Annotated in this window: 43 protein-coding genes and 1 pseudogene (1 of these 44 only partly in view); 13 read left to right on the forward strand and 31 right to left on the reverse strand. The window is 58.5% G+C overall.

The annotated features are described in order from the left end of the window. Positions 1–198 carry the 5' end (the start) of an iron response transcriptional regulator IrrA gene (gene irrA / locus AF337_RS02830; protein WP_049730966.1) on the reverse strand. The gene continues 219 nt to the left of window position 1, outside the view, so 198 of the gene's 417 nt are visible here — the first part of the coding sequence; it begins with the start codon at positions 196–198; its stop codon lies beyond the left edge, outside the window. A 292-nt stretch (positions 199–490) separates the two neighbouring features. On the opposite strand from irrA, the gene AF337_RS02835 reads away from it, so the two are divergent. Next, complete coding sequence (locus AF337_RS02835) at positions 491–1,639, forward strand: PQQ-dependent sugar dehydrogenase (RefSeq protein ID WP_049730967.1); 1,149 nt, start codon at positions 491–493, stop codon at positions 1,637–1,639. A 258-nt stretch (positions 1,640–1,897) separates the two neighbouring features. Then, the gene (locus AF337_RS02840) at positions 1,898–2,308 is read left to right on the forward strand and encodes a cyclophilin-like fold protein (protein ID WP_049730968.1); all 411 of its coding nucleotides are present in this window, start codon (positions 1,898–1,900) and stop codon (positions 2,306–2,308) included. Between the two features lie 566 nt (positions 2,309–2,874). Here the strand turns inward: AF337_RS02840 and AF337_RS41650 are convergent. Both AF337_RS41650 and AF337_RS02850 read right to left on the reverse strand, forming a co-directional pair. Continuing rightward, on the reverse strand, positions 2,875–3,087 hold the full coding sequence (locus AF337_RS41650; RefSeq protein WP_049730969.1) for a hypothetical protein: 213 nt from the start codon (positions 3,085–3,087) through the stop codon (positions 2,875–2,877). A 152-nt stretch (positions 3,088–3,239) separates the two neighbouring features. After that, positions 3,240–4,010 (reverse strand): SUMF1/EgtB/PvdO family nonheme iron enzyme, encoded by a 771-nt coding sequence (locus AF337_RS02850; RefSeq protein WP_152970870.1) that lies wholly within the window; start codon positions 4,008–4,010, stop codon positions 3,240–3,242. Between the two features lie 96 nt (positions 4,011–4,106). Here AF337_RS02850 and AF337_RS39510 point away from each other — a divergent pair, with 96 nt between their 5' ends. After that, positions 4,107–5,000: a LysR family transcriptional regulator gene (locus tag AF337_RS39510; RefSeq protein ID WP_082336731.1), complete on the forward strand. Its 894-nt coding sequence runs from the start codon at positions 4,107–4,109 to the stop codon at positions 4,998–5,000. A gap of 19 nt (positions 5,001–5,019) precedes the next feature. Here AF337_RS39510 and AF337_RS02860 read toward each other — a convergent pair whose 3' ends face one another. Together AF337_RS02860 and AF337_RS02865 are read right to left on the reverse strand one after the other, a co-directional pair. Further along, on the reverse strand, positions 5,020–5,754 hold the full coding sequence (locus AF337_RS02860) for a DUF4405 domain-containing protein (protein ID WP_244471162.1): 735 nt from the start codon (positions 5,752–5,754) through the stop codon (positions 5,020–5,022). Further along, positions 5,751–6,239 carry a hypothetical protein gene (locus tag AF337_RS02865; RefSeq protein ID WP_049730972.1) on the reverse strand — a complete coding sequence of 163 codons (489 nt, stop codon included), beginning with the start codon at positions 6,237–6,239 and terminating at the stop codon, positions 5,751–5,753. The genes AF337_RS02860 and AF337_RS02865 overlap by 4 nt, the downstream gene beginning before the upstream one ends. A 611-nt stretch (positions 6,240–6,850) precedes the next feature. Between AF337_RS02865 and AF337_RS02870 the strand changes: the two genes are divergently transcribed. Continuing rightward, positions 6,851–7,828, forward strand: coding sequence for a Bug family tripartite tricarboxylate transporter substrate binding protein (locus AF337_RS02870; RefSeq protein ID WP_049730973.1), 978 nt, complete (start codon positions 6,851–6,853; stop codon positions 7,826–7,828). A gap of 278 nt (positions 7,829–8,106) precedes the next feature. Here AF337_RS02870 and AF337_RS02875 read toward each other — a convergent pair whose 3' ends face one another. The 13 genes from AF337_RS02875 to paoA form a co-directional block, all read right to left on the reverse strand. After that, positions 8,107–9,015 carry an SMP-30/gluconolactonase/LRE family protein gene (locus AF337_RS02875; protein ID WP_049730974.1) on the reverse strand — a complete coding sequence of 303 codons (909 nt, stop codon included), beginning with the start codon at positions 9,013–9,015 and terminating at the stop codon, positions 8,107–8,109. A 228-nt stretch (positions 9,016–9,243) separates the two neighbouring features. Then, positions 9,244–10,275, reverse strand: a complete 1,032-nt coding sequence (locus AF337_RS02880) for a substrate-binding domain-containing protein (protein ID WP_244471163.1) — start codon at positions 10,273–10,275, stop codon at positions 9,244–9,246. Positions 10,276–10,319: 44 nt separating this feature from the next. After that, a complete protein-coding gene (locus tag AF337_RS02885) occupies positions 10,320–11,318 on the reverse strand; it encodes an ABC transporter permease (protein WP_244471164.1) in 999 nt (332 codons plus the stop codon). Further along, entirely contained in the window at positions 11,315–13,783 is a 2,469-nt protein-coding gene (locus AF337_RS02890) for an ATP-binding cassette domain-containing protein (RefSeq protein WP_049730977.1), read from the reverse strand. The genes AF337_RS02885 and AF337_RS02890 overlap by 4 nt, the downstream gene beginning before the upstream one ends. A 146-nt stretch (positions 13,784–13,929) precedes the next feature. Further along, positions 13,930–14,685, reverse strand: coding sequence for an SDR family NAD(P)-dependent oxidoreductase (locus AF337_RS02895; RefSeq protein WP_049730978.1), 756 nt, complete (start codon positions 14,683–14,685; stop codon positions 13,930–13,932). A 371-nt stretch (positions 14,686–15,056) separates the two neighbouring features. Beyond that, entirely contained in the window at positions 15,057–16,238 is a 1,182-nt protein-coding gene (locus AF337_RS02900) for an MFS transporter (protein WP_049730979.1), read from the reverse strand. 153 nt (positions 16,239–16,391) lie between these two features. Beyond that, positions 16,392–16,859 (reverse strand): cyclophilin-like fold protein, encoded by a 468-nt coding sequence (locus AF337_RS02905; protein ID WP_167347723.1) that lies wholly within the window; start codon positions 16,857–16,859, stop codon positions 16,392–16,394. A 151-nt stretch (positions 16,860–17,010) separates the two neighbouring features. Then, a complete protein-coding gene (locus AF337_RS43115) occupies positions 17,011–17,154 on the reverse strand; it encodes a hypothetical protein (RefSeq protein ID WP_160320232.1) in 144 nt (47 codons plus the stop codon). A gap of 111 nt (positions 17,155–17,265) precedes the next feature. Then, a complete protein-coding gene (gene moaA, locus AF337_RS02910) occupies positions 17,266–18,279 on the reverse strand; it encodes a GTP 3',8-cyclase MoaA (RefSeq protein WP_049730981.1) in 1,014 nt (337 codons plus the stop codon). 50 nt (positions 18,280–18,329) lie between these two features. Then, positions 18,330–19,256, reverse strand: a complete 927-nt coding sequence (locus AF337_RS02915) for an XdhC family protein (RefSeq protein ID WP_049730982.1) — start codon at positions 19,254–19,256, stop codon at positions 18,330–18,332. Positions 19,257–19,317: 61 nt separating this feature from the next. Further along, positions 19,318–21,513, reverse strand: coding sequence for an aldehyde oxidoreductase molybdenum-binding subunit PaoC (gene paoC / locus AF337_RS02920; RefSeq protein ID WP_049730983.1), 2,196 nt, complete (start codon positions 21,511–21,513; stop codon positions 19,318–19,320). A 3-nt stretch (positions 21,514–21,516) separates the two neighbouring features. After that, positions 21,517–22,467, reverse strand: a complete 951-nt coding sequence (locus AF337_RS02925) for an FAD binding domain-containing protein (RefSeq protein WP_049730984.1) — start codon at positions 22,465–22,467, stop codon at positions 21,517–21,519. After that, entirely contained in the window at positions 22,464–23,114 is a 651-nt protein-coding gene (paoA, locus tag AF337_RS02930) for an aldehyde dehydrogenase iron-sulfur subunit PaoA (protein WP_152970871.1), read from the reverse strand. The genes AF337_RS02925 and paoA overlap by 4 nt, the downstream gene beginning before the upstream one ends. A 416-nt stretch (positions 23,115–23,530) precedes the next feature. Here paoA and AF337_RS02935 point away from each other — a divergent pair, with 416 nt between their 5' ends. Next, positions 23,531–24,277 (forward strand): SDR family NAD(P)-dependent oxidoreductase, encoded by a 747-nt coding sequence (locus AF337_RS02935; RefSeq protein ID WP_049730985.1) that lies wholly within the window; start codon positions 23,531–23,533, stop codon positions 24,275–24,277. Positions 24,278–24,687: 410 nt separating this feature from the next. After that, on the forward strand, positions 24,688–25,797 hold the full coding sequence (locus tag AF337_RS02940) for an alpha/beta hydrolase (RefSeq protein WP_049730986.1): 1,110 nt from the start codon (positions 24,688–24,690) through the stop codon (positions 25,795–25,797). A 664-nt stretch (positions 25,798–26,461) separates the two neighbouring features. Here the strand turns inward: AF337_RS02940 and AF337_RS02945 are convergent. Further along, positions 26,462–26,761 (reverse strand): YciI family protein, encoded by a 300-nt coding sequence (locus AF337_RS02945; protein WP_049730987.1) that lies wholly within the window; start codon positions 26,759–26,761, stop codon positions 26,462–26,464. 255 nt (positions 26,762–27,016) lie between these two features. Here AF337_RS02945 and AF337_RS39520 point away from each other — a divergent pair. After that, positions 27,017–27,226 (forward strand): annotated as a pseudogene (locus AF337_RS39520) (SDR family NAD(P)-dependent oxidoreductase); the annotation flags it as partial. Between the two features lie 73 nt (positions 27,227–27,299). Here the strand turns inward: AF337_RS39520 and AF337_RS41655 are convergent. From AF337_RS41655 to AF337_RS02965, 4 genes are all read right to left on the reverse strand, one after another. Continuing rightward, positions 27,300–27,866 (reverse strand): hypothetical protein, encoded by a 567-nt coding sequence (locus AF337_RS41655; protein WP_049730988.1) that lies wholly within the window; start codon positions 27,864–27,866, stop codon positions 27,300–27,302. A 32-nt stretch (positions 27,867–27,898) separates the two neighbouring features. Next, complete coding sequence (locus AF337_RS41660) at positions 27,899–28,396, reverse strand: hypothetical protein (protein WP_152970872.1); 498 nt, start codon at positions 28,394–28,396, stop codon at positions 27,899–27,901. 190 nt (positions 28,397–28,586) lie between these two features. Next, the gene (locus AF337_RS02960; protein ID WP_049730990.1) at positions 28,587–28,994 is read right to left on the reverse strand and encodes a hypothetical protein; all 408 of its coding nucleotides are present in this window, start codon (positions 28,992–28,994) and stop codon (positions 28,587–28,589) included. Between the two features lie 158 nt (positions 28,995–29,152). Further along, on the reverse strand, positions 29,153–29,851 hold the full coding sequence (locus AF337_RS02965; RefSeq protein WP_049731010.1) for a RibD family protein: 699 nt from the start codon (positions 29,849–29,851) through the stop codon (positions 29,153–29,155). A 92-nt stretch (positions 29,852–29,943) separates the two neighbouring features. Between AF337_RS02965 and AF337_RS41665 the strand changes: the two genes are divergently transcribed. Together AF337_RS41665 and AF337_RS02970 are read left to right on the forward strand one after the other, a co-directional pair. Beyond that, positions 29,944–30,225: a hypothetical protein gene (locus AF337_RS41665; protein WP_152970873.1), complete on the forward strand. Its 282-nt coding sequence runs from the start codon at positions 29,944–29,946 to the stop codon at positions 30,223–30,225. A gap of 175 nt (positions 30,226–30,400) precedes the next feature. Beyond that, positions 30,401–32,938: a methyl-accepting chemotaxis protein gene (locus tag AF337_RS02970; RefSeq protein ID WP_063844303.1), complete on the forward strand. Its 2,538-nt coding sequence runs from the start codon at positions 30,401–30,403 to the stop codon at positions 32,936–32,938. Positions 32,939–33,305: 367 nt separating this feature from the next. On the opposite strand, the gene AF337_RS02975 is transcribed toward AF337_RS02970, so the two are convergent. From AF337_RS02975 to AF337_RS02990, 4 genes are read right to left on the reverse strand one after another with little or no spacing between them, the layout of a single operon-like run. Continuing rightward, on the reverse strand, positions 33,306–34,733 hold the full coding sequence (locus AF337_RS02975; RefSeq protein WP_049730992.1) for an L-arabinose isomerase family protein: 1,428 nt from the start codon (positions 34,731–34,733) through the stop codon (positions 33,306–33,308). A 30-nt stretch (positions 34,734–34,763) separates the two neighbouring features. Continuing rightward, positions 34,764–35,768 (reverse strand): ABC transporter permease, encoded by a 1,005-nt coding sequence (locus tag AF337_RS02980; protein WP_049730993.1) that lies wholly within the window; start codon positions 35,766–35,768, stop codon positions 34,764–34,766. Beyond that, positions 35,765–37,330, reverse strand: coding sequence for a sugar ABC transporter ATP-binding protein (locus AF337_RS02985; RefSeq protein WP_049730994.1), 1,566 nt, complete (start codon positions 37,328–37,330; stop codon positions 35,765–35,767). The genes AF337_RS02980 and AF337_RS02985 overlap by 4 nt, the downstream gene beginning before the upstream one ends. A gap of 27 nt (positions 37,331–37,357) precedes the next feature. Then, positions 37,358–38,527, reverse strand: a complete 1,170-nt coding sequence (locus AF337_RS02990) for a sugar ABC transporter substrate-binding protein (protein WP_049730995.1) — start codon at positions 38,525–38,527, stop codon at positions 37,358–37,360. 213 nt (positions 38,528–38,740) lie between these two features. On the opposite strand from AF337_RS02990, the gene AF337_RS02995 reads away from it, so the two are divergent. Beyond that, a complete protein-coding gene (locus AF337_RS02995; RefSeq protein WP_244471166.1) occupies positions 38,741–39,586 on the forward strand; it encodes a helix-turn-helix transcriptional regulator in 846 nt (281 codons plus the stop codon). 364 nt (positions 39,587–39,950) lie between these two features. On the opposite strand, the gene AF337_RS03005 is transcribed toward AF337_RS02995, so the two are convergent. Genes AF337_RS03005 through AF337_RS03015 form a run of 3 tightly spaced genes read right to left on the reverse strand, consistent with a single transcriptional unit; the run spans position 39,951 to position 43,029 of the window. Further along, complete coding sequence (locus tag AF337_RS03005) at positions 39,951–40,325, reverse strand: c-type cytochrome (RefSeq protein ID WP_049730998.1); 375 nt, start codon at positions 40,323–40,325, stop codon at positions 39,951–39,953. After that, a complete protein-coding gene (locus AF337_RS03010) occupies positions 40,322–42,568 on the reverse strand; it encodes a xanthine dehydrogenase family protein molybdopterin-binding subunit (RefSeq protein WP_049730999.1) in 2,247 nt (748 codons plus the stop codon). The genes AF337_RS03005 and AF337_RS03010 overlap by 4 nt, the downstream gene beginning before the upstream one ends. Positions 42,569–42,582: 14 nt before the next feature. Continuing rightward, entirely contained in the window at positions 42,583–43,029 is a 447-nt protein-coding gene (locus tag AF337_RS03015; protein ID WP_049731000.1) for a (2Fe-2S)-binding protein, read from the reverse strand. Between the two features lie 725 nt (positions 43,030–43,754). Here AF337_RS03015 and AF337_RS03020 point away from each other — a divergent pair. From AF337_RS03020 to AF337_RS03030, 3 genes are all read left to right on the forward strand, one after another. Then, the gene (locus AF337_RS03020) at positions 43,755–45,701 is read left to right on the forward strand and encodes a methyl-accepting chemotaxis protein (RefSeq protein WP_049731011.1); all 1,947 of its coding nucleotides are present in this window, start codon (positions 43,755–43,757) and stop codon (positions 45,699–45,701) included. A gap of 113 nt (positions 45,702–45,814) precedes the next feature. Beyond that, positions 45,815–46,786, forward strand: a complete 972-nt coding sequence (locus AF337_RS03025; RefSeq protein ID WP_049731001.1) for a sugar ABC transporter substrate-binding protein — start codon at positions 45,815–45,817, stop codon at positions 46,784–46,786. 140 nt (positions 46,787–46,926) lie between these two features. Next, positions 46,927–47,133: a hypothetical protein gene (locus AF337_RS03030; RefSeq protein ID WP_049731002.1), complete on the forward strand. Its 207-nt coding sequence runs from the start codon at positions 46,927–46,929 to the stop codon at positions 47,131–47,133. Positions 47,134–47,225: 92 nt separating this feature from the next. Here AF337_RS03030 and AF337_RS41670 read toward each other — a convergent pair whose 3' ends face one another. Next, positions 47,226–48,086: a hypothetical protein gene (locus tag AF337_RS41670; RefSeq protein WP_152970874.1), complete on the reverse strand. Its 861-nt coding sequence runs from the start codon at positions 48,084–48,086 to the stop codon at positions 47,226–47,228. Between the last annotated feature and the right edge of the window lie 450 nt (positions 48,087–48,536).

Here is a 48,536-nt window from a genome sequence, read left to right on the forward strand (position 1 = left end):
GGTGAACTGATTGAGGGTGTTGTAAACGGTAGCAACGGACAGCACGACACCGCTCGCGGTCGCCTGGGCGTGCAAATCTTCGGCCGTGACGTGTCGGTGCCCGCCGGAAAACAGTAGCCGCGCGAGTGCGATGCGCTGTTGTGTTGGCCTCAAGCCGACGGAACGCAAGCGTTGGAGGGGTGACGGATGATGCGGCATGAACTTGGTCCAGGTGATCCTGCTGGACTTTACCAAATCCAGCGCGCTGCCCGAGGTTGTTTTTATTGGCTTAGCGCGCGGGCTATAACTTAAACTTATTCCCGCTGGCAGTAAGGGGTTGCGGAGCCATTCACGGGCCGCAATGCGACCCTGTTTATTCTTTGATGAACACCGCTCATGACGGCAAGCGGTCTTGAGGCGGTAATCTCCGTCCGTCACTCTGCCTATGTGTTTGCGGTCATGCATCGCTCACCAGCGGTGCGATCTGCCCTAAGCTACCCGCGGAGAAATAATGACCCGGAGCAAAACAATCATCGTATTGGCGCTGGTCGCCGCAGCGTCCCTTGTCCATCACCACGGCGCCAACGCCCAAAGCATCAATGCCGGTGACCGCGCCAACACGCCCAATCGCCCCTTTTCGAGCGAGGCAATAGCCGAGTTCGACAGACCGTGGGCGGTCGCATTCTTACCTGACGGCCGGATGATCGTGACTGAAAAATACGGCAAGATCTTTCTTGTCACCCAGTCTGGCCAGAAAAGCGCGGTCGCAAACGTGCCCGCTGTCGCCGCGGAAGGCCAGAACGGTCTGCTTGACATCGCGGTCGCTCCAGACTTTGCGACAAGTTCGCGCATTTACTTCACCTACACCGAGCCTGGCGGGGAAGGTAGCAGGCTCGTACTTGCGCGCGCAACGCTCTCAACATCGAGCGGTGGTGTGGCGCTGGCTGACCGCACGACGATATGGCAGCAGGCGCCTGCCGGCGGCGGCGGTCAACCGGGCGGCATTATTGCCTTCGATCCTCAGGGTTTACATCTCTTCGTGACGGTGGGTGATCGAATGCAGGCAAGCAGCGCGCAGGACCCGGATCAGGCGCGCGGCAAAGTGATAAGGCTCAATCTCGACGGGAGCCTGCCAGCCGACAATCCGAACGCTGCTGCAGGGGGCGTTGTTGCGCAAACCTGGACAACCGGTCATCGCAATCCCTACGGTCTTGCTTTCGCGGCCGACGGACGCCTTTGGCTCCATGAAATGGGCCCGCGCGGTGGCGATGAGTTCAACCTGATCGAAGCGAGCCGGAACTATGGATGGCCTGTCGTTTCCAACGGCGACAACTATAGCGGCGTGCCGATACCGCGCCATGCAACACGAACCGATTTCGCAGCGCCGGCCGTTTACTGGACGCCGGTGATCGCGCCGGCCGGACTTGCCTTCTACCAGGGCGACCTTTTCCCGCAATGGCAGGGTTCTGCCCTCATTGGCGGTCTGGCTGTTCAATCCCTTGTCCGGCTGAGCTTTGATCCGGGCGGCCAACCGGATGAGGTCGAACGGTGGGATATTGGCGCGCGCATCCGCGATGTGGCTGTCGCGCCCGATGGTGCGGTCTGGCTGCTTGAAGATGGCGGCTCCGCCAAGCTCTTGCGGCTTACACCGCAAGACTAGCCCACCCCGTTACGGCGAGCAGCCCGCATGCCCGATGATTGCGGCTGGTGTCCGTGTGGCGCAGTAAGCGCCGTTTGCAGCACGCGACAAGAACTCGGCAGGTGAACCAGCATCGTGACACGTGGCCTATTCGTGAGCGGTCCTCATAACAACGAGCGAAATGAGCGCTCTAATACGGCTGCATCATTATCGCTAGATTACTAACTAAACGGACGACCACACCACGGCCAGTCGATGAACTCGAGGGAGATAACCAGGATGATGGAAACCGTAATGTCGGCTGTGTTGACGACACTCGCATTGGGAGGCGCCGCGATGGCCCAGGAACGCATTGTTATTTCCTCCGATTGGGGAGAGGTCACCGCTGACTTGGCGCTTAACGAGGCGTCAAGTTCACTCTATCGGATGTTGCCTCTGACGATCGAGATGAACGACCATCTTCGCCAAGAAAAGACGGGAAATTTGCCGTCGCCGTTGCCGGCTGTTTCCCGTCAGCGTGGCTTTTCCAAGGGAACGCTTGGCTTATGGAGCTCAGATCACTTTGTGATCTACTACCGCGATGGACGTGTGCCTCAACCGGGCATTATCGTTCTCGGCAAAGTCACGGGCGATGTCTCGATTTTTGATCGGCCGGGCCCGGTTTCCGTCAAAATAAAAGCGGCGAAGTGACAAGGATTTTCAGCGACGCCGTTGGACGCGGGCCAAATTCCCGCGCACACTGTCACCACCGGCCCTTTGGCTGCAGCAGTGGACGGCCTGTTACGCGCCGCCGTTCAAGCCCATCTGTGCTCGATGCCGGTATCTCATCCCGGCGTGTGGAATACGCGAGGCGGACCTCTTTAGCCCTTGCCTGCCCCTCCCGCAGCGACCGGGGAAGAGTAGAACGCCTGGCGTGTCAGGAGGGGCGCTCCGATGGAGCGCCCCCCTGTTTTTTCTGCTAGCTTAGCGCCCACCGGGGATCGATAGTGGCATGCCACCGCAGGCATTCCCGATGCCTACCGGATGCCACCCTTCCGAAGGCAGCTCTCCGACACGGAGATTGCTGACGTTCTCTCCTAAGTGCGTTTGAGCTGGGGAAACCACGGCGGCCAGGTCAGTGTCGATGACGTCAAGGCGCTGCGTGATCCCAACAGATGGATGATTAGAGGGCAAAACGCGCTTGCTCTCATGAGCCCGGTTCATCAGTCCGAGCGCCGATCAGTGCATGTCGGCAGATCAACCCCCAGAAGCCGTCGTCAGGCGACGTACCCATCCACCGGTCTCAGGTCGTGGATACGCCCGGCCCACGCAACGGCGGGCCGATAGGAAGCCTCTTCCTCCAAAGGCGATGCCGACGGCGTTGCCGGGCAGCCAACAATGATGAGACCGAATAAGGCCATCCCGGCCAAACCGAACCCCGCGACCAGCCGGCCGCCGTCAACCGTGTAGTCATCTGGATCGTAAGACATGTGTACCTCTCTCGATGTTCGACGCGGGCAACATCGCGTCTGCCAGCCCGGATCCAGATGGGTGTTCACATGTCCTGGGATTAGAGGCGCAAAACGCTTGTCGACATGAACGAGGCTCATCAATCGTCTACCGCCTGCGCCACTTTGCGCCCTTATGTTCCCCGGATCAGTCTGAAACCAAGCGTTGTCGCAGCTGAAAACGGATCGCAGGTGCCGCGGCTGACCTCCAGCCGGCCATCAGGTCCCACGACGCTATCGCCCCGGCAGATTCGCGCCTCCGTAAAGCCCGAGTCTGCGTGATTGCCGCCGCCGCCGCTGGCCGCCGGCTCTCCCGGGTCCCAGCACCATTCAAGGCGCTCGGCCGCCGCTCCGCCTTGGGACCAGCGCGCGCCCGGAAATCCCTGACCGGACTGGTTGAACCTCTGCTTGGATGGTGTCACGGGCCGGACAAGCGCCACCGCGCTGTCACAGTTTGCCGCCTCCCATTCCCGTTCGGTTGGCAGGCGATACCCTGCCGCGGATGGGTCAACGCCAACAATGCAATCATCGTGCGTCTTCATGAAGCTATAGGCCTGGGTTAGGCCGTCACGTGCACTCTTCCAGTTTGCGAACATCACGGCATCATGCCAGCTCACAAGGACAACGGGATCCTGCTCTTCCTGGTCAATATAAGGATTGTCCCAGGACGCATCGTACTTCTTTTGCCACTTGCCTTTTACGAAGATCCAGCCGCTATCGTGCTTTTCGCAATCCGTTATATATGCGGTACGCCGGACGAATTCCCGGAATTCGCCCACGGTGACCCTACACTCGTCCATATGGTCTTCACTGCACTTCGATGTCACGGCTGTCTCCTCCCGCGTACGCATCGCCAATTTTCTCCTCCGTCGAGTTCTCGGGTTTCCCGCACAAATGTGATCCATGCGTGATGGCGTCGTGACCGAAGTTCACCATTCCGCCACTGTCTTCTTCATACTTCTGACGCTATAACGAGCCGGTCATATGAGAAGGATTCATGAGTGCCTCGCGAGAATGTTAATGATCTGATGGTTTTTGTCGCTGTGGCCCGCGAGCGCAGCTTTACGAAGGCTGCCGCCAAATTTGGCGTGTCGCAATCGGCGTTGAGCCATACAATCCGCCAGCTCGAGGCGCGCTTGGGTGTTCGCCTTTTGACGCGCACGACGCGCGCTGTGACGCCAACCGAAGCCGGTGAGCGCTTGCTCGACGGCGTTGGCCCGCATTTCGACGAGATCGAAATACAGGTCGATCAACTCAGCGCCCTTCGAGACAAACCTGCCGGGACCATTCGTATCTCCGCCTCCGACTATGCAATCAAGTATCTGCTTTGGCCAAAGCTGCGCAAACTCCTTCCCGAATACCCTGATGTCAAAGTCGAGCTGGTGCTCGACAACGGGCTCACCGATATTGTCACCGAACGCTACGATGCCGGGGTGCGAATGGGAGAGCATCTTGCGAAAGACATGATCTCTGCCCGTATCGGTCCTGACTTTTGCCTGGCCGTTGTCGGTGCTCCATCGTACCTGGCTGATCGTGCCGTACCGCAACACCCCAAAGACTTGGTTAGTCATAGCTGCATCAATTTCAGACTTCCAAGCTCCGGCGGACTCTACGCATGGGAATTCGAGGAAGATGGCCGTGAAATCCGTATTCGCGTCGATGGCCAGATCAGTTCCAACCACACGTTCGATATCCTTGAAGCCGTCCTGGATGGTTTCGGTCTCGCTTACATCCCGGAAGAAATCATCCTGCCGTATGTCAGGGAGGGCCGCCTCGTCCGCATGCTGCAGGAATTTTCTCCGCACTGGGATGGCTACCACCTTTATTATCCCAGCCGCCGCCAGTCGTCGCCTGCCTTTATCGCGGTGCTTGATGCACTTCGCCATCGTGAATAGAAAGATGGAATGTGTCTGATCACGCACCGGTCGCATCCTCTATGGCGCAACCTTCTGCCTTCTTCCGTCGCTGGCGAGAAGCGGCCGACGTCGCGCGACGCCACCAGGCCATGCCATAATGGGTCACGATAGCCGGAAGCGCTACGACGCCGGCCCAATGCCCAAAGAATGGCGTGACGGACGCGGTAAAATCCCAAAAATCAAGACTGTAGGTGAAGGTTAACTTGGCCAAAACGCCCAGCACCATGACGCTCCAGACGCCAAAGGCGGTGGCGACGATTGCCGCGATATGCAACGGCCAGCTACCTACCCGGTCATTCTGCATCGCCCCCATCGATGATCGGACCATGGCAAGCACTCTGGTCCAGTGCAGGCCGAGATGTACGCCGACGACAATCATGACCCAGTAGGCAGAGAACCAGTGAATGTCTCGGAGGTAAATACTGTCGGGAATCGGAAGTGGAGCAAAGACGGATTTCGAGATGATTGCGCTGGTGATGACCAGCACCAGCATGTTTGCGCCGAGAAGCAGATGCAGTAGCGCCGTAACTACGCGTCGGCCATCATAGCGGCCGCGAAACAGGTTCTTGAACCATAACCGATTCACGGCAAGGTGCCACGCGAGCAAGGTGAACAATGCCGTGCCGAACAGTTCGTGCGGCAGGTTATCAAGCCACCAGTAGGCAAGGGAGAGAAGCAGCAGGACGGCCATGAAGCCCGGCAAAAGCAGCCTTGTGACGAGAGAGTTCTTCAATTCGGCTGGCTCCCGTCAAAGGCCAACGCGTCGCTGAAGGTAAACATGAACTGGCGGTCGCCGCGCGAACGTTGGTGGCATGAGTAGCACTGGCCGATATTTTCGTCGGCCTTGACCGAGCGATCCGGCCAAAACCACTGATATTGCCAATCGTCCGCACCCTCTCCCAATTTTTGGGCAACGAGATAGCGCGTCAGAACATCGCTCTGGTAGTCGACGAGAACCACATGCGTCCCGGTTGGAACATTCTGGCCGGACTTGATGGCGGCAAGAGCTGCTTGACTGGTGAGCATATGCTCTCTGGTGATCCCCCGTCGGACGGTGGTGTAGTGCGTGAGTTGATCAAGCGGAGGAAAAGTCACCTGGTTTGTCTCTGCATAGGCGGGCGTTGGTCCGTCGGCCCCCGGCGACAAGAAGTAGCCGCCAACTAAGACAATCGAGCCTGCTATTGCAGCCAGTCCGCTCCGCGCCAAAACTTTCGCCATTCCGTTCCTGTCCCTTCAAGACGACTGCCGGCGGCCCGTCCGCAGGCTGCCAGTTATGGTTCGTCGGCCGCATCCTTGCGGCGCGCCAATAGGGTCGGGCTTCGACAAAACGGAGACATAACAGAGACGCCGGCTAATCATTAGTGGGGTCAAGCCGTTTGCGGCTATGAGACAGATTCATCAATTCCGACCGCAGGATCGGTGGCCTGCCGTCCAGAAAACCTGCTGCCGGTCGCCAGTGGCGTGGCCGCTGGGAAATCCGACGGTTGCTTTTTGCAACGCGATGCAGCGTCGTGAGGCGCTAGAACAGGCGCCGGGCGCCGGTGCGCCGACAGTAGATTGGACGAGCCCGCCGGTTGGCGCCTCTGCCGAAACCCCTTTACGCTGCTGTTCTCTGTAGCAGAGCCGGGCCGGCGACAACCCCGTTTATCGTCAGTATAAACTCAGCTTATACCACCGGCCCCCGGTGGCTTGTGGTCCCGTACCGGCCGGCGCTATCGTCCGCCCTCAGAGCCGCGAGGTGCCGATGGAGAGGCACTTTCGTTGGAGGAATTCAGGGCAGCGGGTTCATCCGCTGCGGACCTGCTTCAACGCCTGGGAGGGGCAAGAAAATGGTAACAAGTAACCCGACGAGACGAAATGTGCTGATGGGTGGGCTGGCGCTGGGTGCGCTTGGCATCATGAGCAGCCGCGCTGCGGCCAATGACGTGATCCGATGGATTGTCGGATATCCCCCTGGAGGGGCGACAGATCTCATTGCCCGACTGCTCAGTGCTCCTATGTCGCAAAAGCTTGGGCAGACGATCATTGTCGATAACCGGCCGGGCGCGGGCAGTTCAATCGGCGCAACTGCGCTCGCCCATGCCCGTCCCGATGGCCTGACGGTCGGGGCTGCTGATAATGGCACATTGATCATCAACCCGGTCGCCTACAAAAATCTGCAATACGATCCGGACAAGGATTTTCGGCCGGTCGGCGCCTATGCCGACGTCAACATTCTTCTGGCCGTTTCAAAGGCCCAGCCGTACAAAACGGTGAAGGACTTCATCGATAAGGCAAAGAACACGGCTGAGCCCATTTCCTTTGCAAGCCCAGGCGTTGGAAGTCCCTTGCATTTGGCAATGGAACGGCTGGCGCGTGAAGCCGGCCTGAAGCTTGAACACGTCAGTTATCGTGGCATGGCCCCGGCGCTGAACGACGTTCTTGCTGGCATTGTACCGGCCATCGTCATCGACTATGCCACGGCACGCGAAGTGATCCGGTCTGGCGACGTAAAGCCACTTGCCACATTTTCGGCATCACGGCTCGCAGCACTTCCGGAGGTTCCGACCTTTGGTGAAGAAGCCATCCCAGGATTCAGCGCCGGCGCGTGGCAGGGCATGATCGTCCCGCATGACACCCCCGACGAGGTTGTCAATCGTCTCAGCGATGCGATTGGCTTTGCGCTACAGAACGAAAGTGTGCAAGCCCGGTATGCGGAACTCGGCCTGGGCATTCCGGTCAGCGATCCACAGACGTTCATGAAACGTTGGCAGGATGACAAGGCGATCCTGCAGCCTTTGATCCGCGAGCTGGGGATCTCTCTGTAAAACAAGAATTGCCTATCGCCACCGGATGGCGATAGGCAAACTCATGCTGCAGTTGCCGTCTTGTTGCGACGTCCAGGCTGGCCTGGCACGCCATCGCTTCCCTTCGCAAACCACCACGTCAATCTCGTCAATGGGTTCCAGTCACCGGCGTAGCGGATCCATGGGCCGCCGCCAATGGGGACTGCGGTCAGCGACCCTTTATCGCACCACGCACACTTTCGCTCAAGCGGGACCGCCGAGACGGTCGGATTGCCGCCATTTCATCGAATCGGTCGCCATCATCGGACCCGGCCATTGATCTTCAGCCGGATGCGAAAGAGCGAATTTGTCGCGCACACGTACATGATGTTTCGCCGAGGGCCGGCGAAGGTCAGGTTGGCCGCAATCTTTCCAAGCTTGATCTTCCCCAGCAGGTCCCCTCCGGGTTCGTAGCAATAGACACCATCGCCAGCTGTGATCCACAGATGATCGTCGCTGTCCAACCGAAGGCCATCATAAATACCAACCGGACACTCGGCAAACACACCGCGGCTCATGACATGATGATTGCGATCGACCGCAAAGGAACGCAGATGCGCCGGTCCATCCTCGTGATGGCTTTTGCCGCTATCCACGACGTAAAGAATGGACTCGTCTTTCGAAAAAGCCAGCCCATTCGGCATAACCATGTCTGTGATCTTGGCCTCGACCGCGCCGCTGATCGGATCGACGCGGTACACATGGCAACCGCCGATTTCGGATACGGCCTTGATGCCATCGAGATCATGGAAAATGCCGTAGGGCGGATCGGTGAACCAGACAGCACCGTCAGAGGTCACGACGACGTCATTGGGAGAGTTCAGGCGCTTGCCCTGCCACCGGTCGGCGATCGTGATGACGCTGCCGTCATGCTCGGTCCGGCTGACGCGACGGTAGCGGTGTTCGCAGCTCAGCAGGCGGCCTTGCAGGTCTACCGTCTGACCATTCGGGTGGCCGCATTCCTGCCGGAACACGCTGATCGAACCGTCAGTCTCGTCCAAACGTAGAATCCGGTCATTGGGGAGATCTGTGAAAAGCAGATAGCGGCCCGCTGGAAAATAGGCGGGACCTTCCGTAAAGAGACCGCCGCTGAACAGTTCTTCGGGCGGAAAGAGCGACGCAACCTTATCGTGGAAACGTTTGTCGACGATCTCGTAATGTTCGGACATTTCTTCCTGCTCCTCCGCTGGTCTGTCATCGTGTCTAAACCACACAAGATGTGGCCGATCGTTTGCGCTCGCGTCACACAATAATGGTGTGGCTTTCCGCCACGTGGGCACCCTGCAGCGGAACGTCGTGTGGATCGGGACTAGTGACGACTTTTGCCCATCGGCGCGCGATGTTGCCCGCAGGCTCCAAAAGGTACCCGCGGGCGCGCAGCCTACCAACAATCGAACTTATTTGGCGTGAATGACGTTCGCCAGTGTCCAGTCATATTGGTATTTCACCCATGCGATGTCGCTGTCAGCCATGCCCTTGTAGGTTGTTTTCAGGTCATCCATCGTAATGGTCGGAACCGGCGAGATCATCTTCAGAGGGACGTCGACACCGCTGAGCTTGGCTACCGCAACATTGACGGCCACGCTGCCGATGCCGGGATCGGTGTTGATCGCCACCGACTGATAGCCCGACTTCGAATTGAGATCGAGTAGCAGGTTTGTATCGACCCCATCGAAACCATAGACCTGAAGGGGAACGTCGCGTCCTGCGGCAATGAAGGCTTGAGCGGCACCAAATGCGGCGACACCTTGCGAGAATATGATGTCGACCTGCGGCAAGGTCGGTAGAATGGCGGAGACACGTTGCTGAGCCACCGATTGGTTCCAGTCGCCGTAGACCTCGGCTACAATCTTGATATTCGGATACTTGGCAAGCGCCTTGACATAGGCATCCTGGATCGCCTGTTCCGCCGCATTTCCGGCTAGGCCACGGATGTTCAAGGCATTGCCCTTGCCGCCTGTCCGCTCGGCGATGTAGCTGACATATTTCTCACCCAGTTCGTCGTAGTCGAACTGGAGGTCGATGGCCTTGGGGTTGGTGACCGAGCCAAGTGCCGTCGTCAAAACCGGAATGCCGGCAACCACGGCATTGTCGATCGCGCCGTTAAGTGCAGTGTCCGACAATGGTTCGAGAATGATGAAATCCACACCCTGCAGGGTCATGTTGTTGATCTGCTGGATTTGCGTCTGTGTGTCGCCCGCCGCGTCCACCACGGTCAGTTCAACAGTCTTGCCGCCCTTGGCATTGATCTCGCCGGCTGCCCATTGTGCTGCGGCAAGAAAGCCCTTCTGCCAGCCATTGCCCTGGAAGGGCATGGCCACGCCGATGGTGATCTTGTCGCCGGCGGCCATGGCCGAACCGGCGCCTAAGGCTGCCGCCACCATCAGCGTTCCTGTCAGCATCCAGCGCCTTACGAAACTTCTCTGCATATGTTCCTCCTCCTCGTTTTGATCGCTGCGTCCCGCGTTGCGGGTCAGCTACGGTTCGATGACCGGGCGGCCACCAGACAGACCGTCCCCAGGACAAGCAGACCCTGGATGACGTATTGGGCTCCAATGCTCAGTTGCAGCAGGATCAGATCGGACTGGGCAAGTGTCAGCACCAAAGCACCGAGTGCCGTCCCGAAGACCGACGTGACGCCTCCGGTAATGCGCGTTCCTCCCACGACCACTGCGGCGACTGAGCCCAAGAGGTAACTACGGCCAAGGTCGGCCGACACACCGCCCTGATAGGTCGCGAGCAGTGCGCCCAGCCACGCAGCAAGAACTCCAGACAACATGAATGTGCCAAGTGTCAGCCAGCCGCGCCGCACGCCGGCCAGTCGCGCCGCCTCGCCATTTTGGCCCATGGCATGCAGCTGCAAACCGAAGACGGTACGTGACAACAAGATGGAGACCAGGACCAAAGTTGCGACCGTCGCCACGAGCGCGCCGGAGACGCCGGCAATCCGTAACCGCAGTGCCGCCTCGAACAGACCGCCCACGCGACTGAACCCACCACTTTGAATGGCGACGATAAGACTGTAAATGATGTAACCCGATGCCAAAGTCGCAACGATCGCCGGGATGCGCAACCGCACGATCAAAAGAGCATTCAAGGCCCCAGCCAGGGCTCCCGCCAGCACAGTGAGGGCCAGCGAGCCGGCTGTATTACCCTGACCCAGGAAGCCCGCTGACATGATATAGGCGCCGAAGGTAATCACATAGGGAAGCGACAGGTCGAAGTTGCCGGGCTTACTGGCGATCACGATCATCTGCGCCGTACCGGCCAACGTGAGAAACCCCGCAATGGTTGCATTCGCAAGAATGAAAGACACCGACAAAGAGCCGGTCACAGCCCCTGCAAGCAGCCAAAGGAGTACGGCTGCGACAAGCGCGCCCATCCAGGACTGCCGGAAAAGCCGGCGCCAGATGCAAACAGGCGCGTCAGGGAGCGGTGCAGGATGATTGGTGATGCTGGTGGTTTGGTTCATGGCGCAGTTGACCTGGTGAAGGAGCGGAAACTCAATGCTGTGATCAGCGCCAACCCGCCGATGGCGGTCGAATATTCGGAGCTGATACCGAAGAAACCGAGATTGGTGGTAATCAGGGAAATGCCCACCACCGCCATCACCGCGCCAATCGGAGACACAAGCCCACCGGCAAAACTTGCTCCGCCAACCACCACCGCAGCGATCGTCGCCAAGGTGAAGTTCGACGCGACATGAACATTGCCGGCGCCGGTGGCAGCAGTCAGGATAAGGCCCGACAGGACGGCAAACATCCCCGCCAGTGCATAGAGCGTGATTCGACCCGCCAAGGCGGAAAAGCCGAGCGACACATAGGTGCGCCGGTTGTGGCCCAGAGCGCGCAAGCGGATGCTGTAGCCCCATCCCTGGCAGATCCACAGGCCAAGCAGCGCAATTGCGACCAACACATAACAGGCCAGGGGGAGCGGCCAAAGTTTCACATGCGTCAACGCGGCGAGCCATCCCGGCGACTGGCCTCCTGGGGTCTCCCGCACCATCAGCCCGAGGCCAAGCCACACGAACGAGGCGCCAAGCGTCGCCACCACCGACGAGACGCCCAAGATCTCGACGATGAGTGCCAGGAGCACGTAACCCGTGATAATACCCGCCATGGCGAGTATCCCGATCGCTGGGGCATCTACGAGATAAGTTGCTGCCACAACATTGGCCAAGCCAATGGCAAAGCCGAGCCCGAGATCAATATCGCCGCCGAGTAAGAACAGCATCTGTGCCACGACCGCAAAAGCCAGCGGCATAGAGGCCTGCAGCAACAGCTCGAGCCCGAAGGTGCTCAGCGCGTTTGGCTGCTGCCAAAAGGCCAAAGCGAACATCGCCACCATCAGCAGTGCGGCCGGCATGGCTCGCCACGATAGCAGACGCCCTGACGCCGCCTGGCCCGATGTGCCTGTTTCAGACGTTCCGGGTTCGGATGCGCCGCTCGAATGCTGGCCGGCGGGCTGCATGAAGGAGGCCTGCACGATCCGCTCCTCGGTTGCCTCAGCGCCGCTGAATTCGGCGACGATGTGGCCACGCGCCATGACGTAGACCCGATCGCATTTGTGAAACTCAGCGATCTCGGTCGAATACAGTATCGCGCTGCGACCCTTGTCCTTCAGCTTGTCGAGGATGGCATAGATGGAGGTCTTGGCATTTGCATCGACGCCACGGGTCGGATCGTCGAGAAGCAGAAGCGGCGCCTCACTCGCCAGCGCTCGGCCGAGCAGTGCACGTTGCTGGTTTCCGCCACTGAGGCTGACGATTGGTGAGCTCGCCCGGTGGGAAAGACCCAGTTCGGCGAGCCAGTCTTGAGCGTTTGCCTTGAGTGCTGCGAAATCGACGAGACCAAACCGCGAGAAACGCGGTGCAGCCGAGATCAACACATTGTCCTCGACATTCCATAGTGGCAAGAGGCCCTCGCGCTTGCGATCGCCGCTGACATAGGCCATGTCGCTTTGCGAATGCACGGCGCCTAGCATGCGACTGCGCGCCGCAAAAACCGCCTGAAGCAACTCACGCTGCCCTGCCCCCTCCAGCCCGGCAATGCCGACAATCTCGCCCTCACCGACGCGAATGCCGATGTCGTGCAATCGAGGCGCAGACAGGCCCCGAACGGTCAAGAGGTCGCGCTGGGCGGCATGCGTCGGTTGCGCCGTCACGGGGATCGCCTGCTCCGCGGTGGCGCCAAGCAAGGTCAGAAGTTGATCGTGGGTGACGGCGCGTCCGTCGCCGTCAAAATGCAGCTTTCCGTCGCGCAAGACGACGATACGATGGGCAAGCCGCAGCGCCTCTTCAAGCTTATGGGTAACATAGATGATCGCCACGCCCTCGGCGGCTTTGCGGGTCACCAGATCGGCGAGTTGATCGGCTTCTTGCAACGACAATGCTGATGTCGGCTCGTCGAGAATAACCAGTCGCGTACCCGGTTCCGTCATGGCCCGTGCGATTTCCACCATCTGGCGCTCGGCCACCGACAGTTGCGATACTTCCGCACCCACATCGATGCGATTGCCTGGGAAGACTTGCATGCGCTGCCGGGCGTTGCGCATCATCTCACGCCGCGATACGCCGGTCTTTCGCTCAGAGGTGAGAGTCATATTTTCGCCAACTGTGAGGTTCGGAAAGGTCGAAAGCTCCTGGAATACCCGCTGGATACCGCGCGTGCGCGCCGAACCGGCCATGTAGCTTTCGAAAGCAACCGGATGCCCATCGAGCGCCATTGCGCCCGCGCTCGGCTGCAACGTACCACCGATCATGTTGAGGAGGGTCGATTTGCCGGCGCCGTTCGGTCCCAAAAGCACCAGGATTTCTCCGGCGCGGATGTCAAGTGTGACGTCGCGAACCACCGTGTTGGCACCGAAGCTCTTTGACAGCTCACAAACGGAAATGAAGGCTGCTCCAGCTTGCCGTGCGGTTCTTGTATCGTCTCCCACCCTATCCTCCTCCCGAAGATAATCTGCAGTGTGCGGGCACCCAGTTGCGTTGTCTGGATGGCCCGTTGCTCGATGTGCCGGCTATGTTGCGCACGGCTGCGCTTTGTCACGTCGAATTGCCCGGCGTGCGTGCTGGCACTGACCGCTTACAGGCAGGCTGTCTGGCCGCCATCGACGGAGACGATCGCGCCAGTCATGAAGCTGGCATCGTCGGTCAAGAGGAAAACAATGACCGCGGCAATCTCTTCGGGTTCGCCCATGCGTCCGATCGGATGGGCGGCTTTGATGCGTGCCACGGCTTGCGGATCCTTCAGCATGTATTCAACAAGCGGCGTGTTGGTCATGCCAGGTGCCACGGCATTGACGCGGATGCCAAGCGGGCCCAGTTCCGGGGACATCGATTTGGTGATGCCCGAGACTGCGAATTTGGAAGCGACATAGGGTAGTCGGTTCGCCACGCCCATGACGCCTGCGCCTGATGAAATATTGACAATGGCGCGCGGCCCCTTGTCGTCTTGAACTGCCCTTACAAAAGCCTGACACATATTCACGGTGCCACCGAAATTGACCGCCAGGACGCGCTCGAGCTTTTCCGGTTCGACATCCAGAATGTTGGCGACGCCGGTAATGCCTGCGCAATTGACCAGGCCGTTCAGCCGACCAAGCCGCATGCGGGTCTCTGCGGCAAGCGCCAACGCTGCCGAGTGGTCGCAGACGTCAAGCACAGCACCCCTGACGCGCGGGCTACCGTCAAACTCAGCGACGATCTTGTCGACGGCCTGGCCTGTCACGTCGATCGCAACCACATCGGCGCCCTCCGAATGCAGGCGGCGAACGCAGGCAGCGCCAATGCCGCTTCCCGCTCCGGTTACCATCACAGCACGGCCTTCAAATCTATTCATCATTTCCTCCACTGATGGCGCATGCGCCGACATACCGATCCGGTCTCTTGCCTGACTGACGACCGCAGATGGGTTAGCAAGCATCCTCCGCTCGCAAGGCAACGGTATTGGTAGTGCACCAGTTTTTGTCAACGGACGGGCGTTGAGCATCGCTGCCGATTCCATCACGCGTACTTGCGTGCGCGATTGAAAACGGTGTTATAAATCAATATGATGGACGTGATGTTTAAGAGGGTGGCGGGTATTAAACGGCGTTATACCCTGACAAGACCCCCCACGGTTCTCCCAAGTGTTTTGAGGGTGCCGGTCAGCACGCATGGCCTGGATAAAGGACCCCTCAACCGATCGGTTGAGCGCCGTTTGATCTTAAGTCAGGTCGCGTTTCGCGAGACTGCGCGCGAGACGTGAGCAAGCATGGCGCCCGCCAGCAAGATGCCGGCGCTGGTCAAAAACGTGGTCTGGTAACCACTGGCGTCAAACAGCAGCCCGCCGATCGTTGCGCCGAGCGTGATGGCGGATTGAATGGTCGCCACCATTAGTCCGCCAGCCGTCTCCGCGTCGCGGGGCAGCGTGCGTGAGATCCACACGCCCCAACCCACCGAGCCACAAGTCACAAGGCCCCAAGCACTCAGCAGCGCTCCGGCGGCGATCGCCGTGTTCCCGAACACAGTCAGCAAGCATGCGATGACCGCCATAAAGATTGGGGCAAGAACGAGAACACCGTATAAGCTTTTGTGCAAAACCGGCCCGATGATCATTGTTCCGGCAAGACTTGACACGCCAACGATAAGGAGGAGCAGGGAAAGCGTGGGGACATCGACGTGCGCGACTGTTTCAAGGAACGGTCGCAGATAGGTGAAGAGTGCGAATTGGCCCATGAACAGGAACAGGACCGCGGCCATAGCGATCGCGACCATGGGTCTGGCAAGAAGCCGGAATGTCGCCGTGGCGCCTGACGCGCTGCCGCCTTGCATCCGTGGCAGGGAGAAAGCCAGCCAAACAGCAGCAATCGCTGCGAGAGGAACCACGCAGAAAAATGCGCCGCGCCAACCGATCAATCCGCCGAGAAAGCTGCCGAGTGGGGCTGCAATGGTTGCCGCAAGAGCGTTGCCGCCATTGAGAAAAGCGAGTGCCTTGGGCACGGTTTCCTCAGGAACGAGACGCATGACGGTCGCTGTCGACATCGACCAGAAGCCGCCGATGACAATGCCGAGAAGTGCCCGGCCAAACATGAGCACGGGATAGTTTGGTGCCAGCGCAACAACCATACCGGATCCGCACATCAGACCGGTCAGTGACAAAAGCACGATCTTGCGATCAATCGTCCGAGACAGATAGGAGATGAACAGGCTGGTCACCACCGCAAACAGCCCGGAGATCGAGATCGCCTGGCCAGCTTGTCCCTCGCTGAGCGCCAGTTCACCGGCGATCGGCGTCAAGAGGCTGACGGGAAGAAATTCGGATGCGATCAGAACAAACACGCAAAGCGACATAGCCACGACCGCGCTCCAATTGGCCGCTGTATAGTCGCGAGGCGCTGATTTCATCAACATTGACTGGTTCTCCTAGTTACGGCGCAGCCCTTCGCCACGGCGCGTAACCGGCGCAGTTTCGGCGCATGAGCATCGACCGGTTGCATGGCGACCGATCCGGTTGTTTTTTCAGGATTCAGTGATAGGCGGACAGAACGTGGCCGCCGTCGGCCCTTACGCCAAAAGTCTGGCTTTCAGCGGAAACGCGCCGCGGGTGAGCAGCGGTGCAAACCCATTGTCCAAGCGGCCGAGCCGGATTAACCCGCTGCCGTATTGATATCGCTCATAGTAGAAGACCAGATTACCCCATGGCGCATAGTAGCAGAGGTCTCCAAGAGCCTCATTGCCGAATGCCGCGCGGCCTTCTTCGGTGAGCTTTCGCGGCAGGTAGGCAATTTTTTCGTTGGTGGAATAATCGTCGATCGTCAGGTCGAGTGGCATCATCGATGCCAGATCGCGCGCTGACGGATTGTCCTCAAGCGTCGCGGTGAAGACGAAGTCCGAGAACGAGAACTCCACTTTCATATTAGTCTCCTTCGCTGAAACAACCGCGGGGTTCGCCTGCGGGAGGGCAAGCGCAGGGGCCGCCAAGGCCATTGCCATCACCCGCCTTCGCGTCACCCCAGTGCTTTCAAATGCCATCTTCTTTGCCTTACATCTCGTGGGGATCTGATGCGTCCATCATCTTTGACGGGCGCCGATCAAGGAATGCCCATGCCACTCACGCTCACCCTTTGGAGAACACAGGGCCGGGCAGATCTGCTGAGCGCATGAGTGGCGCCACCAGTCGTCATTACAGGCTGGCTTCGCCGAAGCAAAACAGGAGAAATGTGGTCCCGACGAGGACAATAAAAGCAGCGGTGGCGCCAAGCATGATATCGCCGATGAGATTGTTACCCATGATCTGTCCCTTCTTCCCCCGGTCACCTTCGTTCAACAAATGGCACCCTGCCGATGCACTGTAGGTACAGTAGCGGAAACACCAGTCATTGATTAGCGCCCACCATCCGCATGCAGATATGAAAATGGCTCATCAATCCGTGATGACTTAGCCTCCTGTAACGCTCATATGCCGGGGGACCGCCGGTCTGTTCTGCGTCCGGTCGATGATGAAGTCATGGCCTCTTGGCTTGCGCGCGATTGCCTCGTCGATAGCGGCATGGAGCGCATCGTGGTCCTGCGTTGCGCGGAGTGTCGAGCGCAGATCTGCGGCATCGTTCTGGCCAAGGCACATATAGAGCATACCGGTGCAGGTCAGGCGGACCCGATTACAACTTTCGCAGAAATTGTGGGTCATCGGTGTGATGAAACCCAAGCGGCCGCCGGTTTCCTTGACGCGAACATAGCGTGCCGGGCCGCCGGTTCGGTAGCCAGTGTCGGTCAAGGTGAATTGCTGCTCGAGATCGGCGCGGAGTTTGGACAAAGGTAGATATCGGTCCGTACGGTCTTCCTCGACCTCGCCCATTGGCATCGTCTCGATCACGGTCAGGTCCATGCCGCGGCCGTGGGCGAAACGGATCATGTCAGGCATCTCGGCGTCGTTGAAGCCCTTGAGCGCCACGGCATTGAGCTTGATCTTCAATCCTGCTTTTTGGCAGGCGTCGATGCCTTCCATGACCTCGTCTAAGTCGCCCCGGCGGGTGATTTGGTGAAACTTGACTGGGTCCAGCGTATCGAGAGACACATTGATGCGTCTGACCCCGCAGTCGTAGAGTTCATCGGCAAAGCGTGCGAGCTGGGAGCCATTGGTGGTCAACGTCAACTCGTCCAGACCTGACCCCAGCCGTTTGCCCAGGGTGCGGACCAGGTGCATGATATTCTTGCGTACCAAGGGTTCTCCGCCCGTTAGCCGCATCTTTCGGACGCCCTTGGCAATGAAGGCAGCGCAGAGACGGTTGAGCTCCTCAAGCGTCAAAAGATCCTTTTTCGGCAGAAAGCTCATGTTCTCGGCCATACAATAGGTGCAGCGATAATCGCAGCGGTCGGTGACCGACACGCGCAAATAGGTGATCGCCCTTTGAAACGGGTCGATCATCGCAGCCGGAACCCGCATGGGCTCCATCGTGCCTGAAAGTCCAGGCCGATCGAGCACCCTGTTTTCTGCAGACATTGTCATGCGTACACCATGAGCCTGGTTGCAGCGACGTCAGCCAGCACGGAAAGAGCCAGGGAGGACGCGTCTCGCGTCGGTCCAAACACACCAATTGGCGCCCTGATGCGCGGCAGTTCGGTGTCGCCGAAGCCGGCTTTCTTCAACCGATCGACCCGTCGCCTGTGCGTTCGCGTGCTGCCCAGCGCGCCGATGTAAAAGGCCGGCGTCTGTAGCGCGAGGCTAAGAAGCGCTTCTTCCTGATCCAGGTCGTGGTGCAGCAGGATAATTGCGGTATAGGCATCGATGTCATCGCCCAACCGAGCCGCCTCCCCCGCGCCCGTCATGATCACGTCATAGCCAGTCGCCTTGGCCAGGCGCGCCGTGGTCTGTGCTTCGACGGTCTGACCGGACAGGATCACGCGTGTGGACGGCCGGTAGACGGTCACAAAGTCGTCGCCCTGCCAGCCGGAGCGTGGAACCGGATCAACAGGTGCAAGCATCTGTGTCTTAGACACATAGCGCAAGCCAACTGCGTGGCGTTGCCTCAACCTGTCAAGCACCTCAACGATCCCGCGGATTTCGCGCAGAACGTGGATCAGGACGGTAATGCCGCCGCCGCAGGGAAGAACGATATCAATGAAAGGCGACCCGTCGCCGAACATCACTCGCCTGTCTCGTCCTTCGTCCATGGCCAGAAGCGCCTCCGCTGCGACGGCAGCTTCGACGCATCCGCCGGAGACGTAACCGCAAAAGCTGCCGTCGGCCGCCACGACAACGTGCGATCCCATCGCGCGGGCTGCACCGCCGCGGATATCGACGAGGGTCGCAATCGCAACTTTGCCTTGCGCGAAGGATTCGACAGCGAAGTTCAGGACGTCAATCAGATCATCGGTTACCAGTGCCCTTGTGGGCGTTGGCAGCGATGTGAGAGCAAACCAATTGTCCAAAGGCTAGGTCCTTGAAAGGTGGCGGCGGGTTTTAAAACCCGGCCGCCAGAGTTGCGCCCCATTAGGCCACGTTCGGGAGCCCGCCAATCAGCTTGTCCAGCGTAATCGGGTAATGCCTGACCCTGACGCCGGTGGCGTTAAAGATGGCGTTTGCAATGGCAGCGGATACGCCGCACAGACCAAGCTCGCCGACGCCTTTGGCTTTCATCGGAGACGACATCGGGTCGGTCTCGTCCATGAACACGACCTCCTGATGGGGAATATCGGCGTGAACTGCAACTTCGTAACCCGCGAGATCATGATTGACGAAGAAGCCGCGACGCGTATCGACCGCCAGTTCCTCGGACAGCGCGCCGCCCGCTCCCATGGTCATTGCACCAATGACCTGGCTGCGGGCCGTGACCGGATTGAGAATTCGTCCTGCCGCACAGACTGCCAGCATCCGGCGAATGCGGCTTTCGCCGGTTGCGGCATCGACACCAACCTCGACGAAATGGGCCCCGAAGGTTGATTGCTGGTGCGTTTCAGTCAGCTTCCCCCACTGCATCGTGTCCTCGCCGACCAGACCCTCTGGCCCTGCGGCTTGCGCGAGCGGAACAGCGCGATTGCCCAAGCGCACGGTGCCGTTTTCAAAGACGGCGTCCGCGGAGTTGAAGCCCAGTTTTCGTGCAATGGCCTCGCGAAGCTTGACACAGGCCGCATAGACCCCTGATGTCGAACAGTTGGCGCCGAACTGACCGCCGGAACCCGCAGAGACCGGGAAACGCGAGTCGCCCAGTTGCACGGCAACCCTGTCGATCGTAAGTCCCATCATCTCGGCGGCGGTCTGGGCGATAATTGTATAGCTTCCCGTGCCAATATCGGTCATGTCCGTTTCGACAGTGACAATACCGTCGGCATTCAACCGAACCCGCGCACCCGACGGAAGGTGAATATTGTTGCGGAATGCCGCAGCCACGCCCATCCCGACCAACCAATTGCCTTCCCGGCGGGCGCCCGGCCGACCACGTGCGCCCCAGCCAAAGCGCTCTGCGCCGAGCTCCAAGCATCCGTTGAGATTTCTGTAAGAAAACGGCCGCTCGGTTTTTTCAGGGTCGACCTGTGTATCGTTGAGGATCCGGAAGGCCACCGGATCCATGCCGAGCTTGTCAGCCATCTCGTCCATGGCGATTTCGAGCGCCATCAGACCCGGCGCTTCACCAGGCGCGCGCATGGCGTTTCCCTCGGGAAGATCGAGCGTAGCAAGACGCATGGCGGTCATGCGGTTCTCACCGGCATAGAGCAAACGTGTTTGCATCACGGCCGCCTCCGGCTGCCCGCCTTTCTGGTCGCCCGACCAACTTTCATGTGCAATCGCCGTAATCTTGCCGTCGCGTTCGGCGCCGATGCGCACCCGCTGAATGGTCGCGGGTCTATGTGTGGTGTTGTTCATCATCAAAGGCCGAGGCAACGCGACTTTGACCGGCCGCTTGGCGGCCTGTGCTGCAAAGGAGGCCAGCACGGCGTCGGCACGCAAGAAAAGCTTGCCGCCGAAACCACCGCCGATGAACGGCGACATCAGATGGATTTTATCCTTGTCGATGTCGAGCGTCGTCGCAAGGTCGGCGCGCCACCAATCGATCATCTGGCTCGACGTCCACAACGTCAATTCGTCACCTTCCCAGACGGCAATAGAGGCGTGCGGTTCCATCATCGCATGGGACTGGTCGGGCGTGGCGTAGGTCTCATCGAACGTCACAGGTGCGGCCTTGAAAGCGGCGTCGAAATCGCCGGCTTTCGAATCCGGATCCCCTGTTTCAGGTTTGACGGCGTTATCCATCGCCTCCCGAAGATCGAAGACGCCCTCTTCTTCCGCATAATCGACCTTGATGAGTGCTGCGGCGGCACGCGCCTGCTCGAAGCTTTCGGCCACGACCACGGCTATCGCCTGATGATAGTGTTGGACCAGATCGCCGCCAAACAGATTGGCGGTATTGAACTTGCCTTTTTTGCGCTCGCCGACATCGAGTGTGGTGACGACCGCAAGAACGCCCGGTGCCCGTTTGGCGGCGGTGACGTCCATCGCCCTGATACGGCCCTTGGCGATCGCTGCCCCTAGGGGATATCCGTAGGCATAGCGCGTGTTGGTATCGTGCCATTCATAGGCATACATCGCCCGTCCGGTGGTCTTCAACTCGCCGTCGATCCGCAGTATTGGCTGGCCGACCACCTTCATGCGGTCGATCGGATTGGTGGTAGCTGGTGTGTCGAACTGCATGACTTAACCCCTTGCTTCAGCGATCACTGCGCCGAGCGTGCGCTCGACCAGATCGAGCTTGAACCGGTTCTGTTCAGTCGGATGCGCATCAGCAAGCAATGAGCGCGCGGCTGCCTGTGCACCGTTTGGAAGTGCCGCATCGGCTTCCCTCACGCGCCACGGCTTGTGGGCAACACCGCCAACGGCAACGCGGCCGGTTCCATCCGACTGCAGGACGGCCCCAACCGAGATCACGGCAAACGCGTAAGACGCACGATCGCGAACCTTCCGATAAATCTGCTTGCCTCCAATCGGTGGCGGCAGCAACACCGCCGTGATAATCTCGCCACGCTCCAACACCGTCTCGATGTGCGGTGTGTCGCCTGGCAAAGTGTGAAAGTCGGCTAGCGGGATCGAGCGACGCGTGCCGTCGGCCTTGACAGTTTCGACCGCGGCATCGAGTGTCTGCATGGCGATGGCCATATCGCTTGGATGAGTGGCGATGCAGGCATCGCTGACACCCACGACCGCATGCTGGCGCGAAAAACCGCCGATGGCGGAGCAGCCACTGCCGGGCTTTCGCTTGTTGCACGGTTGGTTGGTGTCATAAAAATAAGGACAGCGCGTGCGTTGCAGCAGGTTTCCCGCCGTCGTTGCCTTGTTCCGCAACTGGCCCGAAGCGCCTGCGACCAGTGCCCTCGACACCAGCGCGTAGTTGCGCCGGACGGTTTCGTGCGTGGCAAGATCGGTGTTGCGAACGAGGGCGCCGATCCGCAGGCCGCCGTCGGGCGTGGTCTCGATCGTGTCCAGTCTCAGTCCATTGACGTCGATCAAGTGCGTCGGTGTTTCAATCTCGAGCTTCATCAGGTCGAGCAGATTGGTTCCGCCAGCGATGAATTTCGCGTCCGGATTGGAGGCGGCGGCTTTTACCGCGGCCTCGACAGACCCAGCGCGTTCATAGGAAAAGGCTCTCATGCTTTTGTCCCCGCAGCTTCGACGATGGCATCGACGATGTTGGAATAGGCGCCGCAACGACAGATATTGCCGCTCATACGCTCACGGATTTCGGTGGGAGTGACCACGGCTTGGACCGTCAGGTCGCCGGTGACGTGGCTGGGGATGTTGGCCTTGATTTCTTCCAACAGCGCCACGGAGGAACAGATCTGTCCAGGCGTACAGTATCCGCATTGGAACCCGTCATGCTTGACAAAAGCCGCCTGCATGGGGTGGAGCGCACCTGGTTTGCCAAGTCCTTCGATCGTCGTCACCTGGTCGCCCTCGTGCATCACCGCGAGGGTCAGACAGGAATTGACGCGACGACCATCGACCATGACGGTGCAGGCCCCGCATTGGCCGTGATCGCAACCCTTCTTCGTGCCGGTCAGGTGAAGATGCTCGCGGAGTGCATCGAGGAGCGTCGTTCGATTGTCGACATCAAGGTCGCGGCTTTCACCGTTGACCGTCAGTGTCAGCTTCGACATGTGCTGCACGGTTTCTCCCTCTGTCTGCGCCGCCGCCTGACCTGTCGCAGCGCCCGAGACGGCGAGCGTCGCGGCCGATGAGATCAGTAAGTTTCGGCGGGATATCTCGAGTTGGATGGGGCTTTGCATTTCCGGCTCCATTGCGTTTGTTCGGCGCAAGTAACGCACACCATCGAGCAAGGTAGTGCGCAGGAGAGGAATGATTAGGTAAGTTACATTTCTTGCAGTTATCGATCTGGTTCATCAATCGGACGTGCTGAGTTCACGCGCGCGTTTGATCAAACGGATTGCGGCCGGCACCTTGGTCCTGTCAAGGTGGCGTGCATGAATGGGTCCTTGTGTTGTGCCAAGGGTACAATTTCTGATTATACGTGCGTGATTTCGAGCATTGATTTCGCCTCGCTTCTTTATGGCCTCTATGATCGAATAGACCTTCGACGTGGCGCGGACGAGCTGAACTCTGGGCTTCGCAAGCAATTGTACGGGTTGATTTACCGCCCACTCACGCCGTCGTCCGCCACGACCTTTGCAATATTGAAAACTTTGGAACGACGATCATGCCAGACAACCCCTCGAAGCCTTCCAATAACGCTCGCCTTGCCGGCCGGCGGATCGTGATCACAGGGGCCGCCTCCGGAATCGGGCGGGTGACGGCGGGCTTATTCATCGAAGAAGGTGCAAAAGTCATCCTTCTCGATCGAAACGTCGACGCGCTGCGGACGGCCTTTGAAGGTCTTGACGCAGTCATCGCCGGCGTTGACATTACGCGGGAGGAGAAGGTCGCAGAGGTCATCGCTCACGCTGGGAAAACCACCGGTGGCATCGATGGCGTGATCAATGCGGCCGGCATCATGGTTACCGGACCAACCGCCGAACTCTCACCCCAAATCTGGCGTCAGGTCATCGATGTCAATCTCTCCGGAAGCTTTTTTGTTATTCAGTCCTGCCTGCCATGGCTGAGACGCAACGAGTTCTCAACGATCGTGAACGTTGCCTCTGGAGCGGGACTTTTGCCGAATGCACCCGGCCTTGCGGCCTATGCTGCTTCGAAAGGCGGGGTCATCGCACTGACGAAGGCGCTTGCCGCGGATCTTGCCCCCAACGTTCGTGTGAATTGCGTCTGTCCTGGCATGGTGGATACGCCCATGGCGGATGGGTTCCGCGCCAACGTCGGTAATTACGCTTTGAAAAGGATTGCCGCTCCGGCAGAAATTGCCAGGGCCATGCTGTTTCTGACATCGCTGGAATCATCCTATGTCACCGGTGCGACGCTCGCTGTGGATGGCGGCAGAACCTTCCATTGACGGCGCCACTGTAACGTCGCTTGAGAATACGCTGGCCTTCTCATGCTGAGCGGACGCTTTGGTCGGATCGTGCGCATTCGCAATGCCAAAAAATGTGTTCGCATCGGTCAATTCGGACGTAGCCGTTCGTGACGTCTCATAGGCTGAAGCGGCATCAACAGAGCGGCTGACCCCAGGCGCTCTGCGGTAGCGGAATTTGCTGTTTTGAACGGATCACAACCGATTGACGATTGCCGGCCACGGCGGAAGGAGTTCTCACGACCTGAGGCTGCTAACCGGTTGCAGGGCCGAGCCTTGATGAACTCCTCGATTGATGAGCCAGACTAATGACCACAAGCGATTTTAGCGGTCTAATCGTCATGCTGTTCGTTGATTACATGTCGGATGGAACCTTCAACGGAGATACTGCAATGAAAGATCAAAATGACACCACCGCTGTGGCCGCTTATCAGGACAAGCCGGATGCTGGACGCCGGAACATGCTGAAGATGACCGGTGCAAGCGTTGCCGCAGTCAGCGTCGCTTCAATCTTAACTGTATCAAATGTTTCGGCCCAAAGTATTTCAAACGAATGGGACAAGGTTTTTCCCCAGAGCGACAAGGTCGATCACGAAAAGATCACGTTCAAGAACCGCTACGGCATCACATTGGTGGCTGATCTCTACCTGCCGAAGAACCGGGGCAACGGACGGCTGCCGGCCATTGTTGTTGGTGGCCCGTTCGGCGCCGTAAAGGAACAATCCTCTGGTCTCTACGCACAGACCATGGCCGAACGCGGCTTCATTACTCTCGCATTCGATCCGTCCTATACGGGAGAAAGCAGCGGCGAACCGCGCAATATCGCTTCGCCGGACATCAATACTGAGGATTTCAGTGCAGCGGTGGACTTCATTGGTCTGAGGCCCGAAGTCGATCGCGAGCGTATCGGCGTCATCGGTGTTTGCGGCTGGGGCGGTATGGCATTGAATGCCGTCGCTTCGGACAAGCGCGTAAAGGCCGTGGTGGCCAGCACGATGTACGACATGACCCGCGTCATGTCGAAGGGCTACAACGACAGCGTAACTCTCGAACAGCGCACACAGGCGCTGGAGCAGATGAGCCGCCAGCGTTGGGTGGATGCGGAAAAGGGAACCCCGGCTTATCAGCCAGCATATAACGCCGCCGTCACGGCAGATTCGCCGCAATTCATGATCGACTACCACGACTATTACTCGACGCCGCGCGGATATCATAAGCGCGCAGTCAACTCAGGTAATGCTTGGTCGCAGACCACACCGCTCTCGTTCATGAACATGCCCATCTTGACCTATATCGCGGAAATCTCCCCGCGTCCGGTCCTCTTCATCCACGGCGAAAAGGCTCACTCGCTCTACTTTGCCCAGACCGCCTACGCGGCCGCGGCGGAACCTAAGGAGCTCGTCATCATCCCGGGTGCGAGCCATACCGATCTTTACGACAAGGTGGACATTATCCCATTCGACAAGCTGCAGTCCTTCTTCGACCAGCACCTATCCGCTTAAGGTGAACTCGATGGGGACTGCCTCCGCAGGCCCCATTTCCTTGTCGAGCAAGACCGCTTCTAGATCAAAGATATGCCGCGGGTTTTTGCGCCATCTGTATGAGGCTGACTGATCCCGAGGTTCTCATTAATGTACGACGTCGGGTGCCTGACGAGACTGGCAACGAAACCAGCAAGGCTGGCGCGCCACGTTTCCGTGCCTTTGTACGACGGTCGCCCTTTTTCGTCAGTTCCACCTCCTCAGAAAGTGTGTCGGTCAGCCAGACCGGACGCAACACAGTGTAGTCCAAGGAAGGCTCAGGAGTTCGCGCGATTTCGTGATCTACTATCGGAATGGTCGGGTCCCGCAGCCAGGTATTGTCATCCTGGGAACGGTGACCGGCGACATGTCCATTTTCGATCGCCCCGGCGCCATCACGGTCAACGTTGAGGCAGCCAAATGACCACTGGCGAACATGACGGAGTGAAACGTTGGCTGAACGACGATTAGCGTTCGCTTGTCAGTCGACAAATGCGTTCGGGCTCAAGGAAAACCCGGCCTTTGCGGGTATATTCTATGGCGTCATTCAGCCACAGCGCCCCGATCAAGTCGTGGGCACCGTGGCCTTAGTCGCCAATCCATTGCGACACCGCATGCTGTGAATCCGGCACACGGCAAATGCCATTTAGGCCGGCACGCGCTTATGGTCAAAAATAAATTTCTTCCACCGACGCACCGTGTACTTGCTGAAAATGCCATTCAGAAAAAAAGGATCGTTTTCAATGTAATCGATCGCTTCCTGTCGAACGTTGGTATCCAGCAGAATGAGACCACCGTTGGGAAAGTCGTCGTCGTCCGGAAAAAAGCCCCCACTTGCGATAATGCGATGCTCGTTCTGCATGATGTAGTCCAGATGAATGGGCCTGACCTGTTTTTTCCGTTCTACAACACCCTCATCGTCAACGAACGTTATCGCGTAGGCCATATGCACCTCCTTGCTGACCGTGATAAAATGGGACGATCAAGGCGCAAGATTTACATGAACCCGCAACCGGTATCCCTTTCCTCGTTCATTTAACTTCGTCGCCGCCCTGTCGCAATGCTGACGAGATGAGCGGCTATAAGCTGGAGTTATCGCGCGATATTGCGCCAGTGCAAATAATCTTGATGCGATCGACTATCTCCGAGCCAACGTAACCTGCCGTGCTTGGCAACTGAATGTTTATCGACATTGGCGCGCGTGATGAAGCCGGCTGACGCGGGCTCTGCTGTTAAAGCGGCACTCGAGCGTTTCGGACGCATCGACGTGTCAGTCAACAACGCGACAAGCTTCCTTGCAGCATATTTCGAAGAACTGACACCGGCCCAGGTCGACTTGCAGCTTGCCAGCGGCCTTACGGGTCCCATGAGCGCGACCCGTGCAGTGCTGCCGGTCATGCGCAAGCAGGGATTTTGTAGCGAGCACCGCCCACGGATGTCACTGCAGGCCAAGACCCTCGCCCGTAGCTTTAGATCAGCCCCTATCAGGCCACGAACCGTGAAAGCATCTCTCGAAGACTTGCGTTTTCGTCAACGAGATGCGCGACCAACAATCGCTTGAGCTCTTGGTTCTCCTTGTCGAGAAGATCCAATTCATCGCGAAACTTACGCTCAGGCCCCTCAGAATGTGTTGGCAGCGTCGCTCTCTCGCGCCGCTCGGCAACTACCTTTCTCAGACGTTTTTTCACTCCTGTCGATCGCTTCAGGGAGGGTTCACCTTTCAAAGACTGCGTGGGAGCTTTGACACCCTCGTCCTGGCCCGCCACCTCGCGTTGTCGCGTCGCTACCGAGGCCTCGGGAACTTGTTCGCCATTCACTCGCTCGTTTGACAGACGCGGATGGTGCGTGGGCACACCCTCGTCTTGAGGGCTGTCCTGTTCGTCCGAACTCTGCAAGACGATAGACGGCGCGAAAAGATGCGGCGCATCATATTCCGCCTCCCGCGCCAGCGCCTTGAGGTCCGTGTTGCCCCAGATAGAATCTGGTTGCACCGGCGACCGCCGGCGGCCCGATTTGAATTCAACAACAAATTTCCGCTGCTGTGGTTTCATGTATGTTCCGTATTGGAGATCGTTTGCGGACGTCAGGATGCATCGAATCGCTCGAGCATCCTTTTAAGCTGAAGATTTTGCAAATAAAGCTTTTCTGCCAATTGCCCTCTCAATCGGGTAATCTCCTCGTCAAGCGCACTGATCTCCTCGTGCAGGGCCCGGTTCGCATTGGTCGCCGGTCCGGCTTGCTGTCTTCTGGCGGCCGTGACGCTCTTCATGCTTGAGGGCGAGTTTTTCCGTCCAGACTTTGCGACAGGCTTCCGCGGCGACCTTTCGACCGCTTTGTTCACTGGCGTGACGGAAACGGCATCAGCAGGCGATGGATCGTGCCGATCGGGATTGGATGATTGCAAGACGGTGGACATGATGTCGCCATTGCCAGCCTCCTCAGGAGGCATCTTGTCATGATGGCGATCAAGCTGTTGAGCGTCGCGCACATCCGCTGGCGGCGTTGCGTGCGGGCCGGAGGTGAACGTCGCAATGGGCCCGTTCGTATCATCTTCGACAGGCGCGGGGGACGCAGGGGACATATCCGCTCGCCGCCCTCGAGACGTCAGCTCGGTCAGAAATTTCCATGGCGATTTCATACGACACGACCTTGATCAATCCGCATCAGGTGCGTGGGCAATTTTACGCGGCTCTTGCACGCCGCTGGTGCTATGCCCTGGTCGAAAATGCAAATCGGGGTCGATCTCACGATCTCCCCGATGTCGAAAGCAATCAGTCAAGGCCCAATCGTTTGCGCAAATCGGCGTTTTCGCCGCGCAGCTTCTCGGCCAACAGATTCCGCAGCCGCTTATTTTCTTCTTCAAGCTGGAGGAGATCAGCCATCTCGTCGAGGGCTGCAACAGGTGATGGCGTCGCCTTGACTGCCCGGCCTGCAGATCGAGCAGCTGCCTTCGGGGCACTTTTGTCCGGAGCCGAAGCGGGTTCGAGGTCGCCGGTGTCCTTGTTGCGCTTGCGTCGAGTTCTCGGCAATTTGCCAGATTTTGCACTGTCAGATGTCGTTGCATCTGCCGCGGCTTTCTGAGGCCGTGGAGCCCGGCTCTTTTTGACCACAGACGGTTCAAGTGGCGTATTCGCAGCAGCAACCTCAGGAATAGGCGCCGTATTTTCCTCATTAGCCATCGGGATCTCCTCTGTAGCCGACCGTTGTTTTCGTCCGAGTGGAAGCAAGAGTCAATGCGCGCCCAGACAGCGCGGGACCTCCGTCCGCTCTTCTTCCAAAACCGTATTGCGGACGGCGATGACCAATCAGGAACCGCGTGACCACCATGTGCCCATTGTCAGTTTTGGCGAATGGAATATCGCAGATGGACGGCGCCGTGGCCCAACGGGTCGCACGATAAGAGTGACAGCTCGACCTTGCCCGCCAGCCCTTCCGTGCCAAAGGCGATGACCCGGTCGCTGCCATTTCTTGCTTCAAGGGCCGGAGCAACGATCAGGCTGAGCTCATCGACCAGACCAGCCGCCATCAGGGAACCATTGATGTTGGCCCCGCCTTCCAGCAAAATACGTGTGATACCGAGTTCTGCGTGCAGAAGCTCGAGCATCACGCCGACGTCGATGTCCTGGGTGTCCGAAACGATATACGAAACGCCGTCACTGGAAAGTTCGGCTAGATGACTGTCGGGAACGTTGGAACCGAGCAACACTTCCACGTGATCGCCATAGAGCTCGTCATTGGAAAAATGCAGCTTGCCGCCCGGATCAAGCGCGATGGCAAAGCTCGACGCGCCGGGACGGGCAAAATACGCGGGACGCTTAACGTCGAGTGTCTGCGACGGCGGATGCGCTGTTGCCTTTGAGATTTCGGCCATTGTGACGCGGCCGACCATCCATGCGTTCGCCGCGTGCTCGGCGTGAACCTTCTCGTAGAGGGACGACCAGTCGGATCTGGTTCCATCGGGACTCGTTGTCCAACGACTGGGATGAAGGCTGCCATCCGGCGACGTCATCATCAGGCAAATCACTTGCGGTCTCATGAAGTGCATTCCAATTCTTTTGAGTTTCCCCTTGGAGATATAGCACCCTCCACCCTTTGGCCAAGCCTGCAAACCTGAAGAGGGTTGCGCCCTTGACCAAACTTACCCTGGTTGTCGGCTTCGCGCAGAAACGAAGGTCTCGGCAACGTTCAGGCGCTGGCGAAAGGAACATGCGGCTAGCCAATCGCTTGAAGGTCCCTAATTTCGATAAAGATATTGGCATCGTTGAAAATGCGAACGCTCAGCATGCAATTCTCTGTCTTTTTGCCCTCTGGAGGCGTTGCTTTGACCGGCTTCCGACGAGCGCATTATATGATGGTGATGCCACCACGTTTGCCGAAGTTTCGCAGAACCGAATCACGACAGAAGCCTGAATATTAGCAATAGAAAAACTTTGCCAAATGGCCCGCCGAGCGTGCCCTTATAATCTCGATTTATATGATGCCTTTGAATGACCACCCGCGACAAGCAACGGTTAACGACCCTTGCGCACGATAAGCCAAGTATCGATGTGACGCGTCTGCAGGCCAGTCACCGGGGGAGCGGAAAATGAAAATAGACCAATTACTGGCGCGTTTCAGAATTCAGACGAAAGTCTTGATATTCATCGTGCCGTTCATCGTAAGTATAGTTGCTGTCGGCATAACCGGTCTTTACGCGACCGGCACCCTGCGTGGACGCATGACTGTTTCGAATAACATCGTCCAATCTCTGACCGGCTTCAAAGAGGTATCGGAAGCGATGAACGACTTCCTGGCCAACGCAACGGTCGAACGACGAGATCTGGCAGCACAAAAGCTCAACGAACAGATTGCTGCTCTCTCGGACGCGCTGTCAGATCTGAAACATGGCGCAGTTGGCCGGGATACGATCGAAGCCTCCCTTGCAACCTCGCAAAACATTGCAGAGAGCATCAAACAGCTCTGGAGCGAGCAAGAGCGCAAGACTGCCGTCGTCGCGCAGCTGCGTAACCAACTCGACGACATCGCGACCTTGCAGAAGAAGATCGGTGCCGGAACGGAGACGCTGGTTGCGCAATTCACCCGCAAGGAGTTTGATACAAAACTTGTCCTGCGCCAGGCAAACATTGTCGCAAAGGCGGCCGGGTTTATCGACACTACGGTCTCAGCGTTTCAGATCCGTCCGGATGCAGGCGCCAAACTCGACTATCTCACATCCCAGATGGCCGACTTGCGCGACCAGCAACACGCCATGGTCGATAGTCTTTCGAACCAGCCCGCCCTCAGCAAGTCACTGTCGGCAACGATCGACACCCTATCGCAAATCATTGACGTCGGTGACAGATCGGCCGCAGCCGCCGATTCGATTTCCGCTGCCGTCGAGGGCCTGGCGGTCGTATCCGCTGACCTAGCACGGGAGTCGACCACAAAGATGGCTGACGCCGGCGCCAGGTTCGCTGAACTGGATGGCCCAATCAAAAAAATCACCGTCACGATGGATCGCAGTCGCAAATTGCTTGATAGCGGTTATATCGTGCAGACGACGGCAACGCCCTTCATCCTGGCGCCGACCACAGAGAATGCCGCCCAGCTCTCGATGGCGATGCGAAGCCACGAGAAGAGCGTGCAGAGCCTGGTGGCGGTCGCCGCCAACCTTGGCGCGGTTGCCGATCTCGCAAAGCAGATCGGCGCAACGGTCGGCGCGATGAAGACCACCACCGCGGAGCTTGTTCAAATCGAAACCGAGCGCCAGGAGCGCTTCTCAAACGCAGCCGCAAGTATCAACAGCGTCTGGGAAAACCTCACCCGTTTTGCCGCTATCCAAGAACGCGCTGCCGCATCCGAAGGCAGCAATGCTAACTCGGTCTCGGCGGTGGCAACAGCGCTCGGCGTTGTCGTCGCGGCTATCGCCGGGATTGGCCTCGTCCTGACCTTCCGCGGCCCCATCCGCGCCATTACAAACGCAATGAGGCGGCTTGCCGATGGGTCGCTTGAGACCGAAATTGTCGGCGTATCGCGTGCCGATGAGCTTGGCGAAATGGCACGGGCGCTTGGCATCTTCAAGCAAAACGCAATTCAAAAAGCCGCGATTGAACGGCTGTCGGAGAACCAGCGCGTGCAGGCGGAGGAAGAACGCCAGCACAATGACCTTCAAAGATCGCAGGTCGAGCAACAGATTGCTTTTGCCGTCGATGCCTTGGCGAAGGGCATGGAACGGCTGTCGAAAGGCGACATCTCGCAGACCATCGATACGCCCCTTTACGGAAGGCTTGAGCAACTGCGCGTCGACTTCAATGATTCTGTGGCACGCCTCAACAGCACGATGGTGCAGATTCATGCCAATACCTACTCAATACAGCTGAGTTTGCGCGATCTGTCGGGCTCTGCCGGCCAGCTCGCAAAGCGCACTGAACAGCAAGCGGCCGCGCTTGAGGAGACAGCCGCGGCGGTTGAAGAGGTCACGACGGCCGTTAAGTCAGCATCGCAAAAGGCGCAAGAGGCTAATAGCGTTGTAATCGAAGCCGAGGGCTCTGCCGACGCCTCGTCTCAGACGGTCGACGAAGCAGTGGCGGCCATGGCGCGTATCGAGGATGCATCGGCGATGATCGCGCAGATCATCGGCGTCATTGACGAGATCGCATTCCAGACCAATCTGCTCGCCTTGAACGCGGGAATTGAGGCCGCACGTGCCGGCGACGCCGGAAAGGGCTTTGCCGTTGTCGCACATGAGGTTCGCGAGCTGGCGCAACGTTCCGCGGAGGCGGCGACACAGATCAAGCAACTGATTGACACGTCGTCGCGTGAGGTATCAAGCGGCGCGCAGCTGGTGCATAAAACAGGGGCCGTAATGAATCAGATTTCTCAGAAGGTACATTTGGCGTCGTCACTGGTTGAGATGATCGCGATGGCCAGCCGGGAGCAGTCGGCCGGGTTGGATCACATCAACGCGTCGGTGGCCAGCATGGACAAGATGACGCAAAGGAATGCAGCGATGGTTGAAGAGACAACGGCGGCAACGACACAACTGGCCGGCGAAGCCGACGATCTGGTGTCGCTTGTCGGGCAGTTCAAGCTTCAGGCCGTCAACACGGCCTCCCCCGAACATCTGAAAATGGCGGCGGCCTAGCCACGCGCCCGCTTTGGCCGGTCGGCATGTTGTGCACACATGGCAACGCCGACAACCCGTTTTGCATTGAAGATCGCCCGAATACTAGACGTGAGAGTGGACCCTGGCGCCGAGGGTCCTGTCAGTTCAATGCGGCCAGATGTAATGTCTGACAGAGGTATGGAAATCCACCACATTGACTACCTCGATCGAGATTGACTGGATGTCGAGCGCAAATGACACTTGGCGTCCGTCTTCAGTTAACTGGACGCCATCGTCACAGTCTACGACAAGTGGCGGTTCGCTGGCCTTTCGGACTTCGTTGCAAACAGCTTCGAGAAAAAAGGGCTGTAAAATTCAACGGCGGATAAGTTCCAACTTCTGCCGATCAGCAGACTTTAACGACCTCAAGGTCAAGCAATTTCCCAAGCTTTTCGATGCGTCCGGCGATATGCCCAACGCCGACTGCGCAGTGGTGGGCTGGCCCTTGAGCATTCCAAGCCTCGACGAACCGCCGGGCACCAAGCGGGAATTGATACCGGCTGTTGGTATTGCCGATTTCGAGGATCGGGCCGGCGATGGAAGCACCTTCGGCGCAGAGCAGCTTGATCTTGCCGGCACTCTCGACAACCGAAAGCAGCGTCACGGGTCCATGCCTGACCGACATCTCGACGCTGACGCCGGAGCCGACCTTGCCGTGGAAAACCTGCAGGGGGCGGATCTTGGTGCGCCCCTCTGCAATTCCGGTATGCCCCGGCCCGTCATGCCCCATCAGCACGACGTCCGCGGCGAAATCCATCGCATAATATTCCGTGAACGAGCCGCCGACACCGAAGCTATCCATGATCTTCATCGCTTGAGCGTTCTTGATCTCGTACTCGCCTGCGACCGGCACCCCGTCGGCCGTCAGCATTGAGCAACCGACGATGACCGAGGTGATGATATCCTCGTAGTCGTGGCCGGGCTGGGATTCGTAATAGTAGGCGAGCGACCCGAGCGATTTCTTGGTCACCAACCTTCGAAGCGCCACGGCCGTCTTTGCCGCCCGCACTAGTTCCTTCGGGTCGCAATCCGGCTGGACATCGAATTCGGTCTCAATCGTCGCCAGACAGGCGGAGACATCCGCCTCGCTCACCTCACTGCGGATGCGCGCCAGTTCGTCGATTTCCAAAACTTCGATATGGGTGCCAAAGGCCGCGGCCTGGGCAGTCAGATCCGAATAGATATCGAGCATGCCATTGTAATAGCGGCCCATGACGCCGAGCCGGTTGTGCGCCATGACGTGCGCGACGCGCGCCGCCTCGATCCAGTCGTTGATCTCCTCCTCGACGATCGGATCGCCGGTAAGAACGCCGGTCACCTGATGAAAGCTGATGTCTGCCCGATGGAAGACATTGGCGATTTCGGGGACGGGGCAGGCAGAGCAGTGCGCCAGCCAGTCACCGGTCATCGCGGTGCGATCGCCAAGGGCGTTGAAGGTGGCATAGTCGATGGCCGCGGTCGGCTGCAGATTGAGGATGATCACCGGAACCTTGACGCGACGGACCACCGGCAGAACGGTCGACGACAGGGCATAGGTGGTGATGTAAAGAAAGATGATGTCGACATCGGCCTGACGAAACTGATGGCCGGCCTCGAGCGCCTTTTCGGGCGTATCGATCAGCCCGAGGTTAACAACCTCCACGTCTGGGCGCGCAAGCTTTGCCTCGACGGTATCGACATAGCCGCGCAACCGGGCTTCCAAACCTTTGAATTGCGGCCAATAGGCCTCCAGACCGATGCCGAAAAGGCCGGCCTTCAAGGGGCGTTCAGACATTCTATTTCTCCGATGCAATAGTGAATAGTGTCAGCTCTGCAGGCGCACGCGCAGCTGATCGAGACCGACAGCCATCAAGAGCACGACGCCACGGGTTACGTCCTGCCAGAAGGAGGACACGTTCATCAGCGTCAGGCCGTTGTTTAGTGTGCCAAGGATCAAAACGGCAATCAGTGTGCCCCAGACACTGCCGCGTCCGCCAAACAGGCTGGTACCGCCAAGGATGATGGCAGCAATGATGGTGAGCAGGTGCTGCCCTGCGGCATTCGGTGCTGCGGCGCCGAGCATCGCGGCAAGGATGATTCCAGCCGCAGCCCCTGAAAGTCCGGAGACGATATACAGCACCATCTGGGTCCGCTCGACCGGCACGCCGAGCAGGCTGCTGGCCTCCGGATTGCCGCCGGTCGCATAGACGAAACGTCCGAACGGTGTCTTCGACAGGATCAGCCACAACACGACAAATACGAACAGCATCAGGATGATCGGAAACGGGATGCCGAAGAGGCGGCCGGATCCGAGCCAATTGAAGGCCGGAACGAAGAGCGGCTTCGACAGGCCGCCGGTCATGACCATAGAGAGACCGGAAAAGATGCTCATCGTTCCGAGCGTGGCTATGAGCGGGTTCAGCTTCAGCCGGGTGACGATGAAACCGTTGAGCACGCCGACCGCGCAGCCGATGACAAGCGCCGTGAGACAGCCAGCCCAGATATTGATTCCTTTGGCATGCATCAGCGCCACGATGACGCCGGCAAGGCCGGCAACGGCGGCAACAGACAGATCGAGCCCGCCGCCGATGATCAGTGGCGTACCGGCGGCGGCCATCAGGCCGATGAAGGCCATATTGGTGCCGATATTGGACAGGTTGCTCAGCGTCAGGAAGTAGGGCGAGAGAAGCGAGAAAGCGGCCAGAAGCACGAGGTAGAACACCAGGAGGAGCATGATGCCGGCAGCCGGGCGGCCGAGAAGGTCGGTCAGCGAACTTGCCTGCTTCTTCGAAACACCCGGCGCTGCGGGAATGGAGGACGACTTACTCATGCTTTCTCCAGTTCATTCGTATCGCGGACGACGGACTGAAGCTCGGCGGCGCGCATCAGGTCCGTCGCGGTCGCATCCGGTCCAAGCTCGGCCACAACCTTTCCATCTCCCAGAACGAGGCTGCGATCGGCGAGCCCCGCCACCTCTTCCGCGTCGGAGGAGACGATCAGGATCGCCAGTCCCGCTTCCGCCAGACGGCGGATTTCCGCGTAGATCTCGCGCCGGGCGCCAAGATCGACACCGCGTGTCGGTTCTTCGAGGATAAGAAAATTCGGGTTTCCGAGCAGCCAGCGGGCAAGGCAGATCTTCTGCTGATTGCCGCCGGACAGAAGGCGGATCTCCTGATCCGGACCTGATGTCTTGACCCGCAAGGTTTTGATCCAGTCCCTGGTACTTGCGTCTTCGCGCTTCTGATCGACGACGCCGGATCGAGTGAACAGGCTGAGATAGGGCAGCGTGGTGTTGGTGCGCACCGACAGATTGCCGATCAGCCCCTGACGCTTGCGCTCGGCGGCGACAAAGCCGATACCGGCGCGTACGCTCCTTCGCGGCCTGGACAGGCCGATGTCGATATCGTTCAGCCGGACGGCTTTGGCACGCACGGCAGACTCGGCGCCATAGATGGCCCGACCGATCTTCTCAGTGCCAGATCCGATCAGTCCGAAAACGCCAAATACCTCACCGCGCCGCACGGACAGCGAGACATCGTCGAGCCACCCGGGAAGAGACAGGCCCTCGACGGACAGGACCGTCTTTGCACCCGGACGCGCTGCCGATTTGGCCGGATAGAGGTCGCCGAGATCGCTGCCGAGCATCGCCGTCAACACCTCGTCGCGGCTGGTCTTTGCCGTCTTGAACTGGCCACAGACCTCGCCGTCGCGCAACACCACAATCCGGTCGCTGAGCCGGAAGACCTCGTCCAGATAATGCGAAATATAGATGATGGTGACACCCTGCGCTTTCAACGCCTCGATCACCTCGAACAGATTGTCAGCGTCAGCCTCGCCCAGCGATGCCGTCGGCTCGTCCATGATGAGGATCTGCGCCTTGCGGGAAAGCGCGCGGGCGATTTCGACAATGCGCTGCTCGGAGAGCGGCAGCGAGCCCATGCGCCGGCCCGGCGCGACATGATCGAGCCGCAAGCGCTTGAGCAGCGCCTCGGCCTGCCCCTCCATTGCCGGCCGGTCGATCACGGGAATGCCCGCGAACCTGCGCTTCGGCATGGAGCCAAGCGCGATGTTTTCGGCTACCGAGAGATCCGGATGCACTGAAAGCTCTTGCGGCATCAGCCGGATGCCTGCCGCGATCGCATCTTGCGGCGTGGAGATGCTCCTGATCGTGTTGTCGATCCGGATCTGCCCGCTGTCCAATGGGTAGACGCCGGACAGGATTTTCATGAGCGTTGACTTGCCGGCCCCATTGGCACCGAGAAGTGCGACAATCTCGCCTGCGTTGGTCGAAAGCGAGACGTTCTTCAAAACCGTCACGCCGGCAAAGGCTTTGCTGACATTGGCGATCTGGAGCCGCGGATTGCGACTCCCTTCGGTTTTCTCGTCCGTCATGTGACGCTCCCCTTGAGGATATCCCGCTCACTGCTGAGGGAGAATGGCCTCGTAGCCCTTCAGCCAGTCCTGCTTCTTCAAGTCTGCGAGGTAGCTTGCGAATTCCGTTTCCGGAAACACGTAGCCATCCGCCTCGCCGACGCAGGGAAACTCCTTGTAGAACTGGCAGATATTGGCCTTGGTGACCATTTGATGGGTGACGAACGTCGCCTCCGGAACGGGCTTTCCGGCAAGAGCCGAAAGCGCGATCGGGATCAGATAGTTGCCGTAGCTGCCGGGGAACGAACCGGTGGCGGCAACCAGGTTCGGATCTGTGGCAAGTGCCTCGGCCTCATCCGCCCCGTTCCCGACCGCGATTGCCTGGTCGATGCGACCCGCACCCCGCACCGCTTGCAGCATCCCCATCGTCGCCTGGTCGTTGATGGCGATGATGAGGATCGGTACGCCCGGTGGAATACGACCAATGACGTTGTTCATCTGCGCAAAGGATTCTTGCAGGGTGTTCTTGGTATCGATCTCGATGATGTGATCGGCCGGGAAATCCTTGATCAGCGCCAGGAAACCGGCCCGCTGGCCTTCCGTGCGCATCCGCGGGATGACGCCCGATTGCGGCAGGGCGCCGATGACCAGATAGCCGGTCTTGACGACATCGGCGCCGAATTTCTTGCTAGCCGCCGTTGCCAGATAAGACCCACCCATGAAACCTGACTTCGGATTGTTGACGCCGAAGAAGCTTGCATCCGGCATGGGAATGTCGATCGCCGTTACTTTCGTGCCGTCCGCTTTGAAGACGTCCATCACGGTCTGGCCGAAATTGGCATCGGTCTGGAATTCAATGACGTAATCGACCTTGCGCTCGGCAAATGATTTGGCATTGGCGAGTGCCGTTGGCCCGTCGAGGCGGTTATCCGCGATCACGAGTTCGACGCCCGCGGCGTCAGCATTCTGCTGGATACCTTTTTCGACGAGCACGCCGAAGGAAATGTCGCGCTGCAGATTGGCAAAACCGATGCTGTAGGCCTTGCCGTTTTTCGGCGGGGTTACCTTGGCCGCGTCCGCCGCCATCGCCTTCAGATTATCGGTCGATAGCATATTGCCGTCGAATTTCATCGGATCGAATCCGTGGAAATCCTCGGCATAGGCAGCAGAAGCCGCAAGGCACGCGGCAACCACTAGCAGTCTGGCTTGATGTTTCATGTCGTTCTCCTCCCGGCCCCTGCCCTCCCTGGCAGCGGCAACCGCTGATAATCTCAGCAAAGATGGTCAGGTCATTCCAAAACTGACCCTACCGTTCGACGTTAACAGCAAGCATTTCTATTGACACGCATGCATATTCCGCAAAAATGATCTTTTCCATACAAAATGTGATCCTCAGATCTGGCAAAGAAGATGCAAAACTATTTCGTCTACATGCCGGACAACCGGCTTTGCGCTGCCTGGGGCTGCGCGGCCGTTTCCACGGGCTATACAGAAATCGCGCCACATTCCGATTACCCACCGAGCCGACATCCTGACGACCACCATTTCAGCTGGTCGCGTGGCCGTATCCTCACCGCCTATCAGGTCGTGCAGATCAGCGCCGGCAGCGGACGGCTGGAATTCGGGCATGAACGTCGACAGGTCGCAATCACCGAAGGCTCGATTTTCCTGCTCTTTCCTGGGGTCTGGCACCGGTTCGCTCCAGATCGCAGCACCGGATGGGTCGAGCACTGGATCGAATGCCGAGGAAGCGCTTTCGACTTTGCCTGCGATGCCGGTCTGCTGCAACCGGAGCGGCCGGTTCACGCTAGTAGCCCCGACATTGCAGGTGTGTTCGCATCAATCCACGCGCTGGCGCAGGACGATTCCCTGCGCAATCAGCCGCTGATTTCGACCCTCGGCCTTCAGCTGCTGGCACTTCTATGCAGGCCCACCGACATCAACAGCAACCCATTCGGCAGGCTCGTCGATCGTGCGCGGATGATTTTGATGGAACGATGCGGTGAGCCTCTGTCCGTCGAACGGCTCGCCGAGGAACTCGGCGTCAGCTATCCCTATTTCCGGCGTCTGTTTCGCGAGCAGACGGGCATGTCGGCCAAGCAATATCAGATGACCGTCCGGATCCAACGCGCCGGAGACTTATTGGTGAACACTGACAAATCGATCAAGGAGATCGCCGGGCTCCTGGGTTTTCATTCGGCATTTCACTTTTCCACCCAGTTTCGTCAACTGATGGGCACAAGCCCGACGGATTTCCGGGCTGTGAAACTCCGGTAGAGTCATTATGGCTTCCTAACGGTTCGCAACTTTCCGAAAGAAAGCGCAATTTTGCGTCACTCTGCATGGCCCGAGAGCCGCCGCCTCGAAGCTCGCTCCGAGAAACGGTCTAGCAAGCGGGCTTGGAGACCGTAATGCCATCCTTTGGCCAGGGCCCCTCTGGGTTTAGGTTTGGCCGGAATAGTCTTGCCATACTCCTCCCACCTGGTGGTCAGGGCCTTGATCGTCGGACCAAGACCGTCCGCTTCCAGCTCGCGAAGCTGTGCCGCCACCATGTCGGACACGCTGAATCGCTCACTGGGACGGGCGAAAGCGATCCGACGCCCACTGCGGGCAGATTGGTGGTGGCAGCTAGGGTTTTCGCTCAGCGGGTTGCCAGAAATTCGATGATAGCGCCTCGCTCGTCCGCCTTGTTGAAGCGTTGGGTCATGCGGGTGCCAGGAACCATCGCACCCGGGTTGGTGAGAAACGCGTCCAGCGTCTCAGGACTCCAGGTGATTCCGGAATTTCGGAGGGATGGAGAATAGTTAAAGCCTTCAACACTGCCGGCCGCACGACCGACAACACCCTGCAGGTTCGGCCCGACGCCGTTGCGCGGTGTCGCGATCTGATGGCAAGCGCCACACCGCTGTTGGAACAGCTTCTGGCCTAAGCCGGCGTCGGCCTCCTGTGCAATTGAGGCGGAGGCCCCGACGACCGTGACTATGGATGCTATAACCGCAAACTTCAGCTTTCTCATCCATTAACTCCCTTGAAAACCGTCTTGGACATCGGCAGGCTGCGAACACGTTGTCCGGTCAGTACGGCGACGGCGTTTGCTACGGCAGGCGGAACACCCGGCAAACCTGGCTCTCCGATCCCGCCCATTGGCGTGGCACCGCTCTCCACGATCCGCACGTGAACACGCGGCATGCGATCAGGAGTGAGGATCGGATACCCATCGTAGTTGCGGGCCTGCGGAGCGCCGTCGGCATAGACAACCTGTTCCAGCAGTGCTGATGATAGCCCAAGCGCAACAGCCGAAGCGACCTGAGAGTCGATGACTGCGGGGTTTACGATACTGCCGGGATCGATCGCCACCCACACGTCGTGAACGACGACCGCGCCGTCTCGCAACGAGACTTCTGCAATCGTCGCAACCTCGCTGGCGAAAGGCGACGCCATCGCGATACCGCGCGCATGTTCGGTACCATCATCAGCGGTGAATGGTCCGCGCTTCCATCCCCCGGAAAGATCCACCACTGCCTGCAGGAGTGTTTTGTGGCGCGGACTTTCGGCGAGAAGTTTGAGGCGAAGTTCAAACGGATCCTGCTTGCCGGCGTCGGCCATTTCGTCGAAGAATGTTTCGTAGAAGAAGTCGTTCATCGAATGACCAACAGAGCGCCAGAAGCCGATCATCGCGGGATCGTCGATGTGGAACTGACCAACACGCCTGTTCGGGATCGCATAAACCTTTCCAGCGATGCCTTCGACGGTCGAACCGTCCACCTTGTCCGGCTGGCGGCCAAAAAGCCGGCCCACAGGGCCTTCTCCTATGGCGACAGCGCTGATTGCGACCGGATTGCCGTTTGCGTCAAGACCCGCACGGAATTTTGCCGCCGCCATGGGCCTCAGCGTGTCGCGCAGGAATTCCTCTTCCCGGCTCCAGATGAGCTTGACCGGACGACCAGCTGCCTTGGACAGCAAGATGGCCTGTGGGTATGGATTGGATGCCGGATAGAGGAAGTGGCGTCCGAAGAAACCGCCGAGGATCTGGGAATGGACGATGACCTTGTCGGGCGCGATGCCAGCCACCTTGGCGGCGTCGCCCTGGAACATATCCGGCGCTTGGTTCGGGATCCACAGCTCAAGAGTACCATCTTCGTTCCAGCGCACCAATGCCGAGGGTGGCTCGAGCTGTCCATGCACCAGATAAGGTGCGTCATAGGTCGCTTCAATGACGGTCGCAGCACCGCCAAGCGCCGCCGCTGCATCGCCGAACGTCTCAAACGCAACGCCTTCTTCCGAGCAGGCCTTCAGCTTTTCCATATGGGCTTCAGACGAAAAATCTGCGGGCATCGCATGCGCCGTTCCAGCCGCCGGCTCCGACCATGTTACCAGCAGGGCCTCGACCGCACGACGCGCACGCCACCAACTGTCGGCCAAAACCGCAACGGCTCCAGGCAGCTTATGAATAGAGTGTACGCCTGGCATAGCCTGGACTTCGCCTTCGTTCGCAAGAGCGATGGGCTCTCCCCCAAGGCGGGGGCTATGCTGGACAGCGGCAAGTAGCATGCCGTCGACCTTCTGGTCGATTGAGTAGTGAATCTTGCCCGTAGACTTGTCACGCACGTCCAGCCGCGGAATAGATTTACCGATCCAGCGGAAATCGCTGCTCTTTCGCAGCACAACCTCGGTCGGAACGGGGAGAGCAGCAGCAGCCTCGGCAATCTCGCCATAGGGCCTTGCCTGCCCGGAAGCAGCATGGACCACCCGGCCCGGTTCGGTCGTCAATTCGGAAATCGGCACGTTCAATTGCACTGCTGCAGCTTGCAGCAGCATCTGGCGCCCGGTTGCACCCAACTTGCGCATCGCATCGTAGCTCATACGGACCGACATGCTGCCGCCGGTGAAGCGACCACCGCCCGTCAGCAGGTAATCCGGACCGGGAGGTGCACACTCGATGACGAAGTGGGTCGGATCGACGTCGAGTTCTTCGCCTACAATCTGCGCCATGGCCGTGAAAATGCCCTGGCCGCCTTCGATGAAGGCGCTGCGAAACAGCACCGTACTGTCAGGACGGATTTCAAGAAATGCGGAAACGCGCGTGCCTGGCACAATCGCCGGAGCAGCAGCCTGCGCTCTGGCGCGGCCTGCGGGTAAATTGACGCCGAGGATCAGTGCCCCGGCAGTTGCGCCGAGAAAACCGCGGCGGGAGAGATTCAGCGGCCCATCGGTCGGACGCGCGGTGGCGCCAAATTCCGTGGTGGTCATCTCGTTCATGGTGTCTCCCTCACTCAAGCTTGGGCAGCCTGCCGAACGGCAGCAGCGATTGCGTTGTAAGTGCCACACCGACAGAGATTGACCATCGCGCCGGCGATGTCCTCTTCTGTGGGTTGCGGGCTTTGCTTCAGCAGTGCCGTTGCGGTCATGACCTGGCCGGACTGGCAGTAGCCGCATTGGGGTACCTGGTTAGCAACCCAAGCTTCGACGACCTTCTGACCTTCAGCGTCCTCCGCAATCGCCTCGATGGTCATGATAGACGTGCCAACGACGCTATCGACCGGCGTTACGCAGGAACGCGTCGCCTGTCCGTCAACCAAGACCGTGCAGGCTCCGCACTGCGCCAGTCCACATCCGTATTTCGTACCAGTCAGCCCCAATTGTTCGCGCAGAACCCAAAGCAGCGGGGTATCCGCTTCTATGTCGATTTGGTGTTTCGCGCCGTTGATTGTCAGTTCCATGGATCATTCCTCAATTGTCGTGCGGCAGAACATGATGCTGCGGACGGGTATTTTTCGCCTCGAGCCTCAGTGCGCCCATCGAGGTCTTTCGAGTTGACACTTTCAAGCCGTCGCGCCTCCGAGGAGCCTTCGGTTGAGAGCCTGTGTGGTAAAGTGAAATCGATGTTAGCCGAGCAGGGGACGGGGGATTAGGGGGTGACAATCACTTGCCGTAATAAGCTGTGTTCATGAATACGGCTGAACGAGCGCCGGCGGTCGGGGAGTGGGATCGACGCTATGAATGGATCTCGCAATTGTAACAGCGTGCCGCGGCGGCGTCTAAGCTGTATCTTGAGTCGGCCTTTTGCGCTGCATTGCTGCGCCCGAACAATAATTCCGCCCGGTTAGCCGCCGAGGCCGCAAGCGGGTTTATGGCGTTGATGGCGTTCTCGCAATGACGGTGGCAGCGTGTCCGCAGGCTCCATCGAAGCAGAGGTTGTGTCCGTGTCAAGTCCCGTGGGGTAACGTTTTTGCGCCCAAAGGCGCCTCGATATATTCTGAGGTTATACGTGTTTGGCGCCCGGTGGTTTCCGATCCAATACCTATCGAAATTAAATAAAAGGGTAACCTTCAAGGACATAGTTAAGCCAAGGGAAATGTATTCCCGCCGACGCTGCGCGCAGAATGATTTTGCCCTGAGATTTAATTTTGTTCCGCTGGACCGCGATCCGGCGATAGGGGGATCTATGTCTCGTCCGAAAATCAAAACTGCACTCGTTGGCGTGATGATCGCCATCAGCATCCTATTTGGCGGATTTGCGTTGTACTCGGTCAACCGTCTGCAAGTCATCAACAAGTACGTTAGTGATCTTGCTACAAGCTCGATGCATAGCCTTGCTCTCGCAAAGCACATGAGCGACGACATGACCAATCTGCGCACCGTTTCCCGCGACCATATTTTGTCCGCGGACTACGCAGGATGGGAACGAGCAGAAAATAAAATGAAAGAGTTGTCTGCGTCTTTCATCGCACGAACCTCAGCCTATGAAGCGACTTATACAGACCAGACTCAGATCGAGATCACTAAGCAACTCCGAGCGGATTTGCAGAGTTACAACGCGATCGGAGATAGGATCGTCGCGTCCACACGCAAGCGCAAGTACGAAACAGCCAAGCAAGTCCTTTGGTCAGAACTGGCGCCCCTCGGCGAAAAAATGATGACGGACATCAGCAAGCTTGTCGAAATCAGCGAGAGCGGTGCGAAGGATACGTATTCGAACAGCCAGGAGGTCTATAACACCTCCCTGATCATGGCCTTGGTCGCCATAACTCTGTGTGCCGCAGCGATCGGCAGCTCGATATGGTTCGCATTGGCGGGCATCGCCAAGCCGATAGAGAGAATCACCATTTCGATGAAGAAGCTTGCGGAAGGCGATTCGAGTTCTGCGATCCCCTATGATGGACGTACGGATGAGATCGGGGAGATGGCAGCAGCTGTCGAAGTGTTCCGTGCCAACGCTGTTGCCAATCGGCGCCTTGAGCAGGAAGCCCATATGCAGCGGAACCAGACTGAACAAGAACAGCGCGAGGTTGCCGAGGTCGAGCGGATAAAAGCAGACGCTATGGCTCAGGCGACATCTGGTCTGGCCAACGGATTGAAGCACCTTGCCGGCGGCGACCTGACTTTCCAACTCTCTGAACCGTTTGCTTCCGATTTTGAGAGCCTGCGATCCGACTTTAATACGGCGGTGAAACAGCTTGCCGAAGCGCTGGCTTCTGTTGCTCGATCAACGACATCGATTAGCGACGGTACGCGAGAGATCAGTCAAAGTGCAGACGATCTGTCAAGGCGAACCGAACAGCAGGCTGCCTCGCTCGAAGAGACTGCCGCAGCACTCGATCAGATCACCGTAAACGTTACCAATTCTTCCAAACGCGCGGAAGAAGCGCGGACTGTTGCCGCCGAAGCCAACAGAAGCGCGGCTGAATCCGGCAAGGTCGTTGCGGACGCCGTCAATGCCATGCAGAAGATCGAGCAGTCATCGAACCAGATCGCGAATATCATTGGCGTCATTGATGAGATCGCGTTCCAGACGAACTTGCTTGCTTTGAATGCAGGGGTGGAAGCCGCCCGTGCGGGAGATGCAGGCAAGGGCTTTGCAGTTGTCGCACAAGAAGTACGCGAACTGGCGCAGCGCTCAGCGCAAGCCGCAAAAGAGATCAAGGACCTGATTCGCAACTCGAGTCTGGAAGTCAAGAGTGGAGTTGAGCTTGTTAGCGAAACCGGCCATGCGCTCAAGACGATTGGGACTTACATCATCACGATGAACCAGCATATGGACTCTATCGCGACATCCGCGCGTGAGCAGTCCGTCGGACTTGCCGAAGTAAACACGGCGGTGAACCAGATGGACCAAGTGACACAACAGAATGCAGCTATGGTCGAAGAAACAAATGCAGCGGGTGCAACGCTTGCCAATGAGGCCGGACGTTTGCGAGAGCTGGTTAGCCAGTTCCAACTTGGGGGACAAAGCAGTTCGCAGGCGACCCGCAGAAAGCCCGCAGGCCTTACAGTTGCCACTGATCGGCATAGGCCGGTTGTCTCCCCAGTGCGTCGAATGGCCAACTCGGTAGCCAAGGCCTTTGGCGGTGGTCAAGCGGCGACTGCGACCGATAGCTGGGAAGAGTTTTAAGACATGCGGCCTTCCGGCCTCGGAAGCGGACCTATTCGGAAAATAGCACGTCGGTGGAATAGACGGATCGAACGATCCAATGCCCCGACATCACGGCATGTAAGGAAAACGCCATGCGAAATTTGGTGAAATGTTTGAAGTTTGGCGTGGCGGCAAGCATCCTCGTGCTCGCTGCCGGAAAGACCTCGGCTCAGGAGATCACGTTAGGCTACGTTGTCGGAACTCTGGCCAACCAGTATAATGTGGCCACAGCTAAGGGTTTTGAAGACGCAGCAAAGGAGGCGGGTGTGCAGACAGTCGTTCTCGACCCCCAAGGCAGCGTCGAAAAACAGACCAATGCGATTGACCAGTTGTTGGCTCAGAGGGTTGATGGGATCGCGTTCTTACCGCTCGATTCCATTCTCGCCCAGACCTATGTCGACAAGATCGACAACGCCGGCATCCCCGCAATTTCGATAGCCGGGCAAGTCGGTGATCCCACCAAGGTTGACCTCCGCGACGTTTATAGGCGGCTTGTCGCTTTGGTCTCGACGGACGATGTACGCGCAGGCGAAGTTGCAGGCGAACTGGCTGCAACGATGCTTCCGTCCGGGCGCAAAGCAAAGATCGCCGTTGTCGAAGGCGCGCCAGGCTATGCGGTTCTCGAGCTACGCAGCCAGGGCTTCCGGAATGCCCTCGACGCCGCCGCCGCGAACTACGAAATTGTTGCCTCGGAGCCAACCGACTGGACGCCTGAGAAGGGCGAGGAGGTCTGCAAGAACTTCCTGGCCACAACCAGCGACATTGACCTGATTTTCAGTCAGGCTGACGACATGGCAATCGGCTGCGCCCGGGCGATTAACGCTGCGCACTCGAGCGCCAAGCTTGTTGCGACAGGCGGCGGTTCGAAACTCGGCAACGATGCAATCGCCGCTGGTGATATTGATGCGTCTGTCTGTACCCAACCGGCATTTTTGGGCAGGCTTATGTTCCAGGAACTGTTCAAGGCGGCCACCAAAAAGGACACTTTGAAAGCGCGGTTTGTGACCTACGATCTCACCCCAATCACGAAAGATAACCTCGCCGAATGCCCGCCCGAGTGGTGATCGACTTCGGGGTTATTCCCGCCGCGCCAGGTGACGTATCTGGTCCTCAGCACATTCAACACCGCACCTGGCGCGGTTCCGGAATCCCATAGGTCAGAGCGCACCAACATTTTATCAATAATCCCCGGGAGAAGTCTCACATGTCCAATGTCGTCGTTTTTCCGTTCACAACAACGAGGCAAGACGCTCGCGTGGTGGAACTGCAGGGCGTCAGAGATCGCATATACCTAATCGCCGCGCAACTCGACACGGTCTGTGCGGCTCTATCGGAGCAGTCGGTGGGACGAGAGAAATCCGAACTTAGCTTCGGTCTCCACGCAAAAAAGGTTGAAAATGTGCCTTCATGAGTGCGCCACCCCAGGCAATTCGGGAACGTTGGGCCCGTCACGTCGGTGCCTCGCCTCGGGATTTATGCACTTCGCAGGTTTATCCCTCAACGTCAGGCTGATTGCCGGTGGTGGTATTCTGAGGCAGCGTTATCTAAAGCTGGTGCTGGATATGCTCTCGCTGGCGCGTCTGGGTCTAACACCCCCCATTGAGTTTTCTCGTAATTCATCAGTGGTCGTCCCAGCACCGATATGGTGCCAGATTTTTTATCGGGCCAGTACACGCCCACAGGCACGGCGTTTGCGTGCTCATAAATTTTGACGACTTGGATAGGCCCGCCGATTGATGGATGTTCGCCGCTTCGAATGAGATCGCGCAAAACTTCAAGCGGTTCCATGTCGAAAGATCCCTCGGCTAGCTTCAAGCGATCGCGCAAGAGACTGACCAGTTTCGCTTTTGCTGCCTGAACCGGATCGTCGTCACCGGTGTATGCAATCAGCTTTGCAGAACCTGCTGTTTGGCCTCCCCACTCCTTTGCAGGTCTGAAGGTAAATCCATGGATGGATCGATCGTAGTGGAGCGTCCAAACTCGGAACGCTTTGTTTTTCCAAGAGTACCCGGACAACATGAAAAGAGCGTCGGGATCATCCGGAACTTTTTGTCCGTGAGGAAGCCCAGAGATGAACGATCTTGAATGCTTGAACATCCGGATCAGGTGACCCTTGAGATCTTCAAGATCGAGAGCCCGACTGGAAGCAGGAGGATGCATCCGAATGGAATTGTACGCCTGCAGCATCAAAGGATAGGCATCAGATGTGGACCCCGCGAAAGAAAGTATAGCATCAGAGCGCGGAAGAAGCATTATCTTGGGGTTTGCGTCCCAGAATTGGCCACCCGACAGTCGGCTGTCCGATGTAATAACCAACTCTCTCACGCCTCCAACAGTGCGTAACCAAGCTATGCCGAGTGTCAAAGTCGCGCTCCTTACATTGGGCCTGTTGTGATTTCAGCATAGTGGCTCCACCCAACAGCGAATCCGGGTAAGTGATGGCAGTTATCTGACGCGATTTCCAGAAACTGGTTAGGTTCTTTCTAATCGAGGCGCCTGATTTAAGCTCGCCCACCAAAATGCACTGCATCGCGATGTCGAAAAACGACCCTTCATCGGACGCCGAAAACATTTTAGTATTTATCTCTCCTACCCGGGGAAATGAGTGTCTGGAAACTATGTGCGGAAATCAATGTCTGGAGATCGGTGGGGTTTTGCGACTGTTCCCGCGCCTTGAAAGGATCCGAACCGTCGACCACGTCTATTCAGGCGCGGCGTGGCATCTATCGTGAGCGAAGCGGCTGTGCCACATGCGTTATCCGGTGGACAAGGCCGAAGGAACCTCGATCTCAATCAGCAGCCCATCATTCGACC

The sequence above is a fragment of the Rhizobium ecuadorense genome (genome assembly GCF_001187535.1).
GTDB lineage: Bacteria > Pseudomonadota > Alphaproteobacteria > Rhizobiales > Rhizobiaceae > Rhizobium > Rhizobium ecuadorense.

Bases quoted from the DNA above. Each gene is read 5' to 3' on its own strand.
- AF337_RS03010 (WP_049730999.1), bottom strand. From the start codon at position 42,568: ATGAACGAGATGACCACCACGGAATTTGGCGCCACCGCGCGTCCGACC.
- AF337_RS02935 (WP_049730985.1), top strand. From the start codon at position 23,531: ATGCCAGACAACCCCTCGAAGCCTTCCAATAACGCTCGCCTTGCCGGC.
- AF337_RS02835 (WP_049730967.1), top strand. From the start codon at position 491: ATGACCCGGAGCAAAACAATCATCGTATTGGCGCTGGTCGCCGCAGCG.
- paoC (WP_049730983.1), bottom strand. From the start codon at position 21,513: ATGCAGTTCGACACACCAGCTACCACCAATCCGATCGACCGCATGAAG.
- AF337_RS41650 (WP_049730969.1), bottom strand. From the start codon at position 3,087: ATGTCTTACGATCCAGATGACTACACGGTTGACGGCGGCCGGCTGGTC.
- AF337_RS02850 (WP_152970870.1), bottom strand. From the start codon at position 4,010: ATGGATCACATTTGTGCGGGAAACCCGAGAACTCGACGGAGGAGAAAA.
- AF337_RS02970 (WP_063844303.1), top strand. From the start codon at position 30,401: ATGAAAATAGACCAATTACTGGCGCGTTTCAGAATTCAGACGAAAGTC.
- AF337_RS02945 (WP_049730987.1), bottom strand. From the start codon at position 26,761: ATGGCCTACGCGATAACGTTCGTTGACGATGAGGGTGTTGTAGAACGG.
- AF337_RS02900 (WP_049730979.1), bottom strand. From the start codon at position 16,238: ATGTTGATGAAATCAGCGCCTCGCGACTATACAGCGGCCAATTGGAGC.
- paoA (WP_152970871.1), bottom strand. From the start codon at position 23,114: ATGGAGCCGGAAATGCAAAGCCCCATCCAACTCGAGATATCCCGCCGA.
- AF337_RS02995 (WP_244471166.1), top strand. From the start codon at position 38,741: ATGCCGGACAACCGGCTTTGCGCTGCCTGGGGCTGCGCGGCCGTTTCC.
- AF337_RS02905 (WP_167347723.1), bottom strand. From the start codon at position 16,859: ATGGCATTTGAAAGCACTGGGGTGACGCGAAGGCGGGTGATGGCAATG.
- AF337_RS02960 (WP_049730990.1), bottom strand. From the start codon at position 28,994: ATGGCTAATGAGGAAAATACGGCGCCTATTCCTGAGGTTGCTGCTGCG.
- AF337_RS03020 (WP_049731011.1), top strand. From the start codon at position 43,755: ATGTCTCGTCCGAAAATCAAAACTGCACTCGTTGGCGTGATGATCGCC.
- AF337_RS02885 (WP_244471164.1), bottom strand. From the start codon at position 11,318: ATGAACCAAACCACCAGCATCACCAATCATCCTGCACCGCTCCCTGAC.
- AF337_RS02865 (WP_049730972.1), bottom strand. From the start codon at position 6,239: ATGGCGAAAGTTTTGGCGCGGAGCGGACTGGCTGCAATAGCAGGCTCG.
- AF337_RS02895 (WP_049730978.1), bottom strand. From the start codon at position 14,685: ATGAATAGATTTGAAGGCCGTGCTGTGATGGTAACCGGAGCGGGAAGC.
- AF337_RS02980 (WP_049730993.1), bottom strand. From the start codon at position 35,768: ATGAGTAAGTCGTCCTCCATTCCCGCAGCGCCGGGTGTTTCGAAGAAG.
- AF337_RS02925 (WP_049730984.1), bottom strand. From the start codon at position 22,467: ATGAGAGCCTTTTCCTATGAACGCGCTGGGTCTGTCGAGGCCGCGGTA.
- AF337_RS02880 (WP_244471163.1), bottom strand. From the start codon at position 10,275: ATGCAGAGAAGTTTCGTAAGGCGCTGGATGCTGACAGGAACGCTGATG.
- moaA (WP_049730981.1), bottom strand. From the start codon at position 18,279: ATGGAGCCCATGCGGGTTCCGGCTGCGATGATCGACCCGTTTCAAAGG.
- AF337_RS02985 (WP_049730994.1), bottom strand. From the start codon at position 37,330: ATGACGGACGAGAAAACCGAAGGGAGTCGCAATCCGCGGCTCCAGATC.
- AF337_RS41660 (WP_152970872.1), bottom strand. From the start codon at position 28,396: ATGTCCCCTGCGTCCCCCGCGCCTGTCGAAGATGATACGAACGGGCCC.
- AF337_RS02940 (WP_049730986.1), top strand. From the start codon at position 24,688: ATGAAAGATCAAAATGACACCACCGCTGTGGCCGCTTATCAGGACAAG.
- AF337_RS02875 (WP_049730974.1), bottom strand. From the start codon at position 9,015: ATGTCCGAACATTACGAGATCGTCGACAAACGTTTCCACGATAAGGTT.
- AF337_RS02840 (WP_049730968.1), top strand. From the start codon at position 1,898: ATGATGGAAACCGTAATGTCGGCTGTGTTGACGACACTCGCATTGGGA.
- AF337_RS41655 (WP_049730988.1), bottom strand. From the start codon at position 27,866: ATGAAACCACAGCAGCGGAAATTTGTTGTTGAATTCAAATCGGGCCGC.
- AF337_RS02990 (WP_049730995.1), bottom strand. From the start codon at position 38,527: ATGAAACATCAAGCCAGACTGCTAGTGGTTGCCGCGTGCCTTGCGGCT.
- AF337_RS02965 (WP_049731010.1), bottom strand. From the start codon at position 29,851: ATGAGACCGCAAGTGATTTGCCTGATGATGACGTCGCCGGATGGCAGC.
- AF337_RS02870 (WP_049730973.1), top strand. From the start codon at position 6,851: ATGGTAACAAGTAACCCGACGAGACGAAATGTGCTGATGGGTGGGCTG.
- AF337_RS03005 (WP_049730998.1), bottom strand. From the start codon at position 40,325: ATGAGAAAGCTGAAGTTTGCGGTTATAGCATCCATAGTCACGGTCGTC.
- AF337_RS03025 (WP_049731001.1), top strand. From the start codon at position 45,815: ATGCGAAATTTGGTGAAATGTTTGAAGTTTGGCGTGGCGGCAAGCATC.
- AF337_RS03015 (WP_049731000.1), bottom strand. From the start codon at position 43,029: ATGGAACTGACAATCAACGGCGCGAAACACCAAATCGACATAGAAGCG.
- AF337_RS03030 (WP_049731002.1), top strand. From the start codon at position 46,927: ATGTCCAATGTCGTCGTTTTTCCGTTCACAACAACGAGGCAAGACGCT.
- AF337_RS02975 (WP_049730992.1), bottom strand. From the start codon at position 34,733: ATGTCTGAACGCCCCTTGAAGGCCGGCCTTTTCGGCATCGGTCTGGAG.